The organism is Streptomyces sp. P1-3, assembly GCF_050613155.1.
Taxonomy (GTDB): domain Bacteria; phylum Actinomycetota; class Actinomycetes; order Streptomycetales; family Streptomycetaceae; genus Streptomyces.
In genome coordinates this window covers 5,636,564-5,692,046 of sequence record NZ_CP192512.1, presented here as the reverse complement: position 1 = coordinate 5,692,046, position 55,483 = coordinate 5,636,564, and the positions used below count along the sequence as shown (strand labels likewise).

51 protein-coding genes, 1 other RNA gene, 2 pseudogenes and 1 riboswitch (2 of these 55 cut by a window edge) are annotated in these 55,483 nt (G+C 73.7%); of the genes and pseudogenes, 30 read left to right on the top strand and 24 right to left on the bottom strand.

Annotated features, from left to right (window positions below; translation table 11 throughout):
- Window positions 1-1,357: the 5' portion of an alkaline phosphatase D family protein gene (locus ACQUSR_RS24235; protein ID WP_431044717.1), read on the bottom strand. The gene continues 308 nt to the left of window position 1, outside the view; the window shows 1,357 of its 1,665 coding nt (coding positions 1-1,357); it begins with the start codon at window positions 1,355-1,357; its stop codon lies off the left edge, out of view.
- A gap of 190 nt (window positions 1,358-1,547) precedes the next feature.
- Here ACQUSR_RS24235 and ACQUSR_RS24230 point away from each other — a divergent pair, with 190 nt between their 5' ends.
- On the top strand, window positions 1,548-2,306 hold the full coding sequence (locus tag ACQUSR_RS24230) for an SDR family oxidoreductase (RefSeq protein WP_431044716.1): 759 nt from the start codon (window positions 1,548-1,550) through the stop codon (window positions 2,304-2,306).
- 279 nt (window positions 2,307-2,585) lie between these two features.
- Entirely contained in the window at window positions 2,586-3,455 is an 870-nt protein-coding gene (locus ACQUSR_RS24225; protein WP_431044715.1) for a PhzF family phenazine biosynthesis protein, read from the top strand.
- Here the strand turns inward: ACQUSR_RS24225 and ACQUSR_RS24220 are convergent.
- A complete protein-coding gene (locus ACQUSR_RS24220) occupies window positions 3,452-3,802 on the bottom strand; it encodes a MazG-like family protein (protein WP_431047800.1) in 351 nt (116 codons plus the stop codon). The genes ACQUSR_RS24225 and ACQUSR_RS24220 overlap by 4 nt on opposite strands.
- 44 nt (window positions 3,803-3,846) lie before the next feature.
- Here ACQUSR_RS24220 and ACQUSR_RS24215 point away from each other — a divergent pair, with 44 nt between their 5' ends.
- From ACQUSR_RS24215 to ACQUSR_RS24205, 3 genes are all read left to right on the top strand, one after another.
- Entirely contained in the window at window positions 3,847-4,455 is a 609-nt protein-coding gene (locus ACQUSR_RS24215) for a hypothetical protein (RefSeq protein ID WP_431044714.1), read from the top strand.
- Window positions 4,456-4,727: 272 nt separating this feature from the next.
- Window positions 4,728-4,952: a holin gene (locus ACQUSR_RS24210; protein ID WP_431044713.1), complete on the top strand. Its 225-nt coding sequence runs from the start codon at window positions 4,728-4,730 to the stop codon at window positions 4,950-4,952.
- 98 nt (window positions 4,953-5,050) lie between these two features.
- On the top strand, window positions 5,051-5,257 hold the full coding sequence (locus ACQUSR_RS24205; protein ID WP_431044712.1) for a hypothetical protein: 207 nt from the start codon (window positions 5,051-5,053) through the stop codon (window positions 5,255-5,257).
- A gap of 36 nt (window positions 5,258-5,293) precedes the next feature.
- Here the strand turns inward: ACQUSR_RS24205 and rnpB are convergent.
- An RNA gene (gene rnpB / locus ACQUSR_RS24200) (RNase P RNA component class A) lies at window positions 5,294-5,695 on the bottom strand.
- A gap of 75 nt (window positions 5,696-5,770) precedes the next feature.
- Window positions 5,771-7,228 carry an RNB domain-containing ribonuclease gene (locus ACQUSR_RS24195; RefSeq protein ID WP_431044711.1) on the bottom strand — a complete coding sequence of 486 codons (1,458 nt, stop codon included), beginning with the start codon at window positions 7,226-7,228 and terminating at the stop codon, window positions 5,771-5,773.
- Between the two features lie 320 nt (window positions 7,229-7,548).
- On the opposite strand from ACQUSR_RS24195, the gene yaaA reads away from it, so the two are divergent.
- Both yaaA and eda read left to right on the top strand, forming a co-directional pair.
- Window positions 7,549-8,355, top strand: a complete 807-nt coding sequence (yaaA, locus tag ACQUSR_RS24190) for a peroxide stress protein YaaA (protein WP_431044710.1) — start codon at window positions 7,549-7,551, stop codon at window positions 8,353-8,355.
- Window positions 8,356-8,475: 120 nt separating this feature from the next.
- Window positions 8,476-9,140, top strand: a pseudogene (eda, locus tag ACQUSR_RS24185) (bifunctional 4-hydroxy-2-oxoglutarate aldolase/2-dehydro-3-deoxy-phosphogluconate aldolase).
- Window positions 9,141-9,520: 380 nt separating this feature from the next.
- Here the strand turns inward: eda and ACQUSR_RS24180 are convergent.
- Genes ACQUSR_RS24180 through ACQUSR_RS24170 form a run of 3 tightly spaced genes read right to left on the bottom strand, consistent with a single transcriptional unit; the run spans window position 9,521 to window position 12,392 of the window.
- A complete protein-coding gene (locus ACQUSR_RS24180; RefSeq protein WP_431044709.1) occupies window positions 9,521-10,789 on the bottom strand; it encodes a bifunctional RNase H/acid phosphatase in 1,269 nt (422 codons plus the stop codon).
- Window positions 10,786-11,529, bottom strand: coding sequence for a zinc ribbon domain-containing protein (locus tag ACQUSR_RS24175; RefSeq protein ID WP_431047798.1), 744 nt, complete (start codon window positions 11,527-11,529; stop codon window positions 10,786-10,788). The genes ACQUSR_RS24180 and ACQUSR_RS24175 overlap by 4 nt, the downstream gene beginning before the upstream one ends.
- Window positions 11,526-12,392: a Nif3-like dinuclear metal center hexameric protein gene (locus tag ACQUSR_RS24170; protein WP_431044708.1), complete on the bottom strand. Its 867-nt coding sequence runs from the start codon at window positions 12,390-12,392 to the stop codon at window positions 11,526-11,528. Before ACQUSR_RS24170 ends, ACQUSR_RS24175 begins: the two co-directional genes overlap by 4 nt.
- Window positions 12,393-12,734: 342 nt before the next feature.
- Between ACQUSR_RS24170 and ACQUSR_RS24165 the strand changes: the two genes are divergently transcribed.
- Both ACQUSR_RS24165 and ACQUSR_RS24160 read left to right on the top strand, forming a co-directional pair.
- Window positions 12,735-14,246: a hypothetical protein gene (locus tag ACQUSR_RS24165; RefSeq protein ID WP_431044707.1), complete on the top strand. Its 1,512-nt coding sequence runs from the start codon at window positions 12,735-12,737 to the stop codon at window positions 14,244-14,246.
- Window positions 14,247-14,451: 205 nt separating this feature from the next.
- Window positions 14,452-14,619: a hypothetical protein gene (locus ACQUSR_RS24160; RefSeq protein WP_431044706.1), complete on the top strand. Its 168-nt coding sequence runs from the start codon at window positions 14,452-14,454 to the stop codon at window positions 14,617-14,619.
- A gap of 12 nt (window positions 14,620-14,631) precedes the next feature.
- Here the strand turns inward: ACQUSR_RS24160 and ACQUSR_RS24155 are convergent, their stop codons facing one another.
- The 4 genes from ACQUSR_RS24155 to ACQUSR_RS24140 form a co-directional block, all read right to left on the bottom strand.
- A complete protein-coding gene (locus tag ACQUSR_RS24155) occupies window positions 14,632-15,606 on the bottom strand; it encodes a 3-oxoacyl-ACP reductase (protein WP_431044705.1) in 975 nt (324 codons plus the stop codon).
- Window positions 15,607-15,632: 26 nt separating this feature from the next.
- A complete protein-coding gene (locus tag ACQUSR_RS24150; RefSeq protein WP_431044704.1) occupies window positions 15,633-16,724 on the bottom strand; it encodes an alcohol dehydrogenase catalytic domain-containing protein in 1,092 nt (363 codons plus the stop codon).
- Between the two features lie 70 nt (window positions 16,725-16,794).
- Window positions 16,795-17,649, bottom strand: a complete 855-nt coding sequence (locus ACQUSR_RS24145; protein ID WP_431044703.1) for a MaoC/PaaZ C-terminal domain-containing protein — start codon at window positions 17,647-17,649, stop codon at window positions 16,795-16,797.
- Window positions 17,650-17,978: 329 nt separating this feature from the next.
- The gene (locus ACQUSR_RS24140) at window positions 17,979-18,812 is read right to left on the bottom strand and encodes an SDR family NAD(P)-dependent oxidoreductase (RefSeq protein ID WP_431044702.1); all 834 of its coding nucleotides are present in this window, start codon (window positions 18,810-18,812) and stop codon (window positions 17,979-17,981) included.
- Window positions 18,813-18,974: 162 nt separating this feature from the next.
- On the opposite strand from ACQUSR_RS24140, the gene ACQUSR_RS24135 reads away from it, so the two are divergent.
- From ACQUSR_RS24135 to ACQUSR_RS24120, 4 genes are all read left to right on the top strand, one after another.
- Window positions 18,975-19,616, top strand: a complete 642-nt coding sequence (locus ACQUSR_RS24135) for a class I SAM-dependent methyltransferase (RefSeq protein WP_431044701.1) — start codon at window positions 18,975-18,977, stop codon at window positions 19,614-19,616.
- A 67-nt stretch (window positions 19,617-19,683) separates the two neighbouring features.
- A complete protein-coding gene (locus tag ACQUSR_RS24130) occupies window positions 19,684-20,622 on the top strand; it encodes an N-acetylmuramoyl-L-alanine amidase (protein WP_431044700.1) in 939 nt (312 codons plus the stop codon).
- Window positions 20,623-20,796: 174 nt separating this feature from the next.
- The gene (locus ACQUSR_RS24125) at window positions 20,797-21,651 is read left to right on the top strand and encodes a hypothetical protein (RefSeq protein WP_431044699.1); all 855 of its coding nucleotides are present in this window, start codon (window positions 20,797-20,799) and stop codon (window positions 21,649-21,651) included.
- Window positions 21,652-21,780: 129 nt separating this feature from the next.
- On the top strand, window positions 21,781-22,791 hold the full coding sequence (locus tag ACQUSR_RS24120; protein WP_431044698.1) for an LLM class F420-dependent oxidoreductase: 1,011 nt from the start codon (window positions 21,781-21,783) through the stop codon (window positions 22,789-22,791).
- A gap of 74 nt (window positions 22,792-22,865) precedes the next feature.
- Here the strand turns inward: ACQUSR_RS24120 and ACQUSR_RS24115 are convergent, their stop codons facing one another.
- The 4 genes from ACQUSR_RS24115 to ACQUSR_RS24100 all read right to left on the bottom strand — a co-directional run bounded on the left by ACQUSR_RS24115 (window position 22,866) and on the right by ACQUSR_RS24100 (window position 27,020).
- Window positions 22,866-23,678, bottom strand: a complete 813-nt coding sequence (locus tag ACQUSR_RS24115; RefSeq protein ID WP_431044697.1) for a maleylpyruvate isomerase family mycothiol-dependent enzyme — start codon at window positions 23,676-23,678, stop codon at window positions 22,866-22,868.
- A 99-nt stretch (window positions 23,679-23,777) separates the two neighbouring features.
- Window positions 23,778-24,860: a prenyltransferase gene (locus tag ACQUSR_RS24110; RefSeq protein WP_431044696.1), complete on the bottom strand. Its 1,083-nt coding sequence runs from the start codon at window positions 24,858-24,860 to the stop codon at window positions 23,778-23,780.
- Entirely contained in the window at window positions 24,857-25,618 is a 762-nt protein-coding gene (locus ACQUSR_RS24105) for a methyltransferase domain-containing protein (RefSeq protein ID WP_431044695.1), read from the bottom strand. Before ACQUSR_RS24105 ends, ACQUSR_RS24110 begins: the two co-directional genes overlap by 4 nt.
- An 88-nt stretch (window positions 25,619-25,706) precedes the next feature.
- Complete coding sequence (locus ACQUSR_RS24100) at window positions 25,707-27,020, bottom strand: glycosyltransferase family 4 protein (protein ID WP_431044694.1); 1,314 nt, start codon at window positions 27,018-27,020, stop codon at window positions 25,707-25,709.
- A 256-nt stretch (window positions 27,021-27,276) separates the two neighbouring features.
- On the opposite strand from ACQUSR_RS24100, the gene ACQUSR_RS24095 reads away from it, so the two are divergent.
- A complete protein-coding gene (locus tag ACQUSR_RS24095) occupies window positions 27,277-27,897 on the top strand; it encodes a TetR family transcriptional regulator (RefSeq protein WP_431044693.1) in 621 nt (206 codons plus the stop codon).
- 87 nt (window positions 27,898-27,984) lie between these two features.
- Here ACQUSR_RS24095 and ACQUSR_RS24090 read toward each other — a convergent pair whose 3' ends face one another.
- The 3 genes from ACQUSR_RS24090 to ACQUSR_RS24080 all read right to left on the bottom strand — a co-directional run bounded on the left by ACQUSR_RS24090 (window position 27,985) and on the right by ACQUSR_RS24080 (window position 31,261).
- The gene (locus ACQUSR_RS24090; protein WP_431044692.1) at window positions 27,985-29,430 is read right to left on the bottom strand and encodes a glyceraldehyde-3-phosphate dehydrogenase; all 1,446 of its coding nucleotides are present in this window, start codon (window positions 29,428-29,430) and stop codon (window positions 27,985-27,987) included.
- 123 nt (window positions 29,431-29,553) lie between these two features.
- Entirely contained in the window at window positions 29,554-29,787 is a 234-nt protein-coding gene (locus ACQUSR_RS24085) for a ferredoxin (protein WP_431044691.1), read from the bottom strand.
- A gap of 4 nt (window positions 29,788-29,791) precedes the next feature.
- The gene (locus tag ACQUSR_RS24080) at window positions 29,792-31,261 is read right to left on the bottom strand and encodes an aldehyde dehydrogenase (RefSeq protein ID WP_431044690.1); all 1,470 of its coding nucleotides are present in this window, start codon (window positions 31,259-31,261) and stop codon (window positions 29,792-29,794) included.
- A 195-nt stretch (window positions 31,262-31,456) separates the two neighbouring features.
- Here ACQUSR_RS24080 and ACQUSR_RS24075 point away from each other — a divergent pair, with 195 nt between their 5' ends.
- From ACQUSR_RS24075 to ACQUSR_RS24045, 7 genes and pseudogenes are all read left to right on the top strand, one after another.
- Window positions 31,457-32,494: an MBL fold metallo-hydrolase gene (locus tag ACQUSR_RS24075; RefSeq protein ID WP_431047796.1), complete on the top strand. Its 1,038-nt coding sequence runs from the start codon at window positions 31,457-31,459 to the stop codon at window positions 32,492-32,494.
- 63 nt (window positions 32,495-32,557) lie between these two features.
- Window positions 32,558-32,695, top strand: a riboswitch (cobalamin riboswitch).
- 154 nt (window positions 32,696-32,849) lie between these two features.
- A complete protein-coding gene (locus ACQUSR_RS24070; RefSeq protein ID WP_431044689.1) occupies window positions 32,850-34,148 on the top strand; it encodes a prenyltransferase/squalene oxidase repeat-containing protein in 1,299 nt (432 codons plus the stop codon).
- Between the two features lie 422 nt (window positions 34,149-34,570).
- On the top strand, window positions 34,571-35,287 hold the full coding sequence (locus ACQUSR_RS24065) for an SCO2322 family protein (protein ID WP_431044688.1): 717 nt from the start codon (window positions 34,571-34,573) through the stop codon (window positions 35,285-35,287).
- Window positions 35,288-35,391: 104 nt separating this feature from the next.
- Window positions 35,392-36,495 (top strand): annotated as a pseudogene (locus ACQUSR_RS24060) (energy-coupling factor transporter transmembrane component T); the annotation flags it as partial.
- Window positions 36,496-36,977: 482 nt separating this feature from the next.
- Entirely contained in the window at window positions 36,978-38,735 is a 1,758-nt protein-coding gene (locus ACQUSR_RS24055) for an ABC transporter ATP-binding protein (RefSeq protein ID WP_431044687.1), read from the top strand.
- A 165-nt stretch (window positions 38,736-38,900) separates the two neighbouring features.
- Window positions 38,901-39,821, top strand: coding sequence for an ECF transporter S component (locus tag ACQUSR_RS24050; RefSeq protein WP_431044686.1), 921 nt, complete (start codon window positions 38,901-38,903; stop codon window positions 39,819-39,821).
- Between the two features lie 324 nt (window positions 39,822-40,145).
- On the top strand, window positions 40,146-40,505 hold the full coding sequence (locus tag ACQUSR_RS24045) for a transglycosylase SLT domain-containing protein (protein ID WP_431044685.1): 360 nt from the start codon (window positions 40,146-40,148) through the stop codon (window positions 40,503-40,505).
- A gap of 89 nt (window positions 40,506-40,594) precedes the next feature.
- Here the strand turns inward: ACQUSR_RS24045 and ACQUSR_RS24040 are convergent, their stop codons facing one another.
- A complete protein-coding gene (locus tag ACQUSR_RS24040) occupies window positions 40,595-41,764 on the bottom strand; it encodes a steroid 3-ketoacyl-CoA thiolase (protein WP_431044684.1) in 1,170 nt (389 codons plus the stop codon).
- 238 nt (window positions 41,765-42,002) lie between these two features.
- Between ACQUSR_RS24040 and ACQUSR_RS24035 the strand changes: the two genes are divergently transcribed.
- The 4 genes from ACQUSR_RS24035 to ACQUSR_RS24020 all read left to right on the top strand — a co-directional run bounded on the left by ACQUSR_RS24035 (window position 42,003) and on the right by ACQUSR_RS24020 (window position 45,364).
- A complete protein-coding gene (locus ACQUSR_RS24035; RefSeq protein WP_431044683.1) occupies window positions 42,003-43,235 on the top strand; it encodes a cytochrome P450 in 1,233 nt (410 codons plus the stop codon).
- 255 nt (window positions 43,236-43,490) lie between these two features.
- Window positions 43,491-44,111, top strand: coding sequence for a DUF6230 family protein (locus ACQUSR_RS24030; protein ID WP_431044682.1), 621 nt, complete (start codon window positions 43,491-43,493; stop codon window positions 44,109-44,111).
- Window positions 44,102-44,602: a DUF6114 domain-containing protein gene (locus ACQUSR_RS24025; RefSeq protein WP_431044681.1), complete on the top strand. Its 501-nt coding sequence runs from the start codon at window positions 44,102-44,104 to the stop codon at window positions 44,600-44,602. Before ACQUSR_RS24030 ends, ACQUSR_RS24025 begins: the two co-directional genes overlap by 10 nt.
- Before the next feature lie 60 nt (window positions 44,603-44,662).
- The gene (locus ACQUSR_RS24020) at window positions 44,663-45,364 is read left to right on the top strand and encodes a hypothetical protein (RefSeq protein ID WP_431044680.1); all 702 of its coding nucleotides are present in this window, start codon (window positions 44,663-44,665) and stop codon (window positions 45,362-45,364) included.
- A 119-nt stretch (window positions 45,365-45,483) separates the two neighbouring features.
- On the opposite strand, the gene ACQUSR_RS24015 is transcribed toward ACQUSR_RS24020, so the two are convergent.
- Genes ACQUSR_RS24015 through ACQUSR_RS24005 form a run of 3 tightly spaced genes read right to left on the bottom strand, consistent with a single transcriptional unit; the run spans window position 45,484 to window position 49,225 of the window.
- Window positions 45,484-46,041 carry a superoxide dismutase family protein gene (locus ACQUSR_RS24015; protein WP_431044679.1) on the bottom strand — a complete coding sequence of 186 codons (558 nt, stop codon included), beginning with the start codon at window positions 46,039-46,041 and terminating at the stop codon, window positions 45,484-45,486.
- A gap of 40 nt (window positions 46,042-46,081) precedes the next feature.
- Window positions 46,082-47,110 carry an XRE family transcriptional regulator gene (locus ACQUSR_RS24010; protein ID WP_431044678.1) on the bottom strand — a complete coding sequence of 343 codons (1,029 nt, stop codon included), beginning with the start codon at window positions 47,108-47,110 and terminating at the stop codon, window positions 46,082-46,084.
- 9 nt (window positions 47,111-47,119) lie between these two features.
- Window positions 47,120-49,225, bottom strand: coding sequence for a bifunctional glycosyltransferase 87/phosphatase PAP2 family protein (locus ACQUSR_RS24005; protein ID WP_431047794.1), 2,106 nt, complete (start codon window positions 49,223-49,225; stop codon window positions 47,120-47,122).
- A gap of 332 nt (window positions 49,226-49,557) precedes the next feature.
- Between ACQUSR_RS24005 and ACQUSR_RS24000 the strand changes: the two genes are divergently transcribed.
- The 3 genes from ACQUSR_RS24000 to ACQUSR_RS23990 all read left to right on the top strand — a co-directional run bounded on the left by ACQUSR_RS24000 (window position 49,558) and on the right by ACQUSR_RS23990 (window position 50,838).
- Complete coding sequence (locus ACQUSR_RS24000) at window positions 49,558-49,884, top strand: antibiotic biosynthesis monooxygenase family protein (RefSeq protein WP_431044677.1); 327 nt, start codon at window positions 49,558-49,560, stop codon at window positions 49,882-49,884.
- A gap of 99 nt (window positions 49,885-49,983) precedes the next feature.
- Window positions 49,984-50,190: a hypothetical protein gene (locus ACQUSR_RS23995; protein ID WP_431044676.1), complete on the top strand. Its 207-nt coding sequence runs from the start codon at window positions 49,984-49,986 to the stop codon at window positions 50,188-50,190.
- Window positions 50,191-50,283: 93 nt separating this feature from the next.
- Window positions 50,284-50,838 (top strand): GNAT family N-acetyltransferase, encoded by a 555-nt coding sequence (locus tag ACQUSR_RS23990; RefSeq protein WP_431044675.1) that lies wholly within the window; start codon window positions 50,284-50,286, stop codon window positions 50,836-50,838.
- Between the two features lie 35 nt (window positions 50,839-50,873).
- Here ACQUSR_RS23990 and ACQUSR_RS23985 read toward each other — a convergent pair whose 3' ends face one another.
- The gene (locus tag ACQUSR_RS23985; RefSeq protein WP_431044674.1) at window positions 50,874-52,928 is read right to left on the bottom strand and encodes a DHA2 family efflux MFS transporter permease subunit; all 2,055 of its coding nucleotides are present in this window, start codon (window positions 52,926-52,928) and stop codon (window positions 50,874-50,876) included.
- A gap of 262 nt (window positions 52,929-53,190) precedes the next feature.
- Here ACQUSR_RS23985 and ACQUSR_RS23980 point away from each other — a divergent pair, with 262 nt between their 5' ends.
- Window positions 53,191-53,865, top strand: coding sequence for an HAD-IA family hydrolase (locus ACQUSR_RS23980; protein WP_431044673.1), 675 nt, complete (start codon window positions 53,191-53,193; stop codon window positions 53,863-53,865).
- 118 nt (window positions 53,866-53,983) lie between these two features.
- On the opposite strand, the gene ACQUSR_RS23975 is transcribed toward ACQUSR_RS23980, so the two are convergent.
- Window positions 53,984-54,565 carry a TMEM165/GDT1 family protein gene (locus ACQUSR_RS23975; protein ID WP_431044672.1) on the bottom strand — a complete coding sequence of 194 codons (582 nt, stop codon included), beginning with the start codon at window positions 54,563-54,565 and terminating at the stop codon, window positions 53,984-53,986.
- A 405-nt stretch (window positions 54,566-54,970) separates the two neighbouring features.
- Here ACQUSR_RS23975 and ACQUSR_RS23970 point away from each other — a divergent pair, with 405 nt between their 5' ends.
- Window positions 54,971-55,483: the 5' portion of a hypothetical protein gene (locus ACQUSR_RS23970; protein ID WP_431044671.1), read on the top strand. It continues 144 nt past the right edge of the window; only the first 513 of its 657 coding nucleotides appear in the window; it begins with the start codon at window positions 54,971-54,973; the stop codon falls past the right edge of the window.

The following is a 55,483-nucleotide window of genomic DNA, read 5'->3' as shown; positions in this document are numbered from 1 at the left end:
CGTAGCCGACGTGCACGTCGCCGGTGAGGACGACGAGGTTGGCCACGCCCGCCTGCTCGGCGCCCGCCAGGATCCGCTCACGGGAGGCCGGGTAGCCGTCCCAGGCGTCCATGCTGAGCTTGGAGCTGGCCTCGGTGGTGTTCTTGCGGCGGGAGAAGACGACCTGCTGCGGCAGCAGGTTCCAGGTGGCGGTGGAGCGGCGGAAGCCGTCCAGCAGCCAGCGCTCCTGCGTGGCGCCGGTCATCGTGCGGGCCGGGTCCTCCGACTGGGGCCCGGGGTACTGCCAGCCGTCGCCGTACGCCTGGTCCGAGCGGTACTGCCGGGTGTCGAGGATGTCGAGCTGCGCGAGCCGCCCGTAGTGGAAGCGGCGGTAGAGCCGCATGTCGGGGCCGTAGGGGCACTGCGGCATGCGCAGCGGCATGTTCTCCCAGTACGCGCGGTAGGCGGCGGCCCGGCGGATCAGGAACTCCTCCGGCCGGTTGCCGTTCTCGTCGGTGCCGCCCGCGTAGTTGTTCTCCGTCTCGTGGTCGTCCCAGGTGACGTACCAGGGGAAGGCGGCGTGCGCGGCCTGGAGGTCGGGGTCGGTCTTGTACAGGGCGTAGCGCAGTCGGTAGTCCTCCAGGGTGACCGTCTCCCGGTTGAACAGGTCGGGCAGCGTGCGGTCGGTGTAGCGGCGGGCCCCGCCGACGGCGTCGACCGCGTACTCGTACTGGTAGTCGCCGACGTGGAAGACGGCGTCCAGGTCCTCCTCGGCGAGGTGGCGGAGCGCGGTGAAGTACCCGTCGTGGTACGCCTGGCAGGAGGCCAGGCCGAAGCGGGCCTCGGCGACGCGGATGCCGCGGGCGGGCGTGGTGCGGGTGCGGCCGACCGGGCTGGTCCAGTCGCCGGCGCGGAACCGGTACCAGTAGACGCGGTCGGGGGCGAGGCCGCCCGGCTCGACGTGCACGGTCCAGTCGAACTCGGCGTGGGCCAGGGCGGTACCCCGGCGGGCGACCCGGGCGAACCGCTCGTCGTGCGCCATCTCCCAGGTCACGCGCACCACGCCGGTGGGCGGCAGACCGTGGCCAGGCTCGTACGGGCGCGGGGCGAGCCGCGTCCACAGCACCACGGAGTCCGGGAGGGGGTCGCCGGAGGCCACGCCGAGCGTGAACGGGTCGTCGGCGAGGGCACGCGGAGACACTTCGGCGGCGTGGGCCCGCGGCAGGTTGGTGGTGAAGGCGAGTACGGCGGCGGCTGAGGTGGCGGTCAGGAAGCGCCGGCGGCCCAGGCGGGCGGCGGCGGCCCTGATCCTCCCCCGAACTTCGTCCGGGGGTGCCCCCAGGTGGTGCGCGGCGTGTCGGTCAGCTTGGTGTGCCATCTGTCCCATGTGGCCTTCCCCTGACGTGAGGTGACAGGGGAATTGGAGTCGAGAGGAGCGGCGAAGTATTGACCCGTGCACGACACAGATATGTCACGGAGGTGAGCTGTGCATCCGCAAAGGGCATTCGGCGCAATCCGCCGAACCGAGGGAGCACCCCGCCCGCTCGCGTCGCGTACGCTGCCGCCCCATGAGCCAGATCAACATTTTGTCGAAGGTCGCGATCGTGACCGGCGCGGGCTCGGGGATCGGCCGGGCGGTGGCCCTGGAACTCGCCGAGGCGGGCTGGTCCGTGGCGCTGGCCGGCCGCCGGGCGGAACCTCTCGCCGAGACCGCACGGCTGGCGGGCCCGGGCACGCTGCCGGTACCGGCGGACGTCGCCCGGCCCGCCGAGGTGGACGCGCTGTTCGCCACCGTACGGGACCGCTTCGGCCGCCTGGACCTGCTGTTCAACAACGCGGGCGGCTTCGGGCCGCGGGTCCCGGTGGAGGAGCTGGCGTACGAGGACTGGCAGGCGGTGGTCGACACCAACCTCACCGGGGCGTTCCTGTGCGCACAGGCCGCGTTCCGGATGATGCGCGCCCAGGATCCGCGGGGCGGGCGCATCATCAACAACGGCTCCATCTCGGCCCATGCGCCCCGGCCGCACAGCATCGCGTACACGGCGACCAAGCACGCGGTGACGGGACTGACGAAGTCGCTGTCGCTGGACGGCCGCCCGTACGGCATCGCCTGCGGACAGATCGACATCGGCAACGCGGCGACGGACATGACGGAGGGGATGAGCGCGGGCATCCTCCAGGCCAACGGGCAGATCGCGGCGGAGCCGGTGATGGACGTGGCGGACGTGGCCCGCACGATCCGCCATATGACGTCGCTGCCGCTTGAGGCGAATGTGCAGTTCGCGACGGTGATGGCGACGACGATGCCGTACATCGGGCGGGGCTGAGGGGAGCCGGGCGGCGGCGGGCCGAGGGTTGCTCGCCGTTGTCGGGTGCCGGCGGCTGGGGCCTCCGGGGCGGGTCCTGGAGCGTCTATTTACGGCGCGTACGCGGTGAGGTCGGCTTCTGGGGGCTTACGCCACAAATACACGTGGCCTCCAGAACCCGCCCCTGCGGCCCCGCCGCCTCCCGCCGTCGGTCGCGGCTCCGCCCGGCCCCGCGCCGCAGGCGCCGCACCCCGGACCAGTCGGGGAATAACCGTGGGCCGGCACCCTGTTGGGGCGATCATGACGACGCACCAGGCACCCGAGGTACTGCGGTACACCGCCTTCTCCACCGACCCCGCCGGCGGCAACCCGGCCGGCATCGTGCTGGACGCGGGCGGGCTGGACGACCAGACACGGCTGGCGATAGCCGCCGAGGTCGGCTACTCCGAATCGGCCTTCCTCAGCGCGGCCCCCGAGGGCCTCGGCGAGCCCGACCGGGCGTACACCCTCCGCTTCTTCAGCCCGCTCGCGGAGGTCTCGTTCTGCGGGCACGCCACGGTCGCCACCGCCGTCGCGCTGGCGGAGCGTGTGGGCCCCGGCGACTTCGTCTTCGCCACGCAGGCGGGCACAGTCCAGGTGGCGGTGCGCGCGGCCGACGGCGTCCTGCGTGCCACGCTGACCAGCGTCGAGCCCCGTGTGGAGCCGGCCGCCGAGGCCGAGGTCACCGAGGCCCTGGCGGCCCTGGGCTGGGCCGTCGGCGACCTCGATGCGGCGCTGCCGCCGCGCATCGCGTACGCGGGCGCCCGCCACCTGGTGCTCGCCGCCGCCACCCGCGAGCGGCTGGCCGACCTGGACTACGACTTCGACCGGCTGGCGGCGCTGATGCGCGCCCTGGACCTGACCACGGTCCAGCTGGTGTGGCGCGAGTCGGAGACCGTCTTCCACGTCCGGGACCCGTTCCCGGTCGGCGGGGTCGTGGAGGACCCGGCGACGGGCGCCGCGGCCGCCGCGTTCGGCGCGTACGCCCGGGAACTGGGCCTGGTCACCGCGCCGGTCACGCTGACCCTCCACCAGGGGCACGACCTCGGGCGTCCGGGCCTGCTGGAGGTGGAGCTGCGCGCCGACGACCCGAGGGTCAGGGTGACCGGCGCCGGGACGCGTATCCCCTAGCAGCGCTCGGCGACGCGCCGCAGGTGTGCGGCGAAGACCTGGCGCGCGTCCGGAGTGAGGGAGGCCAGGGCGACCATCGCCGTGATGATGACGTCGCACAGCTCGGCGTGGACGTCGTCCCAGGAGTGCGTGACCCCTTTGCGGGGGTTCTGACCGGTCACCCCGATCACCGCCTGGGCCACCTCCCCCACCTCCTCGGACACCTTCAGCAGACGCAGCAGCCGCTCCTGCTCCGGCGGGCCGGAGCTGCTGCCGTCCAGCCAGGCGACCAGCCGGTCGACGGTGTCCCAGGGGCTGCCGGAGGGCCGCGCCGCCCCGGCCTGTTCCCGGCCCTCTTCATATGGCATGGTCATCCTCTCGCCGTCCTCCTCACGACCGAAGAGAGACCGCCGTGCGATCTCTGCCGCTCACGCTGGGCGCCCGGCTCCTGCCCGTCGCCGTCCTCGTCGCCGCCGCTCTGGCCATGACCACCGACAGCCACTCCGACACGCACCCCGAGCCCGCCTCCTCGCCTCATCCCCCGACCAGCGAGCCCGCACCCGAGGCCCGCTGGACCGCTCCACCCGGCGACCCGTGCACGGCGGTCCCGGCGGGAACCGTCAAGGAGCTCGTACCGGGCGCCGAGCCGGGCGGCTCCGTGCTGAAGACCACCGACGCCGAGCGCCGCACCGGCTGCTCCTGGCACGCGCTGCACGGCTACGACTACCGCTGGCTGGACGTCACGTACGACATCAGGCCGCAGGGCGACGGCGCAAGCCGTGGAGGCGACGGCGGCGAGCCGGTGCCGGACCTGGGCGACACCGCGACCGTCAGGGAGCGCGTCACCACCGACGACGGGCAGCAGACGCGCGAGGCGGTCGTCGTCGTCCACCTGGGCAACGCGGTGGTGACGGTGACATACAACGGCAGCGACTTCGAATCAGGCAAGGCACCGGGCGCGGACGTGATCCGCGAGGGCGCGCTCACCGCGGCGAGAACGGCCCTGAAGGCGCTCCACTGACCAACCGCGGCGACGCGCCCCTGTTTCCGGGCCAGTTGACGCGCCCTCGTTCCCGGGCCAGTTCCTCCGGACGGGACCGTTCCAGCGGGAGCGGAGCCGGGTATACCCCTGACACGGCAACTGACGTGCTACGACGCGCGGTTCGCACGCGACTCCCCCACCCTGACCTGGCGCGGCGACGCCTGCGCCCGGCCAGGTCCCGCGGCGCCTCCGGCAGCTCACCGCGCACGTCACGCCCCCAACCGATCCCACCCCCGTAGGGAGGTCCCTCCATGGCCAAGAAGGTGGAGCGCAAGGTCACATGGGCAACGGTCGGCGGTCTCGCCGCCGGTGCCGCCGTCACCCTGCTGAACGCGACCGTCGGCGACGCGGAGCTGATGGGCTCGCTGCCCTCGGTGCTCCAGTACGCCATCACTCTCGTCGCCCCGCCGCTGATCACGTTCCTCAGCGGCTACGCCGCCCCGCACACCCCCCGCACGGCCGAGGCGACGGGCTGAGGCCCCACCGCTGCCCGTGCACCGCGCCGGTCCCGCACCCGTGGGGAGCCACGGGTGCGGGACCGGCGACGGAGCAGCCAGAGAAAGGAGGTACCGCGGTGGAGTTGGCGAACGTGGTGTGGGGTGGTCTCCTCGTCACCGGGGCCGTGTTCGAGGTGTGGGCGCTGACCAACCGGACGTCGGGAGACACGCTTTCGGAGCGCGTGCGGGCCTGGCTCCGCACGCACACACGGCCGGGACGGGCACTGTTCGCGGTCGCGTGGACGGGGTTCGCCGCGTGGTTCCTGCTGCACATCCTGAGCTGAGCCGACGCGGCCCCGAAGGGCGATCGAGATCGGCGGCGGACGAGTCGGCCTGTACGCCGGGTTCTGTCTCCCATGGGCCTTGCGGCCCGTGGGGAGGCGGCCATCCATCTAGGACCGGTGTTGCCACCGGCCTCGTGCGGTCTACCCGCGGACTCGGGCGGGCAGCCCTCGATCGTCCGCGCAGAGCCGTCAGCCGACGGCTCCTCTTGACCTTGCTCCGGGTGGGGTTTACCGAGCCGTCCGAGTCACCTCGGACGCTGGTGGTCTCTTACACCACCGTTTCACCCTTACCGGGCGCCTCGCGGCCCCCGGCGGTCTGTTTTCTGTGGCACTGTCCCGCGGGTCACCCCGGGTGGGCGTTACCCACCACCCTGCCCTGTGGAGCCCGGACGTTCCTCGGCGGGGTCTGCACCCCGACGCGGCCGCCCGGCCGGCTCGTCCGCCGTGTCGACCATGCTACCCGCAGGAAGCGGGCGGATCGGACCGGGCCGCACGGCCGCGGTCGGCGTGCGGTCACGCCGGTGCGAAGCGGACCTTCGCCCGGCCCGGGTCCGCCGCCAGCACTCTGACCCGCAGCGGGCGGCCCAGCGGGAGCGGCGGGCCCGCCGGGTCGGCGTCGACGCGGCCGACCACCGCGGGGTCGTAGAGGTGGACCGTGCCCCGGGTGGGTTCGTCCTCCCGTACGTCCACCACGTAGCCGTCGAAGACCTCACCCACCCGGTTCCGCAGCACCGCCGCCTCCACCAGGTCCACCGATTCGCGCTCCGCCTCGTTGGCGCGGCCCGCCCCGGCCGCCATCTCGGCCGGCAGCGTGTCGAGGGCGGCGCGGGCCCACTCGGGTGGCTCGGCGCCGTCCGCGGCCGCCAGGCACAGCTCGCCGGTGTAGCGGTCGACCAGTCGGCGCAGCGGCGCGGTGCAGTGGGCGTAGTCGTCGGCGAGTGCGGCGTGCTGGGCGCGGGAGCGGTCGGGCGGGTCGCCGTCGAAGGCGGTGTATCCGGCGCCGCGCAGCAGCGTGGTGCACTCCTGGAGGAAGGCCGCGTGCTGGGGGCGGGCCGGGTCGAGGGAACGGATGACCTCGGCGTACGACGTGCCGTGCGGCCAGTCCACGTCGAGTGCGGCGGCGACCCGCCGCAGCCGCCCGACGGCGCCGCCGGGCGCGGACGGCAGGGTGCGCAGGATGCCGGTGCCCGCGGTCAGCATGAGGTCGGCCGCGGCCATGCCGGTCATGAGGGAGAGCTGCGCGTTCCACGACTCCGCCGGGAGCGGCGCCCGGTAGGCCAGGGCGTAGCCGTCGCCGTGCGGCTCGATCCGCTGCTCGGGGACGACGAGCGAGATGCCGCCGCGCGCCCGCTCCAGTTCCTCGCGCAGCAGGCCGACGTCGCGCAGGAGGGACAGCGGCTCCTCGGCGGCGCCGCTGTCGATCTCGCGCTGGACGCTCGCGTAGTCCAGCCGCGCCCGGCTGCGCACCAGTGCGCGCCGCACGTGCGCGAAGACCAGTTCGCCGAAGTCGTCGAGATCGAACTGCCACAGCAGCGCGGGCCGGTCCTGGTCCAGGAGCAGGCTGGCCGCGCCCTCGCTGAGGACGTCGGGGTGGAGAGGGACCCGGCCGTCGGGGAAGTAGAACGTCAGTACGCGCCGGTGCGCCTCGGTGTCGAGGGCTCCGCCGGGGACGACGAACGCCGCGACGTCGGCGATGGCGTAGTGGATCCGGAAGCCGCCGCCCGGGCGGAGGGCCAGGAACATCGCCTGGTCCAGGTCCATGGAGCCCGGCGGGTCGATGGTGAACAGCGGGATGTCGGTGGCGTCGACCAGGTCGGGGAGCGGCCGGTGACGGGCGGCCGCCGCCTCGGCCTCGGCCAGCACCGGCGGCGGGAACGCGCCGAGCAGCCCGAGTTCGCCGCGCAGCGCGCGCAGCGCGGCGCGCAGCTCGGCGCCCTGCGCTTCGGGGAGGCGCATCGGTCGGCGGGGCATGGCTCCGAGCGTAGGCGCGAGCCGCCCACCCGGCACGGCGAGCGCGGGCCGGCGTCGCGGCGGGGGTGAGCGCGTGGCCGGCGTCTCGGCGGGGGGGGGTGAGCGCGGGCCGGCGTCGCGGCGGGGTGGAGCGCGTGGCGGCCGGGGATGCGGGGCCGGGGCGTCTCGGGGACCGGCCGGGGATGGCGGCCGGGGGCGTCTCGGGGGCCGGGCGGGGTTCGGTGGTGGCTCGGGCGAGGGCCTAGGCTGCCCGGGGGCCGTCGGCCCGCGTCCGTACCGTGTGTGAACCCGCGCCCGTACCGTGTGTGAAGGAGTCCAACGTGCTCGTGCTGCTGCCGCCGTCCGAGGGGAAGGCCGCGGAGGGGTCCGGGAGCCCACTCGACCTCGGTTCGCTGTCGCTGCCCGAGCTGGGCGAGGCACGGGCCCGGGTCCTCGACGAACTGGTGTCGCTGTGCACGGGAGACGGGGACCAGGCTGACAAGGCCGCCGAGGTGCTGGGGCTCAGCCAGGGGCTGCGGGGCGAGGTCGGCAAGAACGCCGCGCTCCGCACCGCCGCGACCCGGCCCGCCGGGGAGATCTACACCGGGGTGCTGTACGACGCGCTGGGCCTGGCCACGCTGGACGCCGCCGCGCGGCGGCGGGCCGAGCGGTCGCTGCTGGTGTTCTCGGGCCTGTGGGGCGCGGTGCGGATCGGCGACGCCATCCCGTCCTACCGTTGCTCGATGGGCGTGAAGCTGCCGGGCCTCGGGGCGCTCGGCGCGTACTGGCGGGCGCCGATGGCCGAGGTCCTGCCGGGGGCGGCGGGCCGGGGCCTGGTGCTGGACCTGCGCTCGGCGGCGTACGCGACGGCCTGGCGCCCCAAGGGCGAGGTCGCGGGCCGGACGGCGACGGTACGGGTGCTCCAGTCCAAGATCGTGGACGGCGTGGAGAAGCGGACGGTCGTCAGTCACTTCAACAAGGCCACGAAGGGGCGGCTGGTACGGGATCTGCTGCTGGCCGGCGCGGCTCCGGCCGATCCCGCGGAACTGGTCGACGTGCTGCGCGGACTCGGGTACGCCGTGGAGGCGACCGCTCCGGCGCGGTCGGGTGCGGCCTGGGCGTTGGACGTCGTCGTCACGGAGCTCTGAACCCGTCCGGCAGGCCTCGCGGAGCTCTGAAGCTCGTCCGGCAGGACTCACGGAGCCTGAAGCCCATCCGGCGGGCCTGGCCCTCGCCGCCGCGTTGCACAATGCGCACCGTCCATTGCAGTGAGCGACCGAGGCGCGCAGGATGGCGCCGTGTCCGCCCTCTCTCTCCTCGGCCGCGCCCCCGTCGTCCCGGTCGTCGTCTCGACGACGCCGCTGACGCCGTCCCGCTGGCGCGGGCGCTCGTGGCGGGCGGGCTGCCCGCGATCGAGGTGACCCTGCGCACCCCTGCCGCGCTCGACGGGATCCGGGCCGTCGCCCGGGAGGTGCCCGAAGCGGTCGTCGGCGCGGGTACGGTCCTCTCCCCCGCGCAGGTGGCGTCGGCGGTGGACGCCGGGGCTCGCTTCCTGGTGAGCCCCGGCTGGACGGACCGGCTGCTGGCGGCGATGCGCGCGTCGGGGGTGCCGTTCCTGCCGGGCGTCTCGACGGCTTCCGAGGTGGTGGCGCTGCTCGAGCGCGAGGTGGCTGAGATGAAGTTCTTCCCGGCCGAGGCGGCGGGCGGCACCGCGTATCTGAAGTCGCTCGCCGGGCCGCTGCCGCAGGCCCGGTTCTGCCCGACCGGCGGAATCGGCTCGGCCTCGGCCCCCTCGTACCTCGCGCTGCCGAACGTCGGCTGCGTGGGCGGCACCTGGATGCTGCCCGGCGACGCGATCCGGGCGCGGGACTGGACGCGCGCCGAAGGACTGGCCCGCGCGGCGGCGGCACTGCGGCGCGGCGCCGCCCGCTGAGCCGCGGCTCCGGTCGCTCCCGCCGGTTCCCGCCAACTCCCGCTGGCGCCTGCCGGATTCCGTCGGCACCTGCCGGTTCCCGCCAACTCCCGCCGACGCCTGCCGGATTCCGACAGCTCCGGCCGCGCCTGCCGGATTCCTCCGGTTCCGGCGATTCCGCTGCCGCCGACCGGATCCGCGGCGCCGACCTGATCCACTGGCGCCAACGGATCCACTGGCGGCGGCCTGCTCGGCCTGGCGCCAACCGGATCCACTGGCGGCGGCCGGGACGCGCTGACGCCCGGCTGCGCGACCGTCGGCGGGACGTCGTCCCCGCCAGCGGACACTCAGCCAGGCGTCAGGCTCGTCCGGGCACCAGGCTCATCCGGACGTCAGGCTCGTCAGCGCAAGTGGGACGTGTCGTTCAGCAGTCGCAGGCTGGCGTTGCCGTCCTTGTAGTACGCCACCACCGACAGCGACGCCGCCGCCAGTTCCATCCGGAACAGCGACTCCGGAGGCGCCCCGAGGGCCAGCCGGACCAGCGTCTTCACCGGGGTGACATGCGTGACCACCAGCACCGTCTTGCCCGCGTAGCGCGCGATGAGCTTGTCGCGGGAGAGGGCCACGCGGCGGGCCACCGCGGCGAAGCTCTCGCCGCCGCCGGTCGGGGCGGCCTTCGCCGAGCGGAGCCAGGCGTCCAGGTCGTCCGGGTAGCGCTCCCGTACCTCCGCGAAGGTCAGGCCCTCCCACGCGCCGAAGTCGGTCTCGCGCAGCCCCTCGTCGATCCGGACGTCGAGCCCGAGCCGGGCCGCCACGGTCTCCGCGGTCTCACGGCAGCGCCGGAGCGGTGAGCTGACGACGGCCTGGACGGTGCCGCGCGCGGCGAGGACCGCGGCGGCCTGCTCGGCCTGGCGGCGGCCGGCGGGCGAGAGTTCGGGGTCGGTGCCGCCGCTGCCGGAGAAGCGCTTCTCCGGGGTGAGCGCCGTCTCGCCGTGCCGGAGGAGGACCAGCGTGGCGGGCGCGCCCAGGTCGGCGGGGGCGGCCCAGCCCACCGGCGGGGCCGCGGGCGCCTGCTCGGGTACGTCGGCGGTACCGGCGACGGTTGTCCCGGCGTCCGAGACGGCGGTCGGCACGGCACCGGAAGCGGTTGTCCTGGCGCCGGTGCCTATGCCCGCGGCCCCAGCCGCCGCAGCCGCGCCCGACGCGCTCGTCGCACCCGCCGCGCTCGGCACCGCCGTCCTGGGCCGCCACTGGCCGCCCTTCAGCCCGGCGTCCATCGCCTCGTTGGCGAGTCGGTCCGCGTGCTTGTTCTTCTCGCGCGGGATCCACTCGTACGTCACCTGACCGGCCGGGAAGACGGTCCTCGCCTCCGCCGCCAGCGGCTGCATCGCCGGGTGCTTGATCTTCCAGCGGCCCGACATCTGCTCCACGACGAGCTTGGAGTCCATCCGGACCCGCACCCGCGCCTCCGGGTCGAGGGCGTGGGCGGCGCGCAGCCCCGCGATCAGCCCGCGGTACTCGGCGACGTTGTTGGTGGCCGTGCCGATGTACTCGGCGGCCTCGGCGAGCGGCTCGCCCGTCGCCGGGTCCAGGACGACGGCTCCATAGCCCGCGGGCCCCGGGTTGCCCCGGGACCCGCCGTCCGCCTCGACGACGAACTCCCGCATCACAGCCCCGATTCGGGCGTGCGGACCAGGATGCGGCGGCAGTTCTCGCAGCGCACCACGGCGTCCGGGGCGGCGGCCCGCACCTCGTTGACCTCGGTGATGTTCAGCTCCAGGCGGCAGCCCTCGCAGCGGCGCTGGTAGAGCCGGGCCGCGCCGACGCCGCCCTGCTGCTGGCGGAGCTTGTCGTAGAGCTTCAGCAGGTCGTCGGGGATGGTGCCGGCGATGACCTCGCGCTCCTTGGTGACGGTCGCGGTCTCGGCGTCGAACTCCTCGGCGGCGGCGTCCCGCCGGGCCGTGGCGTCGTCGACCTTCGCCTGGACGGACTCGACCCGGCCGGTCAGCTCGGTGACCCGCTCCTGGACGGACTCGCGGCGCTCCATGACCTCCAGGACGATGTCCTCCAGGTCGCCCTGGCGCTTGGCGAGCGAGACGATCTCGTGCTGGAGGTTCTCCAGGTCCTTGGGCGAGGTGACGGCGCCGGAGTCGAGACGCTTCTGGTCGCGGGCGGCCCGCTGGCGGACCTGGTCCACGTCCTGCTCCGCCTTGGTCTGCTCGCGGGCGGTGTCGCTCTCCTCGGTCTGCGCGGCGACCAGCAGGTCGCGCAGCTGCGTCAGATCGGCGGTCAGGCTCTCGATCTCGGCGTGCTCGGGCAGGGTCCTGCGCTTGTGCGCGAGCTGGGAGAGCCGGACGTCCAGAGCCTGGACGTCGAGGAGGCGGATCTGGTCGGCGGGCGCGGCGTTCAGTGTGGGGCTCCTGGTGTGTGGGTGGGGACAGAGGACACCGCGTGAGCAGTGCGGCCGGTCCAGGGGTCGGTGACCGTACGGGAGACATGCGTGCGCAGGCCCCAGCCGTGCCGGTCGGAGATCTCGTCGAGCTGGGCGGCCGCCTGCTCGGTCCAGGGCCACTCGGTGGCCCAGTGGGCGGCGTCCACCAGCCCGAGCGGGCTGTGCTGGCTGGCCTCGGAGGCGGGGTGGTGGCGCAGGTCGGCGGTGAGGTAGGCGTCGACGCCCGCCGCGCGCACCTCGTCGAAGAGGCTGTCGCCGGATCCGCCGCAGACGGCGACCGTACGGACCTCGCGCTCCGGGTCGCCCGCGAAGCGGATGCCCTGCGCGGTGGCGGGCAGCCGCTCGGCGGCCCGCTGGGCGAACTCGGCGAGCGTATGCGGGACTTCGAGCTCGCAGATACGGCCGAGGCCGCGGCGGCCCGCCGGGTCGCCCGGGTCGGGGACCAGGGGGCCGGTGATCCGCAGATCGAGCGCGCCGGCGAGGGCGTCGGAGACGCCGGGGTCGGCGCGGTCGGCGTTGGTGTGCGCGACGTGCAGGGCGATGTCGTGCTTGATCAGGGTGTGCACGACGCGGCCCTTGAAGGTGTCGGCCGCCACGGTGGTCGTACCGCGCAGATACAGCGGGTGGTGGGTGATCAGCAGGTCGGCGCCGAGCCGGATCGCCTCGTCGGCGACCTCCTGCACCGGGTCGACCGCGAAGAGCACCCGGCCGACCTGGGCCTGCGGGTCGCCGCAGACCGTGCCGACGGCGTCCCACTGCTCCGCCCGCTCGGGGGGCCAGAGAGTGTCGAGCGCGGCGAGGACGTCGATGAGTGCGGGCACGGGTCAGAGGTTACCTCCCGGCCGCCTCCGCTCGCCGCTCACGCCCGCGCCCGCGCACCGCCCGCTGCCCGGGCGGCCCCGGCACCGCCTGACGCCCGGGCGGTGCCCCGGAGTGACCGGAGTGAAACGGGGCCGCCGGGGCAGGCTTACTGTCGGCTCACCGTATTTCGCACTCCCAGGCGCCCCCCGACCCCACCCGAGCGCCTGTGACCACGGGTTTCGCGCGGAGCACAAACGTCGCGCCCACTTCAGGCGAATCGGGCGGTGGCCACCCTTATGTGTGAACACCCGCAACTTGCGTGGTTCGCCTGGAAGTGCGAAAACTACGTTCTGCTGCCGGAGGTGACGTTCACCATGACGGCCTGTGCCATCGAGACCGCCCCGGACAGCAGCGGCGGCCCCACGCGGACGCCGCGCCCGGGACTGACGCCGCGCCCGGGGCTCACGATCACGGCGGACGGATCGTACGCCGCCCGGCTCGCGCTCAGCGGCGCCACCGGTGACCGGTATCCGGAACGCTGGACCCTGGGCGGCCCGGAACCCTACGCGGTGCCCCTGCCCGGTACGCAGCCCGAGGAGCCCGACAGCGAGGTGCAGCCGCTCGCGGACGGGCGGGTGCTCATCCGCCGCCGGGTCGCGGACCGCAACACGCTCTCGCTGCTCTACCCCACCGGGCCGGACACCGGCGAGCGGCCCCTGGGCGCCATCGACTGCGCGGAGGTGTCGCTGCTGCCGCCCACGCCGTGCGGCAGCGTGGCGTTCGCGCTCGGGCACGGCGCGGAGACGACCTCGGTGTGGCTGGTGCACGACGGCGGGGAGCCGCAGCGCGTGGCCGATGTCCCCGGGCGCTGTACGGGCGGGGCCTGGCTGGACCGTACCGGCGGGCTGCTCGCCCTGGACCGCGAACTCGACGGCCGTACGAAGACCGTCGCCGTCGATCTACGGCGCGGCGGCCGGACCACCCCGCTGCTGCAGATCACGGAGGGCAGCGAGGACCGTCTGCTGCTGGCCGACCCCGACAGCGGCCTGCTGCTCGTACGGTCCGACGCACCCGGCGACGAGCGGCTGGGGTGGGGTGTGCTGGGCAGCACGCTTCCGGTGCGGTTCCCGGAGTGCCTGCGGCTGGCGGACGCGGCGGCGACGCCGTTCGCCGTGCAGCCGGGCCAGGTGCTGACGCCCGAGCGGTGTGCGGTGGCCTTCCGCGTCGACGGCGCCGACGGGTCGTGGATCGGGCTGTGGCGCCCCGCCGAACGGCGGTTACGGCGGCTCGCGCCACCCGCCGGATGGCTGGCCGGCGCGGGGCTGTGGACCCGCGAGGGCGAACTGCGGCTGCCGTACGCGACGGAGTCGGTGCCGTGCGGCCTGGCCCGCGCCCGTCGGCAGACTCCGGTCCGCGCGCCTCGGCAGACCCCGGTCCGCGCGGCTCGGCGGACTCTGGTGCGTACGGACCGGCAGACCTCGCTGCGTGTGACTGTGCAGGCCCCGCTGCGTATGGCCGTACAGACCCCGGCGGGTATGGCCGTGCAGGCCCCGCCGGACACGAACCGGCAGGCCCCGGTGCTTACCGACCTGGGCGGCCCGGTGGGTACGGACCGGCAGGCCCCAAGCGCAGGAGCGGCGCCGGCCGTTGGGGTGCGGCAGCCGGGTGGGTGGGACGCCGTCGCCCCGTTCGCCCCCGCGGCGCCGGCCGTCCCGCTGGCGGTACCGGAGGCGGGTGCGGGGCACGGGGAGGCGGCGGGTACGGGAGGTGGTCAAGCGGCGGGTGCGGAGGACGCGCATCCGGCCGTCGCGGAGCCGGTCGGCACAGCACGGCCGGTACCCCTCCAGCAAGCGCCCATGGCTCAGGCCCTATAGCCCGGGCTCGGCACCGGAGCACACTGTGAAGTCGCTTCGCGATCACCCGCGCGGATACACTCCTGCGGGGGGCTGTGCGGCCATACGTTCTGTTCGCCATCGGTGCTGCACCGGTGTGTCACAGGGCTGTCCGATGGCGCGTGACATGCGTCGTGGTGGGCCTCCCGCGCCCAGCAGGACGACCGATGTGACGGAGCGACTTCCCATGTCCGAAGCCCAGGCCGACGCCACCACCGCGACGCGCTCTCAGCAGACGGCCGCGCCGGTGCCCGCGGGAGCGGGACGCCACCGCGGACACCAGGCCGCGTCCGAGGACGCACAGGCGCCCGTCCTCGGCAGGCACCGGCGGCCCGCCCAGACGCGGGTCTCCTGAGGGCGGCCTCCCTCAGCCGCGCGTCAGGCCCAGCACGTCCGCCGCGGCGAACGACTCCCCCGGCGGCCGCGCGTCGTAGTACGGAGTGAGCAGCTCGTCCAGTTCCTCCACGGTGAAGACGTCCTTGGCGGTGTCGAACTTGGCCGCCACCTTGGGCCGTTCCAGCACGGCGACCATTCCGCCGTGGACCACGAACAGCTGGCCGCTGGCCTTCGCCGCCGCGGGCGAGGCGAGATAGCCGACGAGCGGGGCGACGTGCTCGGGCGCGAGCGGGTCCGGCCCGCCCGTCTCCCCCGCCCGGCCCGTCGGAACGGCCGCGAAGACGTCCTCGGTCATCCGGGTGCGGGCGCGCGGGCAGATGGCGTTCGCCGTCACTCCGTAGCGGGCGAGCGCGGCGGCGGTGGAGGTGGTCAGACCCACGATGCCGCCCTTGGCCGCCGCGTAGTTGGGCTGTCCCGGCGATCCGGCCAGGAACGCCTCGGAGGAGGTGTTCACGATTCGGCCGTAGACCGGGCCGCCCGCCTCTTTCGCGCGCTGCCGCCAGTGTGCGGCGGCGAAGCGGATGGTGTTGAAGTGGCCTTTGAGATGGACGCGGATGACGGAGTCCCACTCCTCCTCGGACATCGAGAAGACCATCCGGTCGCGGAGGATGCCCGCGTTGTTGACCAGGATGTCGAGTGCGCCGTAGGTATCGACGGCCAACTCCACCAGGGCGCGGGCCTGCGCGAAGTCGGCCACGTCGCCCGCGTGGGCCAGCGCGCTGCCGCCCGCCGCGCGGATCTCGGCCGCGACCTCCTCGGCGGGCGCGGACGACGCCGCGCCGGAACCGTCGCGCCCGGGCACACCGTGGTCGTTGACGACGACATGGGCGCCCAGCCGGGCCAGTTCGAGCGCCTCCGCGCGGCCGAGGCCGCGTCCGGCGCCGGTGACGATCGCGGTCTTGCCCTGGAGCACGGCCTTTCCTCGCGGCACAGCACCCTGCGACACGGCTTCTCCTCGCACCAGTGCCTCCCTCAGATCTCGATGCAGGTGCGCAACGCCGCACCCGTCCGCATCTGGCCGATCGCGTCGTTGACCTCGGCCAGCCGCACCCGGTGGGTGATCAGCCCCGCCAGGTCGATCCGGCCCGCGCGCCACAGCGCGATGGCCCGCTCATAACTCCGCAGCACGTCCCCGCCGCCGTACAGCGACGGCAGGATGCGCTTCTCGTCGAAGAACAGCTCGAACATGCTGATGCGGAGGAAGTCGTCCAGCGCCCCCGCCCCGACGACGCACAGGGTGCCGCCGCGCCGGGTGGCGTCGTAGGCGGTGCGGGCGGTGGCGGAGGTGCCGACGACCTCGAAGACGTAGTCGAAGCCCTCACCCGCGGTGACCCGGGTGCGGGCGTCGGCCAGCCCGTCGGGGTCGACGGCCTCGGTGGCGCCGAAACGCAGGGCCGCCTGGCGCCGGGACTCGACGGGGTCGACGGCGACGATCTGCGCGGCACCGGCGGCCCTCGCCCCCTGGATGGTGCTGATGCCCACGCCGCCGCAGCCGATGACCGCGACGGACGAACCGGCCTCGACCTTCGCGGTGGTGAGGGCGGCACCGAGGCCGGTGGTCACCCCGCAGCCGATGAGCGCCGCGATGTCGAACGGGACATCGTCGGGGATCGGTACGGCGCAGCCCGCGCCGATCACGATCTCCTCGGCGAAGGTGCCGGTGCCCGCGAAGCCGAAGACGTCGCGGGAGCGCGCCTCACCGCCGGATCGCCTGAAGTTGGGCGTTCCGGCGTTCATGAACCCGGTCAGGCACAGGTGGGTCTGGCCGCGTCGGCAGGCCGGACAGCCGCCGCAGGCGGGCAGCCAGCAGACCAGTACCCGGTCCCCCGGGCTCAGGCCCGTCACTCCGTCGCCGACGTCGACGATCTCGCCCGCGCCCTCGTGGCCGGGGACGAAGGGGACGGGCTGCGGCAGCACCCCGTTCATCGCGGACACATCGGAGTGGCAGAGCCCGGTGGCCCGTATGCGCAGCCTGACCTTGCCGGGGCCGAAGCCCGTGGGCTCCACGTCGTCGAGGACTTCGAGCTTGTCCTGCCCTGTCTCGTGCAGTACGGCTGCGCGCACGGTGCGCTCCTCTCGTACGGATGCCTGCGGATGCGTACGGACCTCACATCACCTGCGTACGGACCTCACATCAGGTGTGCTCGACCACCGTGTCGGCGAGGACCGGCGCGTCGTCCCTCTCCACCGCGGTGACGGACGCCTGCACGCGGCCCTCGTCCCGCCACAGCCGCAGCCGCAGGGTCTCGCCGGGGAAGACGACACCGGCGAACCGGGTGGCGTAGGCGCGGACCCGGGCCACCTCCCCGTCGAGGACGGTGTCCACCACGGCCTTCAGCGCGATGCCGTACGTGCACAGGCCGTGCAGGATCGGCTTGTCGAAGCCCGCGCGCGCGGCGAATCCGGGGTCGGCGTGCAGCGGGTTCCAGTCCCCGGACAGCCGGTACAGCAGGGCCTGGTCCTCGCGGATCGGCCGCAGCAGGGTGTGGTCGGGCTCGCGGGCGGGGAGGTCGAGCCGCTGCGAGGGGCCGCGCTCGCCTCCGAAGCCGCCTTCTCCCTTGACGAAGATCTGGGTGTCGCAGGTCCACAACGGCCCGTCGGCGTCCGCGGCCGCACTGCGCAGCACGATGACCGCCGCCTTGCCCTTGTCGTAGACGGCGGCGACCCTGGAGCTCTGGGTGGCGGCTCCCTTGACTGGGATGGGCCGGTGCAGCTCGACGCGCTGGCCGCCGTGCAGGACGGCGGCCAGGTCGACCTCGATCCCGGGCGCCGACAGCCCGCCCGCGAGGGCCATCCCGCCGCCCGCGACCGTCGCGAAGCTGGGCAGCACGTGGAGCCTGCTCTCCAGGGTGTAGCGGAGCTCGGCCGGATCGGTGGCCGGGACGCCCGCGCCGACGCCGAGGTGGTAGAGCTGGACGTCCTTGTGGTCCCAGGCGATCTCGGTGCTACGGGGGTCGGCCGCGATGGCCTTGGCGGCGTCGATGGGCATCGGGTAGGCGCTCCTTGGCCGGGGGTACGGGTCCGAAGACCCCGGCCCGCCCGTCCGCACCGTCGGCCGTGCCGGGGTCGTGATCGGTCGGCCTGCCCGCGCACAACTGGAACGCGTTCTAGCCGATGGCCCATGTATAGCCCATCACCCCGGGAGTGGGAAGGCTCCTGACGATGCGTCAGTCAGCTGGCGGACGCCGCTGCTCTCCGCGGCCCGGTCGCGGCCTTCCCGTCCCAGTCGGCGTCCTTCTCGTCCCGGTCGCGGCCTGCCCGTCCCGGACCAGCCGCCTCACCACGGGCCAGTCGCCTCGCCATGGACCGGCCGGAGCCTCACGTCCGCAGATACGAGGCTCCGTTGAGGTCCAGCACCGTGCCCGAGCTCCATTGCGCCTGCGGCGAGGCCAGCCACAGCACGGCCGCCGCGACCTCCTCCGGCCGCGCGACCCGGCCGAACGGGCTCTGCCCCTTGATGCCCTCGCCCTCCGCGCCACCCAGCCGGTGGGCGACCCGGTCGGTGTCGATGAAGCCCGGCGCTACCGAGGTGACCGCGATGCCGTGCGGGGCGAGGGCGACCGCCAGGGACTGGCCCAGCGCGTGCACGGCCGCCTTCGTCGCCCCGTAGGCCGGGTGGTCCGGCTCGCCCCGGAAGGCGCCGCGCGAGCCGACGTTGACGATCCGGCCGCCCCCGCCCTGGTCGATCATGCGGCGTGCGGCGAGCTGGCTGAGGTTGGCGGTCGCCACCAGGTTGACCGCGATCTGCCGCTGCCAGACGGCCGTCCACTCCTCGTACGGGGTGTCGGCCGGCGGGTGCGCGGGCGCGGCGGCCGCGGCGTTGTTCACCAGCACGTCGATGCCGCCGAGCGCGTCCGCCGCCGCGTCCACGAGCCCCGCGGTCTCCCCCGCGTCCGCCAGGTCGGCGCTCAGCAGCACGTGCCCGGTGCCCTCCAGCGCGGCGAGGGTGGCCTCGGCCTCGTCCCTGCGGGTGCCGAAGTGGACCGCGACCCGGTCACCGTTGGCCGCGAACGCCCGCGCCACCGCGCGGCCGACCCCGCGTGACGCGCCACTGACGAGCACCCGGCGCCCGGTACCGGGAAAGCCGGTACCAGGGGTCCCGGCGCCAGAGGTCCCGGCGTCGGAGGTCCCGGCGTCAGGGAATGGGTTCATGGCTGCTCTCCCGTCTCTACGGCCGCGGGTGCGGTCCACCCGGCAGCGGCGCGTACGCCATGCCTAGCACTCCGACCGCGGCGGGCCGGACCGGGCCGCCGTCGGGCCGCCGCGGACCGTACGGCAGCATGGGCGCGAGCCGTTGGACCAGGAGGAACAGACATGGCCCCCAAGCCTGAGATCCTCGCCGCTTTCGAGGCGGCGAAGGGCTTCATGCCCGCAGACGAGGGCCTGGCCCTGTACGAGGCGGCGGAGGCGGCCGCCTCGCTCGGGCTGCCGCTGCTGGAGGTCGGCACGTACTGCGGCCGTTCCACGATCCTGCTGGCCGACGCCGCGCGGGCGGCCGGCATCATGGCCGTCACCGTCGACCACCACCGGGGTTCGGAGGAGCAGCAGCCGGGCTGGGAGTACCACGACCCGACCGTCGTCGACCCCGACGTCGGCCTGATGGACACGCTGCCCACGTTCCGCCGCACCCTGCACGCCGCGGGCCTCGAAGAGCACGTGATCGCCATGGTGGGCCGGTCGCCGCGGATCGCGGCCGTCTGGAACACGCCCCTGGGCCTGGTCTTCATCGACGGCGGGCACACCGACGAGCACGCCACCGCCGACTACGAGGGCTGGGCCCCGCATGTCGCGCCTGGCGGACTGCTGGTCATCCACGACGTGTTCGCCGACCCGGCGGACGGCGGCCAGGCCCCGTACCGGATCTACCGCCGCGCCCTGGATTCGGGGGCGTTCACCGAGGTGTCGGCGACGCGCTCGCTGCATGTCCTGCGCCGGGTGCCGGGGACGGCCGTCTGACGGGCACCGGGCCGTGCCACCGATACCCTCACGCGGCCGCGTCGGCGCGGCGACTACCATCGCCCGGGTGTCGAACGGCAGCACTCCCCCCACCACCAGCCGCCTGCGCGGCACCGTCGTCGCCCTGATCGCCCTGGCGCTCGCCTGCGGCGCGGGCTGGCTGGTCTGGTCCACCGTGGGCGACCACGGCGGGCGGGACGACGACGGCGCCCGGCCCGCGGTGAGCCACGGAGCGACGGCTCCGGAGGACGCCGACGGCTCAAACAACTCTGACGACTCGGATGACTCCAGCAACCCGGATGACTCCGACAACTCCGACGCCTCGGGCAAGGGCAGCCTCAAAGGCAAGGTCATCGTGATCGACCCGGGCCACAATCCGCGGAATCGCGAGCACACCGCCAAGATCGCCCGCCTTGTCGATATCGGCACGAACAAGAAGGAATGCGACACCACCGGTGCGGCCACTAATTCCGGTTATGCCGAAGCGTCCTTCACTCTCGACGTCTCACGGCGCGTCCGCGAGATCCTGCAAACGCGCGGCGCGAAAGTGACCTTCACCCAGGACGACGACCGGCCTTACGGCCCGTGCGTGGACGAGCGGGCCGAGATCGGGAACCGTGCGCACGCGGACGCCGCCGTGTCCGTCCACGCGGACGGCTCCGGCACCGGGAACCGCGGCTTCCACGTCATCGCGCCCGCCTCCGTGCGCGGCGGCGAAGCCGACACCTCCGCGATCGTCGCCCCCTCCCACACCCTCGCCCGGCACCTCGTCAGGGAGTTCGGCGAGGCGACCGGCACCGAACCCGCCAACTATCTCGGCGGAGGCACCGGATTGACCGTCCGCGACGATCTCGGCGGACTCAACCTCTCCACGATTCCCAAAGTGTTCATCGAGTGTGGCAATATGCGCGACCCGAAGGACGCGAAGCTGATCACCGACGCGGCGTGGCGCCAGCGGGCGGCGCAAGGGATCGCGCAGGGCATTACGGACTTCTTGCGGGGGTAGGGCGGGCCATTACGTCCGCGGTGCGAAACGGCACCGTAACGGGGAGATACCGAGAGGACGACCCGGCGGGTCCGCCGAAAGATTCCCCCGTACGATGGAGCCACCCCCGCGCCAAGCACCTCGTGTACCGGCGACAGCAACCCGATAACCAACGAGACGACTAAGGACCAAACGTTGAACATCCGCTCTCTCACTCGAGGCGACGGCGTGGTGATCGGAGCAGCGGTGTTGCTGTTCATCGCCTCGTTCCTTGATGTCTTCGCGATTGACGACGCACCGGACAGCATGGATCTCACGACCGCGTGGGACAGCGGACCGCTGCTCTTCAGCGTCACCCTGGCAGGGATCATCGGCGCCGCCTGCATCGTCCTGGGCCGCGGGCTGCCGCAGGCTCCCAAGGTCGCGGGCATCGACCTCGCCACTCTCGGCACCGCCTTCACCGTCTTCGCCGCGTGGAGCGCGCTCGGGCAGATCTTCGACCCGTCGGGCGGCGTGAACAACCTGCAGGGCGCCGGCGACGGCCTGGACGCGGGCATCGGTCTCATCCTCTCCCTGATCGCCACCCTGGCCATGGCCGGCGGCGCTATCGCCTCCCTGATGGTCCCCGCCCTCAAGGCCCCGCTCCTCGGCGCCGGCGGCCCCGCCCCCGCCCCCCAGCCCTACGGCGGCCCCGCCGCCCCGCAGCAGGGCGGCTACGGCTACCCGAACGCGCAGCAGGGCGCCCCGTCCCCGTTCGCCCAGCAGCAGCCGCAGCCCTTCGGCGGCCAGCCGGCGCAGCCCGGTCCGGGTGCCGGTGCCGCGCAGCCCGCTCCGGCGGCCGGTGGCTCCGCGGACTTCGCGCCGTTCTGGTTCGCGGTTCCGGTGGCCCGCCCGCTGTACGCCGAGGACGGCTCCTCCACGACCATCGCGGAGCTGGCCCCGGGCACCTGGTACCTGGCGGTGGAGCAGCGCGGTCAGGCGCTCGTCGCCCAGACCCAGGACGGCCGTCGCGGTGTGCTCCAGGACACCACAGGCATCCAGCGCGGCTGATCACCTCATAGCGCAGCCCCGGCCCCTCGTCCGATCGCGGACGAGGGGCCGTTGCCATTCCCGCGCCGGGTCCGTACAGTCCGTACCCCCTTAGCTGACGTACCGTCACATCTTTGCGGAGGCAGCGGCATGCGGCTCGGCCTGGCGCTCGGATACTGGGGGCGCGGCCCCGACCCGCGCCATCTCCAACTGGCCCTGTACGCCGAGGAACTCGGCTATCACTCCGTATGGACCGCCGAGTCCTGGGGGTCCGACGCGTTCACCCCGCTCACCTGGATCGCCGCCCGGACCACCCGGATCCGGCTTGGTACGGCGGTCGCGCAGATGGCCGCGCGCACCCCGACCGCGACGGCGATGCACGCCCTCACCCTGGACCATCTCAGCGGCGGCCGGCTCATGCTCGGGCTGGGGCTGTCCGGGCCGCAGGTCGTCGAGGGCTGGTACGGGCGGCCGTTCCCGGCGAGTCCGCTGACCGCGACCCGGGAGTACGTCGACGTGGTACGGCAGGTGCTGCGCCGTCAGGGCCCGGTGCGGCTGGACGGCCGCTTCCACACCCATCCGTACGCGGGCGAGGACGGCACCGGGCTCGGCCGGCCGCTCAAGCCGATCACGCACCCGCTCCGTTCCGACCTGCCCGTCCTCCTGGGGGCGGAGGGGCCCAAGAACATCGCGCAGACGGCGCGGATCGCGGACGGCTGGCTGCCGCTGTACTGGTCGCCGTATCGCGCGGACCTCCACGAGGCGGCGCTGGCGGCCGCGCCCGACGGCTTCCTCGTCGCGCCCCTGGCCCAGGCGCGGCTCTGCGCCGACGTCGCGGAAGGGCTGCGGCCCGTCAAGGCGATGCTCGGCTTCTACATCGGCGGCATGGGGCACACCGCCCGGAACTTCCACGCCGATCTGATGGCCCGGATGGGCTTCGAGGACGAGGCCCGGCGCATCCAGCGGCTGTTCCGGGAGGGCCGCCGCGCGGAGGCCGTGGACGCGGTGCCGGACGTCTTCGCCGACGAGATCTCGCTGGTCGGGCCGCGGGAGCGGATCGCGGAGCGGCTGGCGCTGTGGCGTGCGGGCCCGGTGACGGACCTCCTGGTCACCGCCCCGGACCCGGACACACTGCGGGTGCTCGCCGAACTCAACCACTGACGCTCAGCTGCCACTGATGCTCAGCTGCTACTGACGGCTCCGCTGCTGACGCCGCCCCGGACCCGCGCCGCCCGTCAGCCGAAGCTGACGTTCTCCATCCACACGGCGAGCACCTCGGCATCGCCCAGCACCTCGACGCGGTCGCTGTCCGCGGGGAGCCGCCGGAAGAACACGCGCAGCAGATCGGCCATGGGTCCGCGCAGCGCGACCGTGGCCTTCTCGTGCGACCGGCTCCAGGCGAACCCCTCGCCGTCCAGCGCGATCGTCCACTCGGCGGCCGTCTCCGGGGCTGCGTCGGTGGCGTGGAGGTGGATGCTGCCGCCGGCGGCGGCGCGCAGCCCGGACAGCCGCGGGGAGATCACGGGGCCCGCCGGGCCGCCCAGGATCTCCAGCCATTCGTCGACCGCGTCGGCCGCCACCTCCGGGTCGACGGCGAACTCCCGTCCCGCGGCGAGCGCGCCGTCCGCCCGGTGCACCAGCGTCTCGTGGGTCATCCGGCGGGCCCAGAAGCCTGCGGTGCCCGCCGGGGTCCAGGTCCACACCAGGGTGTCGGGGCCCGCGGCGCGCAGCGTCTCGGTCAACAGCGCGGCGCCCTCGGCCAGCCAGGCGTCCAGGGCCGCCGGGTCGGCGTCGCCGGGCCCGGGCGTCCCCGGGACCTCGTCCGGCGGTACGAACGCCGTGGCGCGGGTGCGCACTATGGTCTCCGCCCAGCGGTGCGCGCCGCCCACATGGCGGGCCAGGTCGGCGAGGCTCCAGTCCGGGCAGGTGGGAACGGTCACCGACAGATCGGCACCGGCCAGGTCGGCGCGCAACTGGTCGGTCTGCGCCAGGATTTCGGCGCAGTAGCGGTCGTGGCCCAAACGGCGGTCAGGTCCCTGGAAGGTCATGGCCGCAAGCGTAGGCGCTGCCACTGACAACCCGTCGGCGCGGGGCCGCGGGGAACGCACGTCCGGGGCAGCGCCGGCGGCGGCCGGTGAGCCCCGGAGCTAGCAGCAGCCCGACTCCAGGCCCGTCGGCAGCCGTTCCCCGCCGAAGACCGCCGTGGTCGCCTCGTCCCCGCCGAGCGCCGCGACCGCCAGCAGCAGTGAGCCGGCCGTCCACGTCGTGCGCTCCTCGGGCCAGACGGCGCCGTCGTCGAAGACGTACCCCGTCCAGTACATCCCGTCCTCGGCGCGCAGATGCGGCTGGATCCACTGGAGGATGTCGACCGCGCGGTCCGACTCGCCCATCGCCCACAGCGCGAGCGCGAGTTCGCAGCTCTCGCCGCCGGTCACCCAGGGGTTGGGGATGACGCAGCGCACGCCCAGGCCGGGGACGACGAAGCGCTCCCAGCCCTCCTCTATGCGGTGCTTGGCCGCGGCGCCGGTGAGGGCTCCGCCGAGCACGGGGTAGTACCAGTCCATGGAGTAGCGGTCCTTGGCCAGGAACCGCTCGGGGTGGTGGCGGATGGCGTGGGCGAGCAGTCCGGTGGAGACCTCCCAGTCGGGCTGGGGTTCCTCTCGGTGCTCGGCGATGGCCAGGGCGCAGCGCAGCGCCTGGTGGATGGAGGAACTGCCGGTCAGCAGCGCGTCGGTGTCGGCGCCGCCGTCCGCGTTGCGCCGCCAGCCGATCTGACCGCCGGGCTGCTGGAGGGCCAGGACGAACTCGACGGCGGCGACGATGGTCGGCCACATGTGGTCGAGGAAGGCGTCGTCGCCGGTGGAGAGGTAGTGGTGCCAGACGCCGACGGCGATGTACGCGCAGAAGTTGGTCTCGCGGCCGCTGTCGGTGGGGTGGGCGGCGTCGACGCCGTCCGGGGTGTCGGGGTACGCCGCGTACCAGGAGCCGTCGGGGTTCTGGTGGGCGGCGAGCCAGCGGTAGGCGGCCTCGGCGCGCTCGTGCTCACCGGCGGCGTCGAGGGCCATGGCGGCCTCGATGTGGTCCCAGGGGTCGAGGTGGTGGCCGCGGAACCACGGTATGGCACCGTCGGCGCGCTGTACGGACGCTATGCCCGCGACCGTGCGGGCGGCCTGGTCGGCGGTGAGGACGCCGGGCAGGACGAGGCGTTCGGTACGGCCCGGCGTCGTCATGCCCCCGCCCGACCGGTCGCGTCGGCCGCGGTGTCCCGCGCGGGCAGGTGCGGCTTGGTGGCGTAGGCCACGAAGCTCTTGCCGATCAGCGGGTTGAGCGCCTGCTCGGCGAGCCGGGTGGCCAGCGGCTTCTTCATGATGTCCCAGACCAGCAGCTTGTGGTACGCGCGGACGGGCAGGGCCTTGTCGTTGTCCACGCCGAAGGCGCACTTGAGCCACCAGTACGGCGAGTGGAGGGCGTGCGCGTGGTGGGTGCCATAGGGGCGCAGTCCGGCCTCCCGCATCTTGGCGAGCAGCTCCTCGGCTCGGTAGATGCGGATGTGTCCGCCTTCGACCTCGTGGTAGGCGTCCGACAGCGTCCAGCAGACCTTCTCCGGGCCGTAGCGCGGCACGGTGACGGCCAGTCGGCCGCCCGGCCTGAGTACCCGGACCATCTCGGCGAGCACGCCCTTGTCGTCCGGGATGTGCTCCATCACCTCGGAGATGATCACGACGTCGAAGCTGTCGTCGGGGAAGGGCAGGGCGAGCGCGTCGCCCTCCATGGCGGTGGCGGTGGCGCCCTCGGGGGCCTCACCGGCCTCCTTCATGGCGGCGAACCACTTGGCGACCTCTCGTATCTCGTCGCCGTTGCGGTCGAGCGCGACGACGTGCGCGCCGCGCCGGTAGCACTCGAAGGCGTGCCGCCCCGCGCCGCACCCCAGGTCGAGGACGCGGTCGCCGGGGGCGAGCGGGAAGCGGGAGAAGTCGACGGTCAGCAAGGGGGTCTGCTTTCGTCCGGCGGATCGGGCGGTTCGGGAGAGGGCGGGCGGCTGGAACGATACGGCGGGGCGCGGTCCCTCCGTAAGGTCAGGTGAGCTGCCGTGGCGGGGCGGTGGCCGGTCGCGGCGTCCCGGCGCGGGCGGTGGTGCGCCGCGCCTCGATGGCGGCGCGGTAGTGCTCGGCGGTGCCCCGGGCGGCCTGCTCCCAGGTGAAGCGGGCGAGGACGCGTTCCCGGCCAGCCGCGCCGAGTCTGCGCCGCAGGTCGGCGTCGCCCAGCAGCCGGCCGAGCGCGGTGGCCAGCGCGTCCGCGTCGCCGGGCCGTACCGCCAGGCAGGTCTCGCCGTCGGGGCCCGCGACCTCGGGGATGGCACCGCCGGTGGTGGCGACCAGCGGCGTGCCGGTGGCCATGGCCTCCGCCGCCGGGAGCGAGAAGCCCTCGTAGAGGGAGGGGACGCAGGAGACCTGGGCGCCGCGGACGAGGTCGACGAGTTCGGCGTCGCTGATGCCCTTGACGAACTGGACGGCGTCGTCGAGTCCGTGCCGGCTGATGGCGCCCGCCACGGGGCCCTTCTCGGGCCGCTTGCCGACGACGACGAGGTGGGCGTCGGGCCGCTCGGCACGGACCTTGGCGAGCGCTTCGACCAGGTGGACCAGCCCCTTGAGCGGGACGTCGGCGCTGGAGGTGGTGACGATCCTGCCCGGTATCTCGGGGACGGTGGGGTCCGGGGAGAACAGCCGGGTGTCGGCGCCGATGGGGACGACGTGGATCCGGTCCGGGCGCACGCCGAGGTCTTCCACGATCTCCTGGCGGGAGGAGCCGGAGACGGTGAGCACCGAGGGCAGCCGGGTGGCGACCCGCTTCTGCATGCGGGTGAAGCCGTACCAGCGGCGCACGGACAGGCGCCGCTTCCAGGTGGCGGCGGCGTCGAGCTCCAGCCGGCGGTCCACGGTGATGGGGTGGTGGATCGTGGTGACGAGCGGGAAGCCGATCCGGTCCAGGCCGAGCAGCCCGTAGCCGAGGGTCTGGTTGTCGTGGACGACGTCGAACTCACCGCGCCGGGCGGCCAGATGGCGGCGGGCGCGGAGGCTGAAGGTCAGCGGCTCGGGGAAGCCACCGGTCCACATGGTGCCGACCTCGAGGGCGTCGACCCAGTCGCGGTACTCGTCCCGCCGCGGGGTGCGGAAGGGGTCGGGCTGCCGGTAGAGGTCGAGGCTGGGCAGCTCGGTGAGGGTTACGCCGTCGTCGAGGACGGGATACGGCTGCGCGCCGATGACCTCCACCGTGTGGCCGAGCCGCGCCAGCTCGCGCGACAGATGGCGTACGTAGACGCCCTGGCCACCGCAGAACGGGTTCCCTTTGTAGGTGAGCAGCGCGATGCGCAGCGGCCTGTCGCCGGTCACTCGCGGCCCCCTTCTCGGTGCAGTTCAGCGGGAGCGTATCCGCAAGCAAACGGCTAGAACAAGTTTCACTTACGGATCGCCGGAGAAGTCTCGAAGATACCTGCCCATGACACCTTCCCTCGGGGCACGGCAGGTGATCCGCACCACTGGCGGCCGTCGTCGGCCGGCTCACCGAGACGACTCGCGCCACCCCCCTGGCCCTGCCATCATGCACGGAGTCCGCAGCCTGCAGACGGAACGCACCGAAGTAGGACACATGACCGCAGAAGCCAAGCCAGCCTCCCTGCAGCTGACCGAGCGGCAGGAGGCGCGTCGCCGCCGGATCCTGCACGCCAGCGCCCAGTTGGCGAGCCGCGGCGGCTTCGACGCTGTGCAGATGCGCGAGGTGGCGGAGCTGTCCAGCGTGGCGCTCGGCACGCTGTACCGCTACTTCCCCTCCAAGGTGCATCTGCTCGTCGCGACGATGCAGGACCAGTTGGAGCAGATGCACGAGGCGCTGCGGAAGCGGCCGCCCACCGAGCGGGAGCCCGCGGCCCGGGTCGCCCAGACCCTGATGCGCGCCTTCCGCGCCCTCCAGCGGGAGCCGCACCTGGCGGACGCGATGGTGCGGGCGCTGACGTTCGCGGACCGCTCGGTGAGCCCGGAGGTGGACACGGTCTCCCGGCTGACCACGGCGATCATCCTGGACGCGATGGGGCTTCAGGGGCCGCCCACGGCGGAGCAGCTGTCCGCGGTGCGGGTGATCGAGCACACCTGGCACTCGGCGCTGGTGACCTGGCTGTCGGGGCGGGCGTCGATCGCCCAGGTGAAGATCGACATCGAGACGGTGTGCCAGCTGATCGACCTCACGGCGCCGGGGGCCGCGACCTCGCGCTGACCCCCTCGCCGGCCCGTCCCGCACGCGTCCGCGTCCCGGACGGGCTCGATTCCTCGGCCCGTCCGGGACGCGCTGCCGGCGGCTGGATCAGACCAGCGGGGCCGGGTAGGTCGGGTACTCCACCCCGGAGACGTACTGGACGACGCGGATGACCTGGCAGGAGTAGCCGAACTCGTTGTCGTACCAGAGGTAGAGGATCGCGTTGTCGCCGTCGACCTTGGTGGCGCCGGCGTCGACGATCGAGGCGTGGCGCGAGCCGACGAAGTCCATGGAGACGGCGTCGGGGGCGGTGGTGAAGTCGATCTGGCGCTTCAGCGGCGAGTTCAGCGAGACGTCACGGAGGTACTCGAGGACCTCGTCGCGGGTGGTCTCTCGGCCCAGGCGCAGGCTCAGGATGGCGATCGAGACGTCCGGGACGGGGACGCGGATCGAGCTGCCGGTGATCGGCGCCTTGAGGTCGGGCAGCGCCTTGGCGACGGCGGAGGCGGCACCGGTCTCGGTGATGACCATGTTGAGCGGCGCCGAGCGGCCCCGGCGGTCGGCCTTGTGGTAGTTGTCCAGCAGGTTCTGGTCGTTGGTGAACGAGTGGACGGTCTCCACGTGGCCGCGCAGGACGCCGTACTCGTCCGCCATCGCCTTCAGCGGCGGGACGATCGCGTTGGTGGTGCAGGACGCGCAGGACAGGACCCGCTCGTCCGGCTTGATCGTGTCGTGGTTGACGCCGTGGACGATGTTGGGGACGTCGCCCTTGCCCGGCGCGGTCAGGACGACCTTGTCGATGCCGGGGCGCAGGTGCTTGGACAGGCCCTCGCGGTCGCGCCACTTGCCGGTGTTGTCGATGAGGATGGCGTCCTTGATGCCGTACGCCGTGTAGTCGACCTCCGACGGGTCGTTGGCGTAGATCACCTTGATCTCGTTGCCGTTGGCGATGATCGTGCTGTTCGCCTCGTCGACGGTGATCGTGCCCTGGAACTGGCCGTGGATGGAGTCGCGGCGCAGCAGCGAGGCGCGCTTGACGATGTCCTGGTCGCCGCCCTGGCGGACGACGATGGCGCGCAGCCGCAGGCCGTTGCCGGAGCCGGCCTTCTCGATGAGCAGGCGGGCGACGAGCCGGCCGATGCGGCCGAACCCGTAGAGGACGACGTCACGCCCCTCGCGGCACTCGATCTTGTTGGCACCCGTGGCGCCGGCGACGGCCTCGGCGGTGAAGTCCGCCACCGACAGACCGCGGTCGTCGGTCTTGTACGTCGCGGCGAGCATGCCGATGTCGATCTGGGACGGGCCGAGGTCGAGTGTGGTGAGGGCCTGCAGGAACGGCAGCGTCTCGGTGACCGAGAGCTCCTCGCCGGCGATCTGCCGGGCGAACCGATGGGTCTTGAGGAGGCTGACCACCGACTTGTTCACCAAGGAGCGGCTGTGAAGCAGGACGGTGACGTCCCGCTCCCGGTGCAGCTTCCCGATGATCGGGATCATCGACTCCGCGATCTCCTCGCGGTTCTTCCAGTTGGTGAACGAGTCGTCGTTGACAGTCACGTGGATATCTTTCGAGCTAGGCGGCGCTCATATGCTAACCCCCTCGCCGTTTTGATCATTCAACGGTGCCCCCTGAGCGGGCCGCCGTGATCGGGCCGCGGGTCCGCACCCGGGGGAAACGGCCTAGTCCTCCGGGGGGAAGACGGGTTCGCCGGTGTCGCTCAGGCGCAGCAGAACGGCCTCGACCGGGCAGCCCTCCGCCGCGCTCAGCACCGCGTCCGAGGCCGGCACCTCGGCGTCGACGGGCCGCGACCGCCGGGCCGAGTCGAGCCGGAACGCCCCGGGCGCCGTATGGACGCACATCCCCGAGCCGACGCACAGCCCGCGGTCGACGGCCACCCGCCAGCGGTCCCCCATCGCCTCAGCCCTCCCAGTCGGCCGGCAGGTGGATCGTCTGGTGCTCCAGGTACGCGGCGAACCCCTCGGGGCCGAATTCCCGCCCCAGCCCGGAGTTCTTGAAGCCGCCGAACGGGCCGAGCATGTCGAGGCTGAAGGTGTTCACGGAGAACGTCCCGGTGCGGATGCGCCGGGCGACGCCGATGCCGCGTTCGACGTCGGAGGTCCAGACGCTGCCGGAGAGCCCGTAGTCGGAGTCGTCGGCGATCCGTACCGCCTCCTCCTCGCTCTCGTACGGCAGCAGGCAGATGACCGGGCCGAAGATCTCCTCACGGGCGATCCGCATCTCGTTGCGGACGTTCCCGAAGAGTGTCGGCTCGACGTACCAGCCGGTCTCCGGGGACGGCGGGCGGCCGCCTCCCGTGAGCAGTTCGGCGCCCTCGCGCCGCCCGATGCCGATGTAGTCGAGGGAGCGCTGCTGCTGGCGCCGTGCGACCAGCGGGCCGACCTGGGTGGCCGGGTCGAACGGGTCGCCCACGACCAGCGCGGCGGCGGCGGCCGTGAGGCGTTCGGCGATCTCCGCGTAGTGGCCGCGCGGGGCGAGGATGCGGGTCTGGGCGACGCACGCCTGGCCGTTGTTCATCCACGCGTTGGGGACGATTCCGGCGACGGCGGCGTCCAGATCGGCGTCGGGCAGGATGACGGCGGCCGACTTGCCGCCCAGCTCCAGCGTCACCCGGGTCAGGTGGCGCGCGGCGACCTCCATGACCCGCCGGCCCGCCGCCACGGACCCGGTGAAGGACACCTTGTCGACGCCCGGGTGACCCACCAGGTACTCGCCGACCTCGGGGCCCGCGGGCAGGACGGACAGCACGCCGTCCGGCAGCCCCGCCTCGGCGGCGATCTCCGCGAGCAGGTACGAGTCGAGCGGGGCCTCCGGGGAGGGCTTGAGGATCACCGGGCAGCCTGCCAGCAGCGCGGGCGCGAGCTTGGCCGCGGCCACGAACTGCGGGGCGTTCCACGGCACGACGGCCGCCACCACCCCGACCGGCGCGCGCCGCACCAGCAGCGGCCCCAGGATGCCGGTTCGGCGCTCCTCGTAGCCGGCGTCACGGGCGACCGCTAGGGCCGCCTCCCACACCATCACCGCACCGAGCGCCTGGCCGAGGACGCTCCAGGAGTACGGGCTGCCGTTCTGGGCGGTGACGGTCCGGGCGATCTCCTCGTGCCGGGCGGCGATCGCGTCCTTGATCCGGGTGACGACCGCGATCCGCTCCTTGGGGTCGGTACGCGGCCAGGGGCCGGTGTCGAAGGCGGCGCGCGCGGCGGCGACCGCCCGGTCCACGTCCTCGCGGGTGGCGTGCGGTACGCGGCCGATGACCGCCTCGGTGTGCGGTGAGACGACCTCGATGACGTCCCGGCCCGCGGGTTCGGCCGGGGCGCCGCCGATGACGAGGTGGCCGTACTCGACACGACCGGTCGCGGGGTCCGTCATGGTGGGAACCTCCAGGGATTCGGCCGTCGCCCGGCTCCGGCTTCGACAATAACTGACGCTGCGTCAGAACTGATACCAGTTCTCGCTATAGTGGGCAACGGCCGTGCGGCGACAGGGGGTTCGGTGACCGGACACGCGGAAGGGCAAGCGGCGGGGCGGGCGGGATGGCGGGCCGACGGACCGGAGGCCCGCCGGGTGACCTCGCACGGCGGCGGCGTGTGGAGCATCCCGGTCCCGATCCCCGACAATCCGCTGGGCCACACCCTCGTCCACCTCCTGGACACCGATCGCGGCCCGGTCCTGATCGACACCGGCTGGGACGATCCGGCGGCCTGGGACGCGCTCACCACCGGCCTCACCGCCTGCGGCACGGCCGTGTCGGACATCCACGGCGTCCTCCTCACCCACCACCACCCCGACCACCACGGGCTCTCGGGCCGGGTGCGCGAGGCGTCCGGCGCGTGGCTGGCGATGCACGCCGCCGACGCGGCCGTGGTGCGTCGCACCTGCGCCGCCGCGCCCGGCCACTGGCTCGACTACCTCACCGACCGGCTGACCGCCGCCGGGGCACCCGAGGACCACCTCGCCCCGCTGCGCGCCGCCCGCGCCGCGGGACACGCCGGCGCCCTTCCCGGACTCGCCGCCGCGCTGCCCGACCGGCACATCACCCCGGGCGCCCTCCTCGATCTGCCCGGCCGCAGACTGCGGGCCGTATGGACACCGGGCCACACCCCGGGCCATGTCTGCCTGCACCTAGAGGAGCGGCACCCGGCGGGCGCGACGGGCAGCGGCCGGCTCTTCTCCGGCGACCACCTGCTCCCCGGCATCTCCCCGCACATCGGCCTCTACGAGGACCCGGACGACGGCGCGAACGCCGGCGAGGCCGACCCCCTCGGCGACTACCTCGACTCGCTCGGCCGCGTCGGCCGGCTCGGCCCGGCCGAGGTGCTCCCCGCCCACCAGCACCCGTTCACCGGCGCCGCCCGCCGCGTCGGCGAACTGCTCGACCACCACGCCGCGCGCCTGGACGGCGTACGGAACCTGCTGGCCACCCCGCACACGCCCTGGCAGCTCGCCGAGCGCATGCGCTGGAACCGCCCCTGGGCGGACATCCCGTACGGTTCGCGGAACATCGCGGTCGCGGAGGCGGAGGCGCACCTGCGGCACCTGGTGAAGCGGGGGCGGGCGGCGGCGGTGCCGGGCACCGACCCGGTCGCGTACCAGGCGCGGTGAGCCCCGCCCGCCGCCGGATGCCCCACCGCGCCCCGGATGAGGCGCCCGTTAAGGTGGGCGTGCACAACTTCATCCGTGACCGATCGGGGAAAGCCGGTGCGATTCCGGCGCTGACCCGCAACCGTGAGTACGGCCCGCGTCCGCCGGTGACGGCCGGCCTGCCGTACGAGCCGGAGCACCCGTCGGCCACGACGAAGGCTCCTGCGCACCGGTGGCCGCCGCGACCGGTGCGCGGCACCGTCGAGGTCTGCGGAGCTGAGCCCGGTGCCACCATGTGCGTGTCGCGCGCGGGTGGAGGACCGTGCCCCCAGCTGCGTGCGGAACACCCCCGAACACACATCGAGAGGCACCGTCCATGAACGTACGCCGCAGCGCCGCGGCCCTGGCCGTCTCCGTCGTCCTCGGCGCGGCCACCGCCCCGGCCGCGTTCGCCGACGACGCGCCCTCCCCGAAGCCGTCCGCGCTTCCGCAGGGCCTGTACGGGACCAAGGACCCCACGTACGACGGTGTATGGCGGCAGTCCCTGGCGCTGCTCGCCCAGGACGCGGTCGGTGTCACCCCGGCGGCGTCGGGCGTGAAGTGGCTGGCCGGGCAGCAGTGCGCCGACGGCGGCTTTGTGTCTTTCCGGCACGAGACCGCCACCCCGTGCGCGGCGAAGAATGCCGACAGCAACGCCACCGCGGCCGCCGTGCAGGCGCTCGCCGCGGTCGGTGGGCACGGCGCGGCCGTCGAGAAGGGCATCGGCTGGCTGAAGAAGAACCAGAACGAGGACGGCGGCTGGGGCGTGAACCCCGGCAGCCCCAGCGACGCCAACTCCACGGCCGTGGCCATCGGCGCGTTCGCCGCCGCCCGGCAGGACCCGGCGAAAACCGCCTCAGCGAAGGGCGGGAAGACCCCGTACGACGCGCTGCTGGCGCTGCGGCTGGGCTGCGACGCGAAGAAGGACGCGCGCGGGGCGTTCGCGTACCAGCCCAAGAAGGGCGAACTGGAGCCCAATGACGTGGCCACCGTGGCCGCCGCGCTCGGCGCCACCGGCCAGGGCTTCGTGTTCGAGCCGGTCGGCAGGGACGACGACGAGGCGGTCGAGCCGCTGGAGTGCGGGGCGGACGCCGACAAGAGCGACACGAAGGCCAAGGGCGCGGACGCGGCGGAGGACGCCGCCGACGCGGCCGACGCGTACCTGGCCGCCAAGCTGGCCGGGAACGACCAGCACCTGATGGCCCCCGCCATGCCCGGCCAGGACCCCGCGCCCGACCTCGGCGGCACCGCGGACGCGGTCCTCGCGCTGGCGGCGGGCGAGCACCGGACCGCGGCCGCCAAGCCGCTCGCCTGGCTCCAGAGCAAGGACAGCGGGGCGGTCGCGTGGGCGAAGGGCGACCCGGGCGCGCTGGCCAAGCTGGTCCTGGCCACCCGCGCGGCCGGTGGGGACCCGAGCGACTTCGGCGGCACGGACCTGGTGCGGGAACTGAACGCCACCGGCCCCAAGCCGGCGGCCGCGTCGGACCACTCCGGCACGCAGAAGCAGGCCGACGAGGACGAGAAGAAGGACGAGGGCGACAGCCCCTTCGGCCTGTGGTGGTTCATCGGCGTGTGCGCCGTCGCGGGCATCGGCATCGGCTTCCTGCTCAGCGGCCGGAAGAAGCAGCAGCTCTGATGGCTGTACGGTCCGTGGCGCGGCGTCCGTACGGGCGGGCGGCCCTGCTCGCGCGGCGTGCGCCGGAGGGCCGGGGCGTAACGGCGGAGCCGGGCGTGACGGCTGGGCGAGACGTACCCGCTGGGGTGGGCATACCCGTTGGGCTGGGCGTACCCGCCGGGCCGGGCATAGCCGCTGGGCTAGGCGTACCCGCTGGGCCGGGGGTGCTGGCCGGGAGGGTCGTAGCCGCTGGGCGGGGCGCACCGGCCGGGCCGGGCGTACCCGCTGAGCTAGGCGTACCAGCCGGGCCGGGCGTACCCGCTGAGCTAGGCGTACCGGCCGGGCCGGGCGTACCCGCTGGGCAGGACATCCCGGCCTGGCCGGGCACGCAGCTCAGGCGGGGCGCGGCGCCGACCAGGCGGCGGGTCCCGGCCAGGCCGGGGGTGCCCGCCGGGCGAGGAGCCCTCGCCCGGCTGGCCGCGCTGGCCTCGTCGCTGTGCGCCGGGCTGCTGATCGCCGTCCTGGGCGCCGCCCCCGCGCACGCCCAGGGCTACCGCTACTGGTCGTTCTGGGAGCGGGACGGCGGGGAGTGGACATACGCCACCCAGGGGCCGTCGACCGCGCGGCCGGACGACGGGGACACCATCGGCTTCCGGTTCGCCGTCAGCGAGGACTCCGGGAACGCCGCCCAGCCGCGCGGCGCCCCCGACTTCGACGCGATCTGCGCCCGCACCCCGGCCAAGGGCGGCGCCAAGCGGGTCGCCGTCGTCATCGATTTCGGTACGGCGGCCCACGCGCGCGGCGGCGAGACCCCGCCCCCGGCCCGTGCCGAATGCGCGCGGGTCCGCGGTGGGGCGAGTGCGGCGGAGGCGCTCGCGGCCGTCGCGAAGCCGCTGCGCTACGACTCGTCCGCGCTGCTGTGCGCCATCGCCGACTACCCGCGCTCCGGCTGCGCGGAGCAGGCGGACGGCTCCGGTTCCGGAGGCGAGGACGGGGACGGGGCGGCGACGGGCACGGCCCGTCCGGAGCGGTCCGGCGAGCGCGCCGACGGCGATGACGACGGCGGCGAAGGGCCGTCGACCGGCCTGATCGGCGGGGCCGCCGCCGTGGTCGCGCTCGGCGCGGCCGCGTGGTGGCAGACCCGCCGCCGGCGCGGATGACCGCCGAACGACCGCACGCGCGGCGGCCCGACAGCGACCCGGGTGCGCTGCCGGACCACGGCGAGGGGACCCCGGCCGGACACGGCGGCGACCCGGTCCGGCGGATGCGGGCCGCCGTGGCGCGGCTGCGGGCTCCGGAGGGCTCGCGGCGCGATGCCCTGCACGCGGGCGCCTGGTGGCTGTGGGCGCTCGGGCTGGCGACCGCCGCGTCGCGGACCAGCAATCCGCTGCTGCTCGGGCTGCTGATCGGCGTCGCGGGCTACGTCGTGGCGGCGCGCCGCACGGACGCGCCCTGGGCCCGGTCCTACGGCGCGTTCCTCAGGCTCGGTGTCGCGGTGATCGCGATCCGGCTGCTGTTCGCCGTGCTCCTCGGCTCGCCCATCCCCGGCACCCGGGTGCTCGTGACGCTCCCCGAAGTCCCCTTGCCCGAGTGGGCCCAGGGCGTGCGGATCGGCGGTGCGGTGACCGCCGAGGGGCTGGTCTTCGCGCTCTACGACGGGCTCAAGCTGGCCACCCTGCTCATCTGCGTCGGCGCGGCGAACGCCCTCGCCAACCCGGCCCGGCTGCTCAAGTCGCTGCCCGGCGCGCTCTACGAGGTGGGCGTCGCGGTGGTCGTCGCCATGACCTTCGCGCCGAACCTCGTCGCGGACGTCCAGCGGCTGCGCGCGGCGCGGCGGCTGCGCGGCCGCCCCGACCGGGGCGTCAAGGGGCTGTTCCAGGTCGGGCTGCCGGTCTTGGAGGGCGCGTTGGAGCGGTCGGTGTCGCTGGCGGCGGCGATGGACGCGCGCGGGTACGGGCGTACCGCCCAAGTGCCGCGCGCCGTACGGCGCACCACTGCCGCGCTGACGCTCGGCGGGCTGTTCGGGGTCTGCGCCGGTACGTACGGGCTGCTGGCCGATCAGGGCGCGGGGTACGGGCTGCCGGTGCTGCTGGGCGGGCTGGCCGCCGCGCTGGGCGGGCTGTGGCTGGGGCGCCGCCGGTCGGTGCGCAGCCGGTACCGGCCCGACCGGTGGGGGGCGCGGGCGTGGCTGGTCGCCGGCTCGGGCGCGGCCGTCGCGGCGCTGATGATCTGGGCTGCCGACTACGCGCCGCTGACGCTCCATCCGCCCGCGGTCCCGCTTGTGGCGCCGGAACTGCCGCTGTGGCCCGCGTTGTCGGTGCTGCTCGGCCTGCTGCCCGCGTTCGTCGCGCCCGCCCCGCCCCGATCCGCACCGCCGCGATCCGCACCGCCGCGCCGGTCGCTGCGGCCCGGCGGACCTGCCGCGCAGGCCGGACCGTCCGGTCCGAGCTCCGCGGGCCGCTCCGACCGGACGGAACGGCCCGGTCCTCCGGCCCGCCCGAACCCGGCGCGCGGCCCGAGGCCTGCCGACCCGCCGGGCCCGGCAGAGCAGCCCAGCCCGTCGAACCGCCTCACCACACCACGCCGATCGGACCCGGCAGAGCCGCCCGCCCCGGCAGACCGCTCGGGCCCAGCAGATCGCTCGGACCCGGCAGAGCCACCCGCCCCAGCCGACCGCCCAGGCCCCGCAGAACCGCCCAGCTCAGCCAGCCGGCCTGGCCCGGCCGGCGGCCCCGGGGTTGCCGACCCACCGGGCCCGGCACCGCGGCCCAGCCCAGTAGGCCGGTCCGCCCCGCCATGCGCCTCGTCCCCTCCCCCGCCCTCCGATCCGTACCCCGAGGAGCCCTCGCAGTGATCCGTTTCGAGCAGGTGTCGGTCACGTACACCGACGCCGGCGGTCCCGCGATCCAAGGGGTCGATCTGACCGTCCCCGAGGGCGAGCTGTGCCTCCTGGTCGGTCCGTCCGGTGTCGGCAAGTCGACTCTGCTGGGTGCCGTCAGCGGTCTCGTACCGCACTTCACCGGCGGTACGCTGCGCGGCCGGGTCACCGTCGCGGGCCGCGACACCCGCACCCACCGCCCGCGCGAGCTGACCGACGTGGTCGGCACGGTGGGGCAGGATCCGCTCGCGCACTTCGTCACCGACACGGTCGAGGACGAGCTGGCCTACGGCATGGAGTCGCTCGGGCTGCCCGCCGGCACCATGCGCCGCCGGGTCGAGGAGACCCTGGACCTGCTGGGCCTGGCCGAGCTGCGGGAGCGGCCCATCGCCACGCTCTCCGGCGGACAGCGGCAGCGGGTCGCCATCGGCTCGGTCCTGACCACCCACCCCCGTGTCCTGGTCCTGGACGAGCCGACGTCGGCGCTGGACCCGGCGGCGGCCGAGGAGGTGCTGGCCGTGCTCCAGCGGCTCGTGCACGACCTGGGCACGACCGTGCTGATGGCCGAGCACCGGCTGGAACGGGTCGTGCAGTACGCGGACCGGGTCGTCCTGCTGCCCGGTCCCGGCGAGGCGCCGGTGTCCGGTGAGCCCGCCGACCTCATGGCGGTCTCGCCCGTCCACCCGCCGGTGGTGGCGCTGGGCCGGCTCGCCGGCTGGTCGCCGCTGCCGCTGTCGGTACGGGACGCGCGCCGCAAGGCGGGCCCGCTGCGGGAGCGGCTGGCGGCGGCCGGCCCGGCCCCGGCACTCACCCCGGACCGCGCGCCGGCCCCGGGCCCGGCGTTCACCCGGGACCCCGCGCAGGCCCCCGCCCCGGCGCCCACTCCAGCCCCCGCGCAGGCCCCGGGCCCGGCGCCCACCTCAGCCCCCGTGCAGGCCCCGGACCCGGCGGGCGGGCCCGCGCCCGCCGCGCCGCTGGCCGAGGCGGTGGGCCTGTCGGTGCGGCGCGACCGCGTCGAGACGCTGCACGCGGTCGACCTGTCCGTACGGCCCGGTGAGACGGTCGCGCTGATGGGCCGCAACGGCGCGGGAAAGTCCACTCTGCTGTCCGCGTTCGTGGGGCTGCACGAACCCGCCGCCGGGACCGTCCGCGTCGACGGCGCCGTCCCGCACCGCACCCGGCCCGCCGAGCTGCTGCACCGCGTGGGGCTGGTGCCCCAGGAGCCACGGGACCTGCTGTACGCGGACACGGTCGCGGCCGAGTGCGCGGCGGCGGACCAGGACGCGGGGGCGCCCGCGGGCACCTGCCGGGTGCTGGTCGGGCGGCTGCTGCCGGACGTGCCCGACACCACGCATCCGCGTGATCTGTCGGAGGGTCAGCGGCTGGCGCTGGCGCTCGCGGTGATCCTCACGGCCCGGCCGCCGCTGCTCCTGCTGGACGAGCCGACCCGCGGCCTGGACTACGCGGCGAAGGCGCGGCTGGCCGAGGTCCTGCGCGAGCTCGCGGCGGACGGGCACGCCATCGTGCTGGCCACCCATGATGTGGAGCTGGCGGCCGAGCTGGCCCACCGCGTCGTCATCCTGGCCGACGGCGAGGTGGTGGCGGACGGCCCGACGGCGGAGGTGGTCGTCTCCTCCCCCGCGTTCGCCCCGCAGGTCGCCAAGGTGCTCGCGCCGCTGCCCTGGCTGACGGTGCCGCAGGTGCGGCGGGCGCTGGAGGTGTCCGGATGAGTGCCGCCTCCCGCACCGGAGGTTCCCGGCCTGTTGCCGCCCCCCGCGCTGGAGACTTCTGGACTGGTGCCGCCCCCCGCACCGGAGGTTCCCGGCCTGTTGCCGCCCCCCCCCCCCCCCCGGAGGTTTCCGGCCTGGTGCCGCCCGCACTCCGGAGGTGTCCCGGTGAGCGCCGCCCGTACGCCCGCGACAGCTCCCGGGCGCCGGTCCGGCCCCGAGGAGCGCGGCCGGGAGAGCCGCGGCGGTCGGCGGGTGCGCGCCGTGCGGCTGGGCCCGCGGTCGATCGCCGCCCTGGTTCTGGTCTCGGCCGTGGGCGTGGTGGCCTTCGGCTGGCCGCTCCTGGCGGCGCCCGGCTCCTCGCTCGCGCACTCCTCCGACGCGCCGTGGCTGTTCGCGGCGCTCCTGCCGCTGCTGCTGGCCGTGGTGGTGGCGACCATCGCCGACACCGGCCTGGGGCCCAAGGCCGTGGCGATGCTGGGCGTACTGGCCGCCGCGGGCGCGGCGCTGCGGCCGCTGGGCGGCGGCACGGCGGGCATCGAGCCGATGTTCTTCCTGATGGTGCTCTCCGGGCGGGTGCTGGGCCCCGGCTTCGGCTTCGTCCTCGGTGCGGTGTCGATGTTCGCGTCCGCCCTGCTGACGGGCGGGGTGGGCCCGTGGATGCCGTTCCAGATGCTGTCCATGGGCTGGGTGGCGATGGGCGCCGGGCTACTGCCGAGGCCTGAACAACTGCGCGGCCGCGGCGAGCTGGTGCTGCTCGCCGGGTACGGGGCCGTCGCCTCGCTGCTGTACGGCACGGTCATGAACCTGCAAGGGTGGCCGTACATCGGCCAGCTGACGTCGAGTGTGTCCTTCGCCCCCGGCGACCCGCTCCATGAGAACCTGGCCCGATTCGTGGCGTACTGCCTGGCCACCTCCCTCGGCTGGGACCTGCCGCGTGCCGTACTCACCGTCGTGCTCACGCTCGCCCTCGGCGGCCCCGTCCTGAAGGCGCTGCGCCGCGCCACCCGCCGGGCGGCCTTCGACGCCTCCGCGGTGTTCGACGCGCCCGGCCCCGGCCCCGCCCGGGGCGCGGGGGAGCTGCGCTGAGCGGACGCAGCCGAGCGACTCGTACGTGTGAAGCGGCGTCACGCCCGCGCGGGCCGGGTACGACCGCGCTTCGTAGCGGGGCGCCGCGACGGGTCCGCACCGTGACGGGCCGTCGCCGGAGGACGGCCGGTGCCGCTCTCCGATCCGGAGTAGTACCTCCCGGCATTGCGGTCCCCTGGGGCTGCGTCAACAGTGAAGGGGTCGCCGGGTGGCACGGTCGCGCCGGGCGGCGCGCCCTGTCCTCGACGGAAGGTACGTCCCGTGTCCGGTGACCCGCTCTCCTGTCGCACCACGCCCCGTCGGAAGTCCGCGCTCCTGTGCTCCGTGGCGGCTCTGAGCGCCGCCGGTGTGGCGCTGGCCGCCGCACCGGCCGATGCGGCCGCGGGCTTTCCGCTGGGCGGCGAGGCCCGGGACATCGCCCGGCGGATGATCCCCAACAGGACGCAGTTCAAGTGCTTCAGCAATCTGGTGGAGCGGGAGAGCGGCTGGCGGGTCACGGTGACCTCGCCCAGCGGGGCGTACGGTCTACTCCAGGCACTGCCGGGCTCGAAGATGGCGTCGGCGGGCGCGGACTGGCGGACCAATCCGGCCACGCAGATCAGCTGGGGCCTGGAGTACATCAAGGACCGGTACGGGAGCCCGTGCGAGGCGTGGGCGTTCTGGCGATCCAAGGGCTGGTATTGAAGCCCTGGCGGGCTTCACATATCGGACATGGTTGCTCTACAAGCGCTGGATAGCCCTGGCGCTCCAGGCACCGAACAGCCCTGGTCGGCCTAGAGACGCTGGATGATCGTCGCCGTGGCCAGCGCGCCGCCCGCGCACATGGTGATCAGCGCGAACTCCTTGTCCGCACGCTCCAGTTCGTGCAGAGCCGTGGTGATCAGCCGGGCTCCCGTGGCGCCGACCGGATGGCCGAGGGCGATGGCGCCACCGTTGACGTTGACCTTCTCCAGATCCTGGCCGAAGAACTGCGCCCAGGACAGCACCACCGACGCGAACGCCTCGTTGACCTCGATCAGGTCGATGTCCTTGAGCGTCATCCCGGCCTTGCCGAGGACCGTCTGCGTCGCATCGATCGGCCCGTCCAGGTGGTAGTGCGGGTCACAGCCGACCAGCGCCTGCGCGACGATCCGGGCCCGCGCCCGGAGCCTGAGCGCGCGCGCCATCCGCTTGGACGCCCACATCACCGCGCACGCGCCGTCCGATATCTGCGAGGAGTTGCCGGCGGTGTGCACCGCGGTCGGCATGACCGGCTTGAGTCCGGCGAGGGCTTCCATGCTGGTGTCGCGCAGCCCCTCGTCGCGGTCGACGAGCCGCCACATGCCCTGGCCCGCGAGCTGCTCCTCCTCGGTGGTGGGCACCTGCACCGCGAAGGTCTCGCGCTTGAACCGCTCCTCCGCCCAGGCCCGCGCGGCGCGCTCCTGGGAGATCAGGCCGAGCGCGTCGACCCGCTCGCGGGTCAGGCCCCGGTGGCGCGCGATCCGCTCGGCCGCCTCGAACTGGTTGGGCAGGTCCACGTTCCACTCGTCCGGCCACGGCTTGCCGGGGCCGTGCTTGGAGCCGCTGCCGAGCGGCACCCGGGACATCGCCTCGACGCCGCAGGCGATGCCGATGTCGATGACGCCACCCGCGACCATGTTGGCGACCATGTGGTTGGCCTGCTGCGAGGAGCCGCACTGGCAGTCGACGGTGGAGGCGGCGGTCTCGTACGGCAGGCCCATGGCGAGCCAGGCGTTGCGCGCCGGGTTCATGGCCTGCTCGCCCGCGTGCGTGACCGTACCGCCGACGATCTGCTCCACGCAGTCGGGCTTGATGCCGGTGCGGGCCAGCACCTCGCGGTAGGTCTCGCCGAGCAGATAGGCGGGGTGGAGGTTGGCGAGCGCGCCACCGCGCCTGCCGATGGGGGTGCGTACCGCTTCGACGATGACGGGTTCGGCGGCCATGACTCGTCCTCTCCTCGCGCCCGCGACTCGAGCCCGCGACGGCGTCCAGCGACGGAAGTAGTACGCGTTCTAGTCCGCCCTCAGTCTGCTGAGCGCCGCGGGGGCCGCGCAAGGGGCGTGCACCGCGCTTGTACCGCAGGTAACCGCAACGAATCCGGCCCCGCCCCTTGCGACTTGTAGAACCCGTTACTACCTTCCGCAGCAATTCTGATGGTGCGTCAGGAAGGAAGTGGCGCCGATGTCCCGCCCCGAGCTACCGGACGGCTTCGACTTCACCGACCCCGACCTGTACCGGCAGCGGGTGCCGCTCCCGGAGTTCGCCCGGCTGCGGCGCACCGCGCCGGTGTGGTGGAACGCGCAGCGGCACGGGGCGGCGGGCTTCGACGACGACGGCTACTGGGCCGTCACCCGCCACGCGGACGTCAAGGAGGTCTCCACCCACCCGGAGCTCTTCTCCTCGCACCTCAACACCGCGATCATCCGCTTCAACGAGCACATCCAGCGTGAGCAGATCGACGTCCAGAAGCTGATCATGCTGAACATGGACCCGCCCGAGCACACCCGGGTCCGCCAGATCGTCCAGCGCGGCTTCACCCCGCGCGCCATACGGGCCCTGGAGGGAGCGCTGCGCGACCGCGCCGCCCGCATCGTGGCCGGGGCCCGCGAGGGCGGCACCGGGGACTTCGTCACCGACATCGCGTGCGAACTGCCGCTCCAGGCCATCGCCGAGCTGATCGGCGTCCCGCAGCGCGACCGCGCCAAGATCTTCGACTGGTCCAACAAGATGGTCGCGTACGACGATCCCGAGCTGGCCATCACCGAGGAGATCGGCACCCAGTCGGCCACGGAACTCATCTCGTACGCCATGAACCTGGCCACGGACCGCAAGGCGTGCCCGGCCCGGGACATCGTCAGCGCGCTGGTCGCCGCCGAGGACGAAGGCAACCTGGGGGCCGACGAGTTCGGGTTCTTCGTGCTGCTGCTGGCTGTCGCGGGCAACGAGACCACGCGCAACGCCATCAGCCACGGCATGCACGCCTTCCTCACCCACCCCGAGCAGTGGGAGCTGTTCAAGAGCGAGCGCCCGGCCACGGCCGCGGACGAGATCGTGCGATGGGCGACCCCGGTGGTCTCCTTCCAGCGCACCGCCACCCAGGACACCGTGCTGGGCGGACAGCCCATCAGGAAGGGCCACCGGGTCGGCCTCTTCTATGCGTCCGCCAACAACGACCCGGAGGTCTTCCCGCACCCCGAGGTCTTCGACATCGGCCGGGACCCGAACCCGCACCTGGGCTTCGGCGGCGGCGGTCCGCACTTCTGCCTCGGCAAGAGCCTGGCCGAGTTGGAGATCCGGCTGATCTTCAACGCCATCGCGGACGAGTTGCCGGGAATCCGGCTGGCGGGGCAGCCGCGGCGGTTGCGGTCCGCGTGGCTCAACGGGATCAAGGAGCTGCGGGTCAGCTACGCCTGACACCCTTCGCTACCCCCTTCGCCACACCCTTCGCTCCCTGAGCGCTGACAAGCCGTCATTTCCTGACCGAAAAGCGCCCACCCTCTGCGCTTGTCAGTGCTCTTCAGCGTCCCTACTCTCGGGTAAGTCGAGCATCGTTGACATGTTCGATTCAATCATGTGCGGTATCGAGCCGAGCCGCTTCCGAAAGCGCCGCACACGTTCCCCCAGCACGCCATGGGACTCCTCACGCTCTCTCAAAGGGGATATTTCATCATGAGGGATGAGCACGGCACATATGTCAGGGGAAGGGTGAGGTGGCGGCGGTTCGCCGCGCTCTCCGTCCCCGGTTTCGCCGCGACGGCCGCCCTGGCCGTCGCCCTGGCCAACGGCGCCATCGCGGCGTCCTTCGCCGTGTCGGGCCAGCAGTTCAAGGTCTCGGCCGACAAGCTGCAAGGCGAGGGCTTCGCCCAGTACGGCAGCGTGGACACCAACGCCCGCGGCGACATCCTGCCGGTCGCCGTGACCGCGATCAGAAAGGCGAAGATCGACAACCTCTGCCAGTCGGTCGTCACCCACCTGCCGATCATCGGAGACATCTCGCTCAAGCTGTCCGCGGGCGGCGGCGGCAAGCCCGTCGAGGCCAGCGACCTGTACATGGACGCCACCCAGATGTCCGGCGACGCGAGCTTCAACAACATCGAGATCGGCCGGGACGCCTCCACCCTCGACAAGGGGCCCGACGGCGCCCAGGGCCTCCAGGACCTGTTCGCGCAGCAGGCCGACGACATCAGCATGTCCAAGCTCCGTACGGTCGCCTGGGCCACCACCGCCGGGACCTTCAAGCTCAACGGGCTGAGCATGAAGATCAGCAAGGGCAAGAAGGAATGCTTCTGAAGGGCGTGCTTCCCAGGTGGCGCCGATGGCGCAGGGGCCGGCCCTTCTGGGGCGGCCTGGTCACCACCGCCGCGGGCGCGGAGATCGCCGCCATCCCGCTGGCGCCGATGAAGGTCATGGTCCTGCAAGGGGTCACCGGAATCGTGTCGGTGCTGCTGGGCCTCGTCCTGGTCCTGATGGGGCTGAGCGCCTGGTTCGCACCCCACTACCGGGGACTGGCGGGCGTGCTGGCCGTCATGGTCGCCGCGGCCGCCCTCGTCCTGTCCAACCTCGGCGGCTTCTTCCTGGGGACCATCCTGGGAGTCATCGGCGGCAGCCTGATCTTCGGCTGGCAGCCGCTGCCGGAAGCCGGCCCCGAACCGAGCGCACACAACGCCGAAGCGTCGGACGGCGACACACCTGACACCGGCATGCCCGACGCCGCCGCACCTGACGGCGGCACGGTTCAGGCCCGCGCGGCCGAACCGACCCCCCTCACGCACGACAGCTGATCCGGGCAGCACCCGAACCGGTCAGCCGCACTCCCCACCACCCCACGAAGGAGCCGCACGATGCGCCGTACGTTACCCAGCCGCGCCCTGCTCGCCGCCGGCGCCGGACTCGCCACCGCCGCCGCCCTGGCCCTCACCGGCTCGGCCACCGCCCACCCCACCGCCGCTACCGCCGCCGCCGGATCGACGACGGTGACCCCGGCCGGGCACTACTTCAAGGCCGCGCTCTCCGGCAAGGCCACCTTCAAGGCGGGGTCGGTCACGGTGACCTGCTCGGCCTCCGTCTCCGAGCCGACGTCGCCCACCGGCACCGACACCAAGAACCAGGTGCCGCCCGCCCCGGGCAACAGCAACGCGGACGGCCCCGTGGGCGGCCCGCTCAGCGCGCCCACGTACGGCAACTGCACCGTCAGCATCCCGGGCGTCACCGCCACCATCACCACCACCGGCGACTGGGGCGTCTCCGTCCAGAACGGCTCCCCGGTCGCCGCCAACCTCACCATCCCGACCGGCGGCTTCGTCCTCAAGACCAGCGGTCTGGCGAGCTGCACGGTCACCGCCGCGCCCACCGCCGAGGCGACCGTCACCGGCCAGTGGACCAACGGCGCACCGTCCAAGCTCGCCGTCAACGGCGCCTCGGTACCGGTCAAGGTCGTCGGCGGCTTCGGCTGCCCGACCACCGCCACGAGCTCCACCTTCACCGTGGCGTACGACGTCACCGACGCCACCGACCCCGCCTCGCAGATCACGGTCACCGGCTGACGGCGGCCGCCCGGCCGGGACCGCTCGGGTGGCGGCGGCCACCCACCGGCCCGACCATGGAAGGGCGGCGATCCACCCGGGGCGGGCGGCGGCCCCGCCCGCCCCGGTCCGTGCACCGCCTACGCGAACGGAACGTTGACGCAGGCCAGACGGGCGCCCGCGGTGCCCGCATGCCCCTCGTGGGTATCGGTGGCGTGCTCGTGGACCACCACGGAGCGCGCCCCCTGGGCCCGGAAGCGCCAGTCCACCACGGCCTCGGCCCGGCCGTTGCCGCGCGCGTCGGTGGTCAGGTCCAGCCAGACCTCGTTGCGCGCGTTGGCGTACGCGGGGTCGGTCGAGGGCTGCACGGGGTCCGGCACGTCCTGGTAGTGGGGCCCGGAGTCGGCGGGCCGGGCACCGCACGCCTTGGTGTGCGCATGGGCCCCGAACGTACGGTGCGCCTCGACGCCGTGCACCCGCAGCACGACGCGCGTACCGCCGCCCGCGACCGGGTGCGCCAGGACCGTGACCGCGCTGCCCGACGGGACCGCCGCGGTGTCGTAGGTCACCGCCTCGTAGGCGCTGGATTCGGCCACCGCGGCATACCGCTCGTGTACGAACGCCACGGGGCACTGCACCCCGCTCACGGCCGACGCGGAGGCCATCGACACGGCCAGGGCTGTCGTCGCCAACGACATCTCTCACTTCCCTCTCACGGTCCGAACTGCCGTGAAAACGCTAGCGGTTCAGGCGCGGCCCCACCGGGGGAACGGGAACAGAGGATCGCATTCGGTCGCTCTGAGGGGCCGCCGGGGGCAGCGTCCCGCCCAGCCAGTGCAGCGCGTCCCGCATCCGCGCGGGCGCCGCGGACGGCAGCCGCCCGGTGTACGCGGCGGCGGTGCGCAGCAGCTCCAGCGTCCGCCCCGAACCGGTCCCGGCCACCGTGGGAACCAGCTCCTCCACCGTCCGTACGGCCTCCCGCCAGGCGCCCGCGCCGAGGAACGCGGCGAGCAGCCGGGCGCCGAAGATCCCGCTGTAGCCGACGGTCACCCCGGACTGCTGGAGCGCCGCCCGGTGCAGCAGCGGGATCGCCCGCGCCCAGTCGCCGGCCTTCTGGTACGTCCCGCCCTGGTGGCCGTCGATCTCGTCGGCCGTCACCCACCACACCCAGGGAGGGTCGCCGGGCCGTTCACCGTCCAGCAGCAGGGAGCGGGCGCGGGCGAAGGAGCGGGCCGCGTCGGTCGCACGGCCGGTCGCGGCGAGGCCGCGCGCCTCCCGGATCCGGAAGACCGCCTCCAGGCGCGGGGTCAGCCGGCGCCGGTCCAGTACGGCACGGGCGATGGCGAGTTCGGTGCGGGGGTGGCCGATCCAGCCCGCGCGGAGGGCCGCGTTCTGGAGGGTCAGCAGCTCGGTGGCGCGATCGCCGGCGCGCCGCGCCCAGGTCAGCGCGGCGGTCTCCAGCCGGGCGGCGGCCCGGTACCGCCCGGCGTCGAAGTGCAGCCAACCGGCCACCTCGGCGAGTTCTGCGGCGGCAGCCAGCCGTTCGCGCCGTTCGGCGCGCTCGCCGGGACCGTTGCGCCCCCGGCCGTCGTGGCCCTCACGCAGCCGGTGCCGTACGACGGCGAAGGCGGCGGCAGCCTGGTCAACGGCGGACCGCGCGCCCGCCGGCCGCGCGGCCGGGTCGTTGTCCAGCGCGACCAGGCGCCGGGAGGCGGCCCGGATGCCCTCGACGGAACCGCCGTCGGTCACGTCTGGCACTTCCCCCACCGGCCGCACCTAGCGCGCGGCGTCCGCAGGCTCCGCGGCAGCGGGCTCGGCGGCGGGCGGCTCCCCGCCCTCGGCCCCGGCGGCAGACGGCTCCATGCCACCCGGCGCCGCCGAAGACGCGCCCGCGACCCCGGTCGCGGCCCCCCGCCCGCGCACCGCGAGACGTGTCCGCAGCCTGGCCAGGGCCGCCGCGCCACCACCCGGGGCGGCGATCTCCTTGGGCGGCACCTTCCCGGCGCCCGTCAGCACGTACTGGAGGGCGAACCCGGCCGCCACGACCACCGCGCCGCCGACCGCGTCCAGCACGTAGTGGTTGGCGGTGCCGACGATCACGGCGGTGGTCAGCACCGGGTACATCAGCCCGAGGATCTTGATCCACAGCTTCGGCGCGACCAGGGCGATGATGACACCGCACCACAGCGACCAGCCCACGTGCAGGGACGGCATGGCCGCGTACTGGTTGGACAGCTTGGTCAGCGCACCGAAGTCCGGGTTCTCCAGGTCCTGCGGGCCGTGCGCGGTGTCGACGTAGCCGAGGCCCGGCATCAGGCGCGGCGGGGCGAGCGGGTACAGCCAGAAGCCGAGCAGCGCGAGCAGCGTGGTGAGGGCCAGCGGGGTGCGCGCCCACCGGTAGGCCGCGGGCCGGGTCAGGTACAGCCAGGCCAGCAGGGTGATCGGGACGAAGAAGTGCAGCGAGGAGTAGTAGAACCCCATGCTGTCCTTGAGCCACGGGGTGTCCGCCACGATGTGGTTGAACCAGTGCTCGATGTCGATGTGCAGCCAGCCCTCCAGGTCGAGGATCTGGCGGCCGTGGCCCTCGGCGAGGCTCCGCTCGTCCGGCGCGTGCGCCCGGATGTAGGAGTACACGAAGTAGCCGACGCGGATGAGCATCAGCTCCAGCAGCACGTTCGGCCTGGTCAGCGGGCGCCGGTAGAGGCGCAGCAGCGGAACGTGCCGGAACCGGCTCCGCGCGGGGTCCGCGTACGCGGTCTCCACCGGCTTGTTCCACAGCGGGGAGGTGCGGGACAGGAACGGCACCACGAGCGCGGCGGCCAGCGCGGCGAGCAGCGGGGCGTTGTACGCGATGTGTCCGAGGGACTCGATGTCGGGCATCAGCGCGGTGCGGTTCAGCGTCATCACCAGCACCACAAGCACCGGCCACACCAGCCGGTCGGAGCTGCGCCTGCCCACCCGGCCGACGACGGCGAGCAGGATCCACAGCTGCTGGTACTGCCACGAGGTGGGCGAGACGGCCAGCGCGACACAGCCGGTGATGGCGGCGGCGAGCAGCAGTTGGCCGTCCTTGGCGTAGTGCACGGCGCGCCGCAGTCCGAGCACGGCCACCGCCACCGCCAGTACGGCCAGCAGGGCCAGCTCGGCGGGGCCGGACAGCCCGATGCGCAACAGCAGGCCGTGCAAGGACTGGTTGGCCAGGCCGTCGGCGGAGCCGCCGAGCCCGGCGCCGCCGATGTGGTGCAGCCAGTACGTCTGGGAGTCCCGCGGCATCACGGCCCAGGCCAGTACCGTGCACAGGGCGAAGGTGCCGCCCGCGAACGCGGTGGCCCGGCGACGCCCCGTCAGCCACTGGACGACCGCGAAGAGCAGCAGGGCGGGCTGGAGCGCCGCGGCCAGGCCGGTGAGGACACCGGCCTGCCGCTGCGAGGTCCGGGGCAGCAGCGTGAGCAGCACCAACAGGACCGGGATGATGCTGGTCTGACCGAGCGTGAAGGTGTTGCGGACCGGCAGCGAGAGCGCCATCAGGCAGAGGGCCACGGGCGCGGCGAGCAGCTTGGTGTTGCGGGAGACCGGACGGGGCAGCGTACGCGCCACGACCAGGCCGAGTGCGACGACCAGCAGCAGGGTGCCGAAGGTCCAGGCGACGCCGAGGCTCTGCTCGGCGGCGCGGGTCAGCGGCTTGAGGGCCAGTCCCGCGAAGGGGGTGCCGGTGAAGGCGCCGTCGCCGTCGTACAGCGACCCCTTGACGTGCAGGACTCCGTTCTCACCGAGCCACGTCTCCAGGTCGGTGAGCCGCTCGTCGGGTGGCAGCCGCAGCACCGCCGCGGCCTGACGCACCCCCAGCAGTCCGGCGAGAAGCCACAGGGCCCCGAGCGCCATGCCACTGCGTGACAACCGTGACCCGGAGACACCGGGTTCCGACCCCGAGCCCGGGGTGTTCCCCAGTCCGCTCCGCTCCGCGTCCGCCACGCCCGGCTGCTCCCCCACTCGCTCGTCCACCGCTTCCGTATGTCTGAGTCAGTGACCTTACTGAGCCCTGTACTCAGACGCGGAACACCCCGACTTCACCTGACTGCCGCCGGAACGTGGTCCGCGGCGTCCTGTCCCATTTCACCAGGAGTGCCGCACGGTCGGCGCGCGGGCCCCATCCTGCCGCACCTCCGCCCCCCGCCGCGCGAAGGGCTCCAGGGCCGGTACGGCAGGATGGGCGCATGAGCATCGTGAAGATCAATGTGCTGACCGTGCCCGCCGAGCAGCGGGAGGTGCTGGAGCAGCGGTTCGCCGCCCGCGCCGGCGCGGTGGAGAACTCCGACGGCTTCGAGTGGTTCGAGCTGCTGCGGCCCGTCGAGGGCACCGACCAGTACCTGGTGTACACGCGCTGGCGCAGCGAGGAGGACTTCCAGGCGTGGATGGAGGGCCCGATGAAGGCGGCTCACCAGGGCGGCGGAGAGGGTGCGCCGAAGCAGCGGCCGGCGGCGGCCGGGTCCACGCTGTGGTCGTTCGAGGTGGTGCAGCAGGCCGCGCCCAAGCAGGCCTGACGGCCGCCATCACCCGTTCGGGCTAACAGCGTTCGCCCACCCGTTCGCCCCGGCGAACGCTGTGAGGGAAGGTCCGCCCGAGCGAGAAGAGTGGTTCCCATGGGCTACAAGGAGCGCATTCAGCACCTCAAGGAAGCGTTCGGCGCGGCGAAGCGGCACGCCGACAAGGCCCGTCAGGAGGGCGCCGGCAAGAAGTCGGCGCCCGGGCAGGGCGACACCGGCACCGTCGGGAAGTACACGGACGTGGGCCAGGAGGGGACGGACCGGACCAGGGAGGGCGGGGACGAGGGCGGCAAGTCCGCGTAGCCCTCGGGCGCAGCCCCGCGTAGCCCCCGGGCGCAGCCCCGCGTACGGATATGCGCGTGCGGCGCGTCCGGCCGACCTGCCAGGATGCGCCGCATGACCGAGTCAGCCGCCGCCGCGGGTCCGCTGTGGACCGTCGCCGCGCAGCCCGTGCACTCCCCCGAGGCGTCCGCCCTGCTGCGCGAGTACTTCATCGAGGTTTCCGACCGCTGGTTCGAGCTGCACCACGGCCGCCGCTCGACGCCGGAGGAGATCGAAAGCGGGCTCCTTGAGCACCACAGCGACGATCTCGTCCCGCCGTACGGGCTGCTGCTGGTGGGTCGGCACGGCGGCGAGCCCGGCGGCTGTGTGGGGCTGCGGCTGCTCGACGCGCGTACCGCCGAGCTGGCCCGGATGTTCGTCCGGCCCACCAAGCGGAGACTGGGCGGCGGCGGGGCGCTGCTGGCCGCGGCGGAGCGGACCGCCCGCGAGCTGGGCATGCGGCGCGTGATCCTCGACACCCGGCTTGACCTGGTGGAGGCGCGTGCCATGTACGCGCGGCACGGCTACGCCGAGATCGAGCCGTACAAGCAGGACCCGTACACCGAGTGCTTCTTCGGCAAGGAGCTGGAGCCCAAAGCTTCCGGCGTGCCCGGCCCGTCCGGCCGCTGACGCCCGGCTCCCCCGCTGACGCCCGGCTCCCCCGGTCACCGCTCCCGGTCGGGGCGCGGCTGCTCCGCGTCGGAGCCGGACAGCTCGCGGTTCAGCTCCCGTACCAGCTCGACGAGGTCGGTGGGGCGGTCCGCCGCCGACCACCAGTCGCCGAGCAGGTCGGCGAGGGTCTCCTCACGGGCCCGCAGCAGCCGCGCCGCCGTCTCGCGCCCCCGGTCCGTCAGGGTCAGCGGCAGCCCGTCGCGTACCGCCAGCCCGCGCGCCTCGACCTGGCGCGCCGCCTCGGTGATGGCGCGCAGCGGCACGGTCGTCCGTTCGGCGAGCAGGGCGGGCGGCTCCACGGAGCCGTGGCGGTCCATGCGCAGCAGCAGCCAGCTGGCGGCGGGCAGCAGATCGAGTCCGGCGCGTTCGGTGATGTCGACGTAGACGCGCTTGCGGCCTTCCCGGCTGCCCAGCAGTGACAGGGCGCGGGCGCACTCGTCGTGCGAGGAGCGCTCGACGGGGTTGGAGGAGAGGACCTCGGTGGTGTCGGGGGCGGTGACGGAGCCGCGCAGCGGCTCCTCTTTCAGGAACCAGGCCAGGACGAACGCGACGGCGACGACCGGTATCGCGTAGAGGAAGACGTCGGTGATGGACACCGCGTACGCGTTCAGCACCCCGGCCCGCTCGCCGGCCGGGAGCCGGGAGACGGCGCGCGGGTCGCCGCTCAGCTCTGCGGGGTCGACCCCGGGCGGCAGCGGTGCCCCGGCGAGCGCGTCGGCGATCCGCGGCCCGAGTTTGTTGGCGAAGATCGTGCCGAAGATGGACACGCCGAAGGAGGCGCCGATGGAGCGGAAGAAGGTGGCGCCCGAGGTGGCCACACCGAGATCCTCGTACCCCACGGCGTTCTGCACGATCAGCACCAGTACCTGCATCACGAGGCCGAGCCCGAAGCCGAAGACGAAGAAGGCGCCGCTCATCACGGCGTCGGAGCTGGACATGTCGAGCCGGTGCAGGAGGAGCAGGCCGATGGCGGTGACCCCGGTGCCCGCGATGGGGAAGACCTTGTAGCGGCCGGTGCGGCTGACGATCTGCCCGGAGCCGGTGGAGGACAGCAGCATGCCGAGGACCATCGGCAGCATGTGGACGCCGGACATGGTCGGCGAGACGCCCTGGACGACCTGGAGGAAGGTCGGCAGGTAGGTCATGCTGCCGAACATCGCGAAGCCGACGACGAAGCCGATCACCGAGCAGAGCACGAAGGTGCGGGTGCGGAAGAGCTTCAGCGGCAGGACGGGCTCCACGGCCGTCCGCTCCACCCGTACGAAGGCGATGAGCAGCAGTGCGCCGAGGACGCCGAGCCCGACGATCTGCCAGGAGCCCCACGCGTAGCTGACGCCGCCGAGCGAGGTCATCAGGACCAGGGCGGCGGCCATGGCGGCGATGAGGGCGGTGCCGAGGTAGTCGATGGTGTGCCGGGTGCGGCGCCGGGGGATGTGCAGGGCCGTGGCGATGACGGTGAGCGCGACGGCGCCGACCGGCAGGTTGACGTAGAAGACCCAGCGCCAGCTGAGGTGGTCGACGAAGAGTCCGCCCAGGAGCGGGCCGAGCACGCTCGTACCACCGAAGACGGCGCCGAAAAGCCCCTGGTAGCGACCCCTCTCGCGGGGCGACACGATGTCGCCGACGATCGCCATCGACAGCACGATCAGCCCGCCGCCGCCCAGTCCCTGCAGGGCTCGGAAGGCGATGAGCTGCGGCATGTCCTGGGCCAGGCCGCAGAGCGCGGAGCCCACCAGGAAGATCACGATGGCGAGCTGGTAGAGCTTCTTGCGGCCGTACTGGTCGCCGAGCTTGCCCCACAGCGGGGTGGCGGCGGTCGAGGCCAGCAGGTAGGCGGTGACGACCCACGACAGGTGCTCCAGGCCGCCGAGGTCGCTGACGATCGTCGGCAGCGCGGTGGAGACGATCGTCTGGTCGAGGGCGGCGAGCAGGAGGCCCAGCATCAGTGCGCCGATGGCCATCCACAGGGTGCGCCTGGGCTGCCCGGCGCCGGGGACGGCGGCCGGGGGGCTCCCCGGAGGCCCGGGGTGCGCGGGGTCCTGCGCCATCGCGTCTCCCCTCGGTGGACTCGGGTGCTCGTGTGGCGCCGCCATCCCATCGTCACCCCTGTGCCGGGGCGCGGCCCGCCGGGTGGGTCCGTCCGGCTCCGAGAACTCCTGCGAGGAATTCCGAGGGGGGGCCTGGCGCGTCCCCGGACCCGCTTTGTATCGTAGAGAAACAAAGTGGCTCCGCCCGCACTCCCTGACCGGCGGGCGGGGCCGCTTGTGCATGTTCCAGGCTTCCTTCCCCCGGCCCGTCAGGAGCCCGCAGATGCCCACTGCCCCCGCCGCCACGTTCGACGCCCGCGCCGTCCTGCTCGACATGGACGGCACCCTGGTCAACTCCGACGCGGTCGTGGAGCGCTGCTGGCGGCGCTGGGCCGCCGAGCAGGGACTGGACGGGGACAGCGTGATCAAGGTCGTCCACGGTCGGCAGGGCCACGCCACGATGGCGGTGCTGCTGCCGGACCGCCCGCACGCGGAGAACCTGGCCGACAACCGGCGGATGCTGGAGCAGGAGACCACCGACATGGAGGGCGTCGTGCCGGTACCGGGCGCGCCCGCCTTCATGGCCGCCCTCGTCGGCCTCCCGCACGCCCACGCCCTGGTCACCTCCGCGGACCGGGCGCTCTCGACGGCCCGGATGAACGCCGCCGGGCTGCCGATGCCCGCCGTCCGGGTCACGGCGGAGTGCGTGGGCGCGAGCAAGCCGGACCCCGAGGGCTTCCTCAAGGGCGCGGCCGAACTGGGCTTCGCGCCCGCCGACTGCGTGGTCTTCGAGGACTCGGAGGTCGGCATCGCGGCGGGCAGGGCGGCCGGCATGCGCGTCGTGGGCGTGGGCCCGCGCGCCGCGTCCCACGCCCCGGACGCGCTGGTGCGCGACCTGGAGCAGGTACGGGTCGAGGCGCTCCCGGACGGCACCTTGCGCCTGCACATAGCCGGCTGACGCACGCCCGCCCGAACCGCCCGCGGCGGCGGCACGGCCATCAGCGAACCCGAACCGCGCACGGCGGCGGCACGGCGGTCAGCGGACCCGAACCCCGCTCACGGCGGCGGCACGGCGGTCAGCCGGCCACCGCCTCGTAGAGGCTGAAGCCCGCCAGCACCAGCATCACCAGCGCCGCGACCTTCGTGATCAGCTTCAGCGGTACGAACCTCATCAGCGTGCGGCCGCCCACGATGCCCAGCCCGGCCACCGCCCAGAGCGCGAGCACGGCGCCCACTCCCACCGACAGCGGATCGTCGTAGCGGGCGGCCAGGTTGGCGGTCATGATCTGGGTCAGATCGCCGAACTCGGCGACCAGGATCAGCGAGAAACCCGCGCCCGCGACCTTCCAGAAGGACTGGTCGGCGGGCCTCTTGGGCTCCTCGTCCCCGTCGTCCTTCTTCGCCAGCAGCATCACGGCACCGGCGAGGAACAACACGCCGACCACGGCCTGCACCACCCGGTGCGGCAGCAGCGTCAGCACGCTGCCCGCCGCGATGGCCAGCGCGACATGGACGGCGAAGGCGGCGGCGACCCCCGCGAAGACGTACGACGCCCGATAGCGGGTACCGAGCATCAGTCCCGCGAGAGCGGTCTTGTCGGGCAGTTCGGCGAGGAAGACGACGCCGAAGACGACGGCGGCGACGGTGATGTCGAACACGGGGTTGGATACCTCGTTCGGTCAGGCTGTCCGCCGGGCTGTCCGCGCCGCGAGGGAGCCGCCTGGAAACGGGGTCGCTTCGGCACGGCAGCACCATGGACAAGCGTCATGGACACTGCGGCCGAAGGTCTCGCTGGCACGGCGCGCACAGGCGGCACACACCGGGCTCCGGGCGCCGGCCCGCCACCAGGGCGGGCAGTATGTCGACGGTCCGGCGAAGAGCTACTCCCCTTCAGATGGCCCAGCATACGCGACCGGGGCCGACTGACCCCGCGCCGAGAAACCCCTCCGCGACCGGAACCACCCGCACCGGAAGGGTGTCCTCCCCCCTGGTAGTAATTGATGTGTCACGATCAACAGGAGGGTGCCTCAGTGCGGTTGAAGCCAGGGCGAACGGTGCAGGGAATGGGAATCGCGGTGCTTGTACTGTCGATTTCCCTCACGGGGTGCGGAAAGAAGAGCAAAAAGCACAATCGGTCGCATGCGACGGCCTCGTCGGGCAGGTCGCTGAGCGGTGCGATGGCGGCCGAGGAAATGCTGCCGAATCGTGAGGCGATGCCGGGCGCGCTGAGCATGCTGGACGGCGAGCCGGTCAGCAGGGCCAAGGCGCCGGTCGACTGCCGGAAACCATCGGGTAAGTGCAACGGCGCCAACGCCCACGGCTACGTGATGTACAAGACCGACGCCCAGAGGAGCCACACCGCCAAGTTCGACGTGACCGTCTACCGCAACGAGACGGCCGCGAAGCGCGCTTACCGCTCGTGGGACCGCTATGTGAACGCGGACTCCAACGGGTTCCGGGTCGAGACCATCAACCAGCCGATCGGCGTCGAGCACATCGCCTTCGCGGAGGCGGACGTGGACGCGGGGATGAAGGTTCGCCATGAGACGGTGTTCCGCCAGGGCAAGTACATCGGC

Coding starts and splice junctions, on each gene's coding strand:
- ACQUSR_RS24195 (WP_431044711.1), bottom strand. CDS start 7,228: ATGCCCCGCCGACCGATGCGCCTCCCCGAAGCGCAGGGCGCCGAGCTG.
- ACQUSR_RS24070 (WP_431044689.1), top strand. CDS start 32,850: ATGAACGTACGCCGCAGCGCCGCGGCCCTGGCCGTCTCCGTCGTCCTC.
- ACQUSR_RS24225 (WP_431044715.1), top strand. CDS start 2,586: ATGACGACGCACCAGGCACCCGAGGTACTGCGGTACACCGCCTTCTCC.
- ACQUSR_RS24110 (WP_431044696.1), bottom strand. CDS start 24,860: ATGACGACGCCGGGCCGTACCGAACGCCTCGTCCTGCCCGGCGTCCTC.
- ACQUSR_RS23985 (WP_431044674.1), bottom strand. CDS start 52,928: ATGGCGCAGGACCCCGCGCACCCCGGGCCTCCGGGGAGCCCCCCGGCC.
- ACQUSR_RS24160 (WP_431044706.1), top strand. CDS start 14,452: ATGTCCGAAGCCCAGGCCGACGCCACCACCGCGACGCGCTCTCAGCAG.
- ACQUSR_RS24000 (WP_431044677.1), top strand. CDS start 49,558: ATGAGCATCGTGAAGATCAATGTGCTGACCGTGCCCGCCGAGCAGCGG.
- ACQUSR_RS24015 (WP_431044679.1), bottom strand. CDS start 46,041: ATGTCGTTGGCGACGACAGCCCTGGCCGTGTCGATGGCCTCCGCGTCG.
- ACQUSR_RS24035 (WP_431044683.1), top strand. CDS start 42,003: ATGTCCCGCCCCGAGCTACCGGACGGCTTCGACTTCACCGACCCCGAC.
- ACQUSR_RS24115 (WP_431044697.1), bottom strand. CDS start 23,678: ATGACCTTCCAGGGACCTGACCGCCGTTTGGGCCACGACCGCTACTGC.
- ACQUSR_RS24135 (WP_431044701.1), top strand. CDS start 18,975: ATGGCCCCCAAGCCTGAGATCCTCGCCGCTTTCGAGGCGGCGAAGGGC.
- ACQUSR_RS23995 (WP_431044676.1), top strand. CDS start 49,984: ATGGGCTACAAGGAGCGCATTCAGCACCTCAAGGAAGCGTTCGGCGCG.
- ACQUSR_RS24210 (WP_431044713.1), top strand. CDS start 4,728: ATGGCCAAGAAGGTGGAGCGCAAGGTCACATGGGCAACGGTCGGCGGT.
- ACQUSR_RS24030 (WP_431044682.1), top strand. CDS start 43,491: ATGAGGGATGAGCACGGCACATATGTCAGGGGAAGGGTGAGGTGGCGG.
- ACQUSR_RS24080 (WP_431044690.1), bottom strand. CDS start 31,261: ATGACGGACCCCGCGACCGGTCGTGTCGAGTACGGCCACCTCGTCATC.
- ACQUSR_RS24085 (WP_431044691.1), bottom strand. CDS start 29,787: ATGGGGGACCGCTGGCGGGTGGCCGTCGACCGCGGGCTGTGCGTCGGC.
- ACQUSR_RS24140 (WP_431044702.1), bottom strand. CDS start 18,812: ATGAACCCATTCCCTGACGCCGGGACCTCCGACGCCGGGACCTCTGGC.
- ACQUSR_RS23980 (WP_431044673.1), top strand. CDS start 53,191: ATGCCCACTGCCCCCGCCGCCACGTTCGACGCCCGCGCCGTCCTGCTC.
- ACQUSR_RS24020 (WP_431044680.1), top strand. CDS start 44,663: ATGCGCCGTACGTTACCCAGCCGCGCCCTGCTCGCCGCCGGCGCCGGA.
- ACQUSR_RS24025 (WP_431044681.1), top strand. CDS start 44,102: ATGCTTCTGAAGGGCGTGCTTCCCAGGTGGCGCCGATGGCGCAGGGGC.
- ACQUSR_RS24120 (WP_431044698.1), top strand. CDS start 21,781: ATGCGGCTCGGCCTGGCGCTCGGATACTGGGGGCGCGGCCCCGACCCG.
- ACQUSR_RS24095 (WP_431044693.1), top strand. CDS start 27,277: ATGACCGCAGAAGCCAAGCCAGCCTCCCTGCAGCTGACCGAGCGGCAG.
- ACQUSR_RS24230 (WP_431044716.1), top strand. CDS start 1,548: ATGAGCCAGATCAACATTTTGTCGAAGGTCGCGATCGTGACCGGCGCG.
- ACQUSR_RS24005 (WP_431047794.1), bottom strand. CDS start 49,225: ATGGCGCTCGGGGCCCTGTGGCTTCTCGCCGGACTGCTGGGGGTGCGT.
- ACQUSR_RS24040 (WP_431044684.1), bottom strand. CDS start 41,764: ATGGCCGCCGAACCCGTCATCGTCGAAGCGGTACGCACCCCCATCGGC.
- ACQUSR_RS24220 (WP_431047800.1), bottom strand. CDS start 3,802: ATGCCATATGAAGAGGGCCGGGAACAGGCCGGGGCGGCGCGGCCCTCC.
- ACQUSR_RS24145 (WP_431044703.1), bottom strand. CDS start 17,649: ATGCCCATCGACGCCGCCAAGGCCATCGCGGCCGACCCCCGTAGCACC.
- ACQUSR_RS23990 (WP_431044675.1), top strand. CDS start 50,284: ATGACCGAGTCAGCCGCCGCCGCGGGTCCGCTGTGGACCGTCGCCGCG.